The 57,671-nt window shown below is 49.6% G+C and carries 54 protein-coding genes, 1 tRNA gene and 3 pseudogenes (1 of these 58 only partly in view); 23 read left to right on the top strand and 35 right to left on the bottom strand.

The genetic code is table 11. The features are described from left to right. Window positions 1-77 precede the first annotated feature (77 nt). Window positions 78-1,260, top strand: a pseudogene (setB, locus tag AACU94_RS05500) (sugar efflux transporter SetB). On the opposite strand, the pseudogene AACU94_RS05495 reads toward setB, so the two are convergent. Further along, window positions 1,257-1,436: pseudogene (locus tag AACU94_RS05495) on the bottom strand (YkgJ family cysteine cluster protein); the annotation flags it as partial. The pseudogenes setB and AACU94_RS05495 overlap by 4 nt on opposite strands. Before the next feature lie 418 nt (window positions 1,437-1,854). Here AACU94_RS05495 and AACU94_RS05490 point away from each other — a divergent pair. From AACU94_RS05490 to AACU94_RS05480, 3 genes are all read left to right on the top strand, one after another. Next, a complete protein-coding gene (locus tag AACU94_RS05490) occupies window positions 1,855-3,303 on the top strand; it encodes an AAA family ATPase (RefSeq protein WP_135489069.1) in 1,449 nt (482 codons plus the stop codon). Beyond that, a complete protein-coding gene (locus AACU94_RS05485; RefSeq protein ID WP_001462626.1) occupies window positions 3,303-4,172 on the top strand; it encodes an HNH endonuclease in 870 nt (289 codons plus the stop codon). The genes AACU94_RS05490 and AACU94_RS05485 overlap by 1 nt, the downstream gene beginning before the upstream one ends. A 178-nt stretch (window positions 4,173-4,350) precedes the next feature. Continuing rightward, window positions 4,351-4,518, top strand: a complete 168-nt coding sequence (locus AACU94_RS05480) for a recombinase family protein (RefSeq protein WP_240726439.1) — start codon at window positions 4,351-4,353, stop codon at window positions 4,516-4,518. A gap of 111 nt (window positions 4,519-4,629) precedes the next feature. Here AACU94_RS05480 and AACU94_RS05475 read toward each other — a convergent pair. After that, window positions 4,630-5,741, bottom strand: a protein-coding gene (locus AACU94_RS05475) for an IS3 family transposase (protein WP_135489068.1) whose coding sequence is annotated in 2 segments (ribosomal slippage) — window positions 4,630-5,480 and window positions 5,480-5,741 — 1,113 coding nt in all. Because the reading frame shifts where the segments join, the coding sequence is not laid out codon by codon here. A 35-nt stretch (window positions 5,742-5,776) separates the two neighbouring features. Here AACU94_RS05475 and AACU94_RS05470 point away from each other — a divergent pair. Continuing rightward, window positions 5,777-6,928 carry a hypothetical protein gene (locus tag AACU94_RS05470; RefSeq protein WP_240726438.1) on the top strand — a complete coding sequence of 384 codons (1,152 nt, stop codon included), beginning with the start codon at window positions 5,777-5,779 and terminating at the stop codon, window positions 6,926-6,928. Between the two features lie 96 nt (window positions 6,929-7,024). Here AACU94_RS05470 and AACU94_RS05465 read toward each other — a convergent pair whose 3' ends face one another. The 4 genes from AACU94_RS05465 to AACU94_RS05450 form a co-directional block, all read right to left on the bottom strand. After that, window positions 7,025-7,975: a reverse transcriptase family protein gene (locus tag AACU94_RS05465; RefSeq protein WP_001461245.1), complete on the bottom strand. Its 951-nt coding sequence runs from the start codon at window positions 7,973-7,975 to the stop codon at window positions 7,025-7,027. Beyond that, entirely contained in the window at window positions 7,965-8,261 is a 297-nt protein-coding gene (locus AACU94_RS05460) for a helix-turn-helix transcriptional regulator (protein WP_135489067.1), read from the bottom strand. Before AACU94_RS05460 ends, AACU94_RS05465 begins: the two co-directional genes overlap by 11 nt. Window positions 8,262-8,298: 37 nt before the next feature. After that, window positions 8,299-8,454 (bottom strand): hypothetical protein, encoded by a 156-nt coding sequence (locus AACU94_RS05455; RefSeq protein WP_001461247.1) that lies wholly within the window; start codon window positions 8,452-8,454, stop codon window positions 8,299-8,301. A 396-nt stretch (window positions 8,455-8,850) separates the two neighbouring features. Continuing rightward, window positions 8,851-9,105 (bottom strand): YkgJ family cysteine cluster protein, encoded by a 255-nt coding sequence (locus tag AACU94_RS05450; protein ID WP_135489066.1) that lies wholly within the window; start codon window positions 9,103-9,105, stop codon window positions 8,851-8,853. A 154-nt stretch (window positions 9,106-9,259) separates the two neighbouring features. On the opposite strand from AACU94_RS05450, the gene yeiP reads away from it, so the two are divergent. From yeiP to yejF, 10 genes are all read left to right on the top strand, one after another. Beyond that, the gene (yeiP, locus tag AACU94_RS05445) at window positions 9,260-9,832 is read left to right on the top strand and encodes an elongation factor P-like protein YeiP (RefSeq protein ID WP_032256186.1); all 573 of its coding nucleotides are present in this window, start codon (window positions 9,260-9,262) and stop codon (window positions 9,830-9,832) included. Between the two features lie 221 nt (window positions 9,833-10,053). Continuing rightward, entirely contained in the window at window positions 10,054-11,520 is a 1,467-nt protein-coding gene (locus AACU94_RS05440; RefSeq protein WP_135489065.1) for a mannitol dehydrogenase family protein, read from the top strand. A 118-nt stretch (window positions 11,521-11,638) separates the two neighbouring features. Further along, complete coding sequence (gene yeiR / locus AACU94_RS05435) at window positions 11,639-12,625, top strand: zinc-binding GTPase YeiR (RefSeq protein WP_130257510.1); 987 nt, start codon at window positions 11,639-11,641, stop codon at window positions 12,623-12,625. Between the two features lie 38 nt (window positions 12,626-12,663). After that, window positions 12,664-13,368 carry a Kdo(2)-lipid A phosphotransferase gene (gene lpxT, locus AACU94_RS05430; protein ID WP_130257509.1) on the top strand — a complete coding sequence of 235 codons (705 nt, stop codon included), beginning with the start codon at window positions 12,664-12,666 and terminating at the stop codon, window positions 13,366-13,368. Between the two features lie 421 nt (window positions 13,369-13,789). After that, a complete protein-coding gene (gene mepS, locus AACU94_RS05425) occupies window positions 13,790-14,356 on the top strand; it encodes a bifunctional murein DD-endopeptidase/murein LD-carboxypeptidase (protein ID WP_000241011.1) in 567 nt (188 codons plus the stop codon). Between the two features lie 182 nt (window positions 14,357-14,538). Then, the gene (locus AACU94_RS05420) at window positions 14,539-16,095 is read left to right on the top strand and encodes a cyclic di-GMP phosphodiesterase (protein ID WP_130207104.1); all 1,557 of its coding nucleotides are present in this window, start codon (window positions 14,539-14,541) and stop codon (window positions 16,093-16,095) included. Window positions 16,096-16,176: 81 nt separating this feature from the next. Beyond that, entirely contained in the window at window positions 16,177-17,991 is a 1,815-nt protein-coding gene (locus tag AACU94_RS05415) for an extracellular solute-binding protein (RefSeq protein WP_135489064.1), read from the top strand. Continuing rightward, entirely contained in the window at window positions 17,992-19,086 is a 1,095-nt protein-coding gene (locus AACU94_RS05410) for a microcin C ABC transporter permease YejB (RefSeq protein WP_135489063.1), read from the top strand. Further along, the gene (locus tag AACU94_RS05405) at window positions 19,086-20,111 is read left to right on the top strand and encodes an ABC transporter permease (RefSeq protein ID WP_000088924.1); all 1,026 of its coding nucleotides are present in this window, start codon (window positions 19,086-19,088) and stop codon (window positions 20,109-20,111) included. The genes AACU94_RS05410 and AACU94_RS05405 overlap by 1 nt, the downstream gene beginning before the upstream one ends. Before the next feature lies 1 nt (window position 20,112). Beyond that, a complete protein-coding gene (yejF, locus tag AACU94_RS05400) occupies window positions 20,113-21,702 on the top strand; it encodes a microcin C ABC transporter ATP-binding protein YejF (RefSeq protein ID WP_135489062.1) in 1,590 nt (529 codons plus the stop codon). 3 nt (window positions 21,703-21,705) lie between these two features. Here the strand turns inward: yejF and AACU94_RS05395 are convergent, their stop codons facing one another. From AACU94_RS05395 to rsuA, 3 genes are all read right to left on the bottom strand, one after another. After that, window positions 21,706-22,050: a YejG family protein gene (locus AACU94_RS05395; RefSeq protein ID WP_064526789.1), complete on the bottom strand. Its 345-nt coding sequence runs from the start codon at window positions 22,048-22,050 to the stop codon at window positions 21,706-21,708. Window positions 22,051-22,382: 332 nt separating this feature from the next. Beyond that, window positions 22,383-23,573 (bottom strand): multidrug efflux MFS transporter Bcr, encoded by a 1,191-nt coding sequence (bcr, locus tag AACU94_RS05390; protein WP_000213385.1) that lies wholly within the window; start codon window positions 23,571-23,573, stop codon window positions 22,383-22,385. A gap of 27 nt (window positions 23,574-23,600) precedes the next feature. After that, window positions 23,601-24,296, bottom strand: a complete 696-nt coding sequence (rsuA, locus tag AACU94_RS05385; protein WP_130207114.1) for a 16S rRNA pseudouridine(516) synthase RsuA — start codon at window positions 24,294-24,296, stop codon at window positions 23,601-23,603. 149 nt (window positions 24,297-24,445) lie between these two features. On the opposite strand from rsuA, the gene AACU94_RS05380 reads away from it, so the two are divergent. Continuing rightward, window positions 24,446-26,206 (top strand): DEAD/DEAH box helicase, encoded by a 1,761-nt coding sequence (locus AACU94_RS05380; RefSeq protein WP_135489061.1) that lies wholly within the window; start codon window positions 24,446-24,448, stop codon window positions 26,204-26,206. A 124-nt stretch (window positions 26,207-26,330) separates the two neighbouring features. Then, on the top strand, window positions 26,331-26,615 hold the full coding sequence (rplY, locus tag AACU94_RS05375; RefSeq protein ID WP_000494183.1) for a 50S ribosomal protein L25: 285 nt from the start codon (window positions 26,331-26,333) through the stop codon (window positions 26,613-26,615). Window positions 26,616-26,690: 75 nt separating this feature from the next. On the opposite strand, the gene AACU94_RS05370 is transcribed toward rplY, so the two are convergent. The 5 genes from AACU94_RS05370 to yejK form a co-directional block, all read right to left on the bottom strand. After that, window positions 26,691-27,101, bottom strand: coding sequence for a cytochrome c3 family protein (locus tag AACU94_RS05370; RefSeq protein ID WP_135410179.1), 411 nt, complete (start codon window positions 27,099-27,101; stop codon window positions 26,691-26,693). After that, window positions 27,098-27,754 (bottom strand): FAD-binding protein, encoded by a 657-nt coding sequence (locus tag AACU94_RS05365; RefSeq protein WP_276606033.1) that lies wholly within the window; start codon window positions 27,752-27,754, stop codon window positions 27,098-27,100. Before AACU94_RS05365 ends, AACU94_RS05370 begins: the two co-directional genes overlap by 4 nt. A 17-nt stretch (window positions 27,755-27,771) precedes the next feature. Then, complete coding sequence (locus tag AACU94_RS05360) at window positions 27,772-28,737, bottom strand: FAD-dependent oxidoreductase (RefSeq protein WP_276606032.1); 966 nt, start codon at window positions 28,735-28,737, stop codon at window positions 27,772-27,774. A 93-nt stretch (window positions 28,738-28,830) separates the two neighbouring features. Then, complete coding sequence (locus tag AACU94_RS05355) at window positions 28,831-29,415, bottom strand: NapC/NirT family cytochrome c (protein ID WP_130221894.1); 585 nt, start codon at window positions 29,413-29,415, stop codon at window positions 28,831-28,833. 378 nt (window positions 29,416-29,793) lie between these two features. Next, window positions 29,794-30,801, bottom strand: a complete 1,008-nt coding sequence (yejK, locus tag AACU94_RS05350; protein ID WP_130207118.1) for a nucleoid-associated protein YejK — start codon at window positions 30,799-30,801, stop codon at window positions 29,794-29,796. A 181-nt stretch (window positions 30,802-30,982) separates the two neighbouring features. Between yejK and AACU94_RS05345 the strand changes: the two genes are divergently transcribed. The 4 genes from AACU94_RS05345 to narP all read left to right on the top strand — a co-directional run bounded on the left by AACU94_RS05345 (window position 30,983) and on the right by narP (window position 33,971). After that, entirely contained in the window at window positions 30,983-31,210 is a 228-nt protein-coding gene (locus tag AACU94_RS05345) for a YejL family protein (RefSeq protein ID WP_001135667.1), read from the top strand. Window positions 31,211-31,229: 19 nt separating this feature from the next. Next, entirely contained in the window at window positions 31,230-32,990 is a 1,761-nt protein-coding gene (yejM, locus tag AACU94_RS05340; RefSeq protein WP_135489060.1) for an LPS biosynthesis-modulating metalloenzyme YejM, read from the top strand. 74 nt (window positions 32,991-33,064) lie between these two features. Next, window positions 33,065-33,141 (top strand) — tRNA-Pro (locus tag AACU94_RS05335). A 182-nt stretch (window positions 33,142-33,323) separates the two neighbouring features. Then, the gene (narP, locus tag AACU94_RS05330) at window positions 33,324-33,971 is read left to right on the top strand and encodes a nitrate/nitrite response regulator protein NarP (protein ID WP_064526779.1); all 648 of its coding nucleotides are present in this window, start codon (window positions 33,324-33,326) and stop codon (window positions 33,969-33,971) included. A gap of 213 nt (window positions 33,972-34,184) precedes the next feature. Here narP and ccmH read toward each other — a convergent pair whose 3' ends face one another. Genes ccmH through napF form a run of 15 tightly spaced genes read right to left on the bottom strand, consistent with a single transcriptional unit; the run spans window position 34,185 to window position 46,326 of the window. Next, entirely contained in the window at window positions 34,185-35,237 is a 1,053-nt protein-coding gene (ccmH, locus tag AACU94_RS05325; RefSeq protein ID WP_135489059.1) for a cytochrome c-type biogenesis thiol:disulfide oxidoreductase CcmH, read from the bottom strand. Then, complete coding sequence (gene dsbE / locus AACU94_RS05320) at window positions 35,234-35,791, bottom strand: thiol:disulfide interchange protein DsbE (RefSeq protein ID WP_033545454.1); 558 nt, start codon at window positions 35,789-35,791, stop codon at window positions 35,234-35,236. The genes ccmH and dsbE overlap by 4 nt, the downstream gene beginning before the upstream one ends. Continuing rightward, entirely contained in the window at window positions 35,788-37,731 is a 1,944-nt protein-coding gene (gene ccmF / locus AACU94_RS05315) for a cytochrome c-type biogenesis heme lyase CcmF (protein WP_130257503.1), read from the bottom strand. The genes dsbE and ccmF overlap by 4 nt, the downstream gene beginning before the upstream one ends. Further along, window positions 37,728-38,207 carry a cytochrome c maturation protein CcmE gene (gene ccmE, locus AACU94_RS05310; RefSeq protein WP_135489058.1) on the bottom strand — a complete coding sequence of 160 codons (480 nt, stop codon included), beginning with the start codon at window positions 38,205-38,207 and terminating at the stop codon, window positions 37,728-37,730. The genes ccmF and ccmE overlap by 4 nt, the downstream gene beginning before the upstream one ends. Continuing rightward, complete coding sequence (gene ccmD, locus AACU94_RS05305; RefSeq protein WP_130217080.1) at window positions 38,204-38,413, bottom strand: heme exporter protein CcmD; 210 nt, start codon at window positions 38,411-38,413, stop codon at window positions 38,204-38,206. The genes ccmE and ccmD overlap by 4 nt, the downstream gene beginning before the upstream one ends. Continuing rightward, the gene (gene ccmC / locus AACU94_RS05300) at window positions 38,410-39,147 is read right to left on the bottom strand and encodes a heme exporter protein CcmC (RefSeq protein WP_001295447.1); all 738 of its coding nucleotides are present in this window, start codon (window positions 39,145-39,147) and stop codon (window positions 38,410-38,412) included. The genes ccmD and ccmC overlap by 4 nt, the downstream gene beginning before the upstream one ends. Before the next feature lie 41 nt (window positions 39,148-39,188). Beyond that, window positions 39,189-39,851: a heme exporter protein CcmB gene (gene ccmB / locus AACU94_RS05295; RefSeq protein ID WP_000971724.1), complete on the bottom strand. Its 663-nt coding sequence runs from the start codon at window positions 39,849-39,851 to the stop codon at window positions 39,189-39,191. Further along, on the bottom strand, window positions 39,848-40,471 hold the full coding sequence (ccmA, locus tag AACU94_RS05290) for a cytochrome c biogenesis heme-transporting ATPase CcmA (RefSeq protein WP_214678548.1): 624 nt from the start codon (window positions 40,469-40,471) through the stop codon (window positions 39,848-39,850). Before ccmA ends, ccmB begins: the two co-directional genes overlap by 4 nt. A 14-nt stretch (window positions 40,472-40,485) precedes the next feature. Further along, window positions 40,486-41,088 carry a cytochrome c-type protein NapC gene (napC, locus tag AACU94_RS05285; RefSeq protein ID WP_130207128.1) on the bottom strand — a complete coding sequence of 201 codons (603 nt, stop codon included), beginning with the start codon at window positions 41,086-41,088 and terminating at the stop codon, window positions 40,486-40,488. A 9-nt stretch (window positions 41,089-41,097) separates the two neighbouring features. After that, complete coding sequence (napB, locus tag AACU94_RS05280; RefSeq protein WP_000835174.1) at window positions 41,098-41,547, bottom strand: nitrate reductase cytochrome c-type subunit; 450 nt, start codon at window positions 41,545-41,547, stop codon at window positions 41,098-41,100. Further along, window positions 41,544-42,407, bottom strand: coding sequence for a quinol dehydrogenase ferredoxin subunit NapH (gene napH / locus AACU94_RS05275; RefSeq protein WP_135404821.1), 864 nt, complete (start codon window positions 42,405-42,407; stop codon window positions 41,544-41,546). The genes napB and napH overlap by 4 nt, the downstream gene beginning before the upstream one ends. Continuing rightward, window positions 42,394-43,089 (bottom strand): ferredoxin-type protein NapG, encoded by a 696-nt coding sequence (gene napG, locus AACU94_RS05270; RefSeq protein ID WP_000091300.1) that lies wholly within the window; start codon window positions 43,087-43,089, stop codon window positions 42,394-42,396. Before napG ends, napH begins: the two co-directional genes overlap by 14 nt. Before the next feature lie 6 nt (window positions 43,090-43,095). Continuing rightward, window positions 43,096-45,582 carry a periplasmic nitrate reductase subunit alpha gene (gene napA / locus AACU94_RS05265; protein WP_135489057.1) on the bottom strand — a complete coding sequence of 829 codons (2,487 nt, stop codon included), beginning with the start codon at window positions 45,580-45,582 and terminating at the stop codon, window positions 43,096-43,098. Next, complete coding sequence (gene napD / locus AACU94_RS05260) at window positions 45,579-45,842, bottom strand: chaperone NapD (RefSeq protein ID WP_000557378.1); 264 nt, start codon at window positions 45,840-45,842, stop codon at window positions 45,579-45,581. The genes napA and napD overlap by 4 nt, the downstream gene beginning before the upstream one ends. Beyond that, on the bottom strand, window positions 45,832-46,326 hold the full coding sequence (gene napF / locus AACU94_RS05255) for a ferredoxin-type protein NapF (RefSeq protein WP_000686723.1): 495 nt from the start codon (window positions 46,324-46,326) through the stop codon (window positions 45,832-45,834). The genes napD and napF overlap by 11 nt, the downstream gene beginning before the upstream one ends. Window positions 46,327-46,731: 405 nt before the next feature. Here napF and eco point away from each other — a divergent pair. After that, window positions 46,732-47,219: pseudogene (gene eco, locus AACU94_RS05245) on the top strand (serine protease inhibitor ecotin). Window positions 47,220-47,482: 263 nt separating this feature from the next. On the opposite strand, the gene mqo reads toward eco, so the two are convergent. From mqo to ompC, 6 genes are all read right to left on the bottom strand, one after another. Continuing rightward, a complete protein-coding gene (gene mqo, locus AACU94_RS05240) occupies window positions 47,483-49,129 on the bottom strand; it encodes a malate dehydrogenase (quinone) (RefSeq protein WP_135489056.1) in 1,647 nt (548 codons plus the stop codon). Between the two features lie 209 nt (window positions 49,130-49,338). After that, window positions 49,339-50,982, bottom strand: coding sequence for a microcin J25 efflux ABC transporter YojI (gene yojI / locus AACU94_RS05235; protein ID WP_130217070.1), 1,644 nt, complete (start codon window positions 50,980-50,982; stop codon window positions 49,339-49,341). Window positions 50,983-51,057: 75 nt separating this feature from the next. Beyond that, a complete protein-coding gene (alkB, locus tag AACU94_RS05230; RefSeq protein WP_130207140.1) occupies window positions 51,058-51,708 on the bottom strand; it encodes a DNA oxidative demethylase AlkB in 651 nt (216 codons plus the stop codon). Then, entirely contained in the window at window positions 51,708-52,772 is a 1,065-nt protein-coding gene (gene ada / locus AACU94_RS05225; protein WP_135489055.1) for a bifunctional DNA-binding transcriptional regulator/O6-methylguanine-DNA methyltransferase Ada, read from the bottom strand. Before ada ends, alkB begins: the two co-directional genes overlap by 1 nt. Before the next feature lie 73 nt (window positions 52,773-52,845). Further along, a complete protein-coding gene (gene apbE, locus AACU94_RS05220; RefSeq protein WP_135489054.1) occupies window positions 52,846-53,901 on the bottom strand; it encodes an FAD:protein FMN transferase ApbE in 1,056 nt (351 codons plus the stop codon). Between the two features lie 110 nt (window positions 53,902-54,011). Further along, window positions 54,012-55,115, bottom strand: coding sequence for a porin OmpC (gene ompC / locus AACU94_RS05215; protein WP_135489053.1), 1,104 nt, complete (start codon window positions 55,113-55,115; stop codon window positions 54,012-54,014). Window positions 55,116-55,851: 736 nt separating this feature from the next. Here ompC and rcsD point away from each other — a divergent pair. Next, on the top strand, window positions 55,852-57,671 hold the 5' portion of the coding sequence (gene rcsD, locus AACU94_RS05210; RefSeq protein WP_135489052.1) for a phosphotransferase RcsD. It continues 853 nt past the right edge of the window; only the first 1,820 of its 2,673 coding nucleotides appear in the window; it begins with the start codon at window positions 55,852-55,854; the stop codon falls past the right edge of the window.

The following is a 57,671-nucleotide window of genomic DNA, read 5'->3' as shown; positions in this document are numbered from 1 at the left end:
AGTTTGATTTCACTGACTGTTTATTTTCTGACAGGCAGCGTAAACTCCGCGTCTTCATCTTTCACTGATCGACCAGCATGCATAACTCCCCCGCAGTTTCCAGCGCGAAATCGTTTGACCTGACGTCAGCGGCGTTTTTAATTGTTGCCTTTCTCACCGGTATTGCAGGCGCCCTGCAAACCCCGACGCTAAGTATTTTCCTCACTGATGAAGTGCACGCGCGCCCGGCGATGGTGGGATTCTTCTTTACCGGCAGCGCCGTTATCGGAATTCTGGTCAGTCAGTTTCTCGCCGGACACTCTGATAAACGCGGCGATCGTAAATCGTTGATTGTCTTTTGCTGCTTGTTAGGCATGCTGGCCTGTACCCTTTTTGCCTGGAATCGCAACTACTTTGTTTTGTTATTCGTCGGCGTTTTTTTTAAGCAGTTTTGGTTCTACCGCCAACCCGCAAATGTTTGCTCTTGCTCGTGAACATGCCGACAAAACCGGGCGTGAAGCGGTGATGTTCAGCTCTTTTTTACGCGCTCAGGTATCGTTAGCGTGGGTCATTGGCCCGCCGCTGGCGTATGCCTTAGCGATGGGATTCAGCTTTACGGTAATGTATCTCAGCGCGGCGGTGGCGTTTATTGTCTGCGGCGTGATGGTGTGGTTGTTTTTACCGTCGATGCAAAAAGAGCTTCCGCTGGCGACCGGCACGGTTGAAGCGCCGCGCCGTAACCGTCGCGATACGCTGCTGCTGTTTGTCATTTGTACATTGATGTGGGGCTCGAACAGCCTGTACATCATCAACATGCCGCTATTTATTATCAACGAACTGCATCTTCCCGAGAAACTGGCCGGTGTGATGATGGGGACCGCCGCCGGGCTGGAAATCCCGACCATGTTGATTGCCGGATATTTTGCCAAACGTCTGGGTAAGCGCTTCTTAATGCGCGTTGCCGCCGTGGGTGGCGTCTGTTTTTACGCAGGAATGCTGATGGCGCATTCACCTGTCATTCTGTTGGGCTTACAGCTGCTGAATGCTATTTTTATTGGCATTCTGGGCGGCATCGGGATGCTCTATTTCCAGGACCTGATGCCCGGTCAGGCAGGTTCAGCCACTACGCTCTATACCAATACGTCGCGCGTGGGCTGGATCATCGCAGGATCAGTGGCGGGCATCGTCGCCGAGATCTGGAATTATCACGCGGTGTTCTGGTTTGCGATGGTGATGATTATCGCCACTCTGTTTTGCTTACTGCGGATTAAAGATGTTTAAGGCGCGGTCAGCATTTCCATATCGATAAGCCAGGTCATGGCCTGCTGACGCGTGTTACCGCACATTTCAGCACTGGCCTGCAAGCCTGCGCAAACTTTCGGCCGTAGTGGAGATGTGAAAATTTTACAGCGTTGCTGTTCATCAAGCTGAATGCAGGGCGTATTGGCGGGCTTTCCTAAATGTTTTTTATTCATACTATAGTGGTGGTTATTTGATCTTTACGTTCTCAGAGAAAGAAAACTGATATCCATTCTAAAAGACTTGTAATACACATACTTCCCATATAATTTATCTTTTATGTATGCTAATTAACGAACATCAAAGGCCATAAAATTTGACGTAAATCGCTGAAGGGTATAGGTGCTTGGATATGATAATCAAAAAAAATCGCAGCATATGTCAAATTTCAATATCCTATACATGGTTGTTACTTTATCTACACAATAATAAAGCTTACAGCTTTATTTTTAAATTTTCACAGCAAAATGATAACTACACAATTTATCATGGTAAATGCCACTGAATTTTTCAGTTCAGCTTTGCATAAAGAGCAAAATCATTTTCACTTGACCTCTAATAAAAAATGGAGCGCTTATGTTTAAGGTAAAGGCTTATAAAAAATCATTAACAGCTGGAAATTATCCGGTATTCAGCATTTCAACCGATAGCTGGGATGATTATGGAACTGTCTGTACTTTCCATCTTTGCTATCATGAAAGTAAATCAGAAAGCACGGAAATTGGTAAATTAAAAATCCTACAAACAAATCAAAACCATACAAAATTACCAAACGAATTTGATGATTTGGATGAAAATTACATCAGCCTTGGTCAGACTATTGAATTTTATAAAAAACTACTACAAACCGTTGGCTTTTCTAAATCTAAGGAGGTTTTAGATTCTTTAAATGATATATCATGGAAACCACACAAATCTGAAAGTTTTGAGAGCAAATCAGAATATAGAAATGCTCTATTTAGAGAAAATAGCGCTCTCAATTCCTTTCGGTTTGGTAAAGCAATTATACTAGGTGAAAGTTACAATGAAGAATTCTCATTCAAGTACACTACTTTCATTGATGGCGCAGAAAGTTCATTTACAATAAATGTAGACTTTGATGAATCAGACCCTTTACCAGGGAGAATTGTCGGTATCATTGGTCGTAATGCAGTAGGTAAAACCCAATTAATGGGTTCTTTAGCTAAGGATCTAGTTCAAATAGGAAGAGTTTCCCAAAAAACTATTAACGATAAAGTCAATAAATTTGAAGGTAGGCGACCTATATTTAACCGGGTAATAACAGTTTCTTATAGTGCTTTCGATAGATTCATCAGGCCCAAAAACCCACAGGCAAGCTATGTATACTGTGGGATAAGAAATGATAAAGGTTCCTTATCTAAATCCTCACTTATAGAAAATTATATATCTAATCATTCAAAAATAACTGAACTTGGAAGAACTGATGAATGGTTCTCCTTCATGTCTGAAATCTTAGATAATACAAGTGAGGAGTTTATTGCCCATCTCGAATCCAAAGTTGGTTCGAGCGAAGATAATAGTGATCCATTATCTTTGCTAAGTTCAGGTCAGTCAATTTTAGTGCATTTTGTTACAGCCTTAGTTGCCAGAATTCAAGAGAATACACTGGTTTTATTTGATGAGCCTGAAACACATCTACATCCTAATGCAGTGGCTCACTTATTTAATGTGCTAAACAAAATGCTAAGTTTGCATAACTCATTTGCCATTATCGCAACACACTCACCTATTGTCATTCAGGAAATACCTAGCAAAAGAGTTGTTCTTCTCACTCGAGAGGGAAATAGTACAATTTCAGCACCAATGCATTGTGAAACCTTTGGAGAAAATATATCTGAGTTAACTAGACATGTATTCGATACTGTAGCAATACCCAATCATTATAAGAAAATATTAAAACGCTTATCTAAAACAATGAGCTTTGACGAAGTTAATGAATTATTTGATGAAGGGTTAGGATTCAATGCCAAAGCATACTTATTAGCTCAGTATGGAGAAAAGTGATGAAAAATCTCATCCCTCCCTCTAACACACCATCATTTATTCAGAGGCATAAAGATGTTGTTGATTCTAAATCTAACACAATCAAAGGGAATCCCAATTTAACAAAAGCAAACTTGCTAAGGCTAGAGCAAGAAATTAGTGCTAGATATGCTCTCTTCGAGTCAGCTGTTGCCAATAACACTTTATTTAACATGACCGAAGATGCTAATCTTTTGAGACATCAAGATGATCTACTAAGTTGTTATACTGGCAGAACTGCTAAAGTTAAAAACATTTTTAAAGCCATTACTAATAAACAGCCAAAGAGATTTTTAAAACGATGCCCTTATTGCGGCATAACGATACCTAAAACATACGATCATTATCTCCCTGAGACTAAATTCCCTGAATTATCTGTACACGCATTAAACTTGATACCTTGTTGTGGAACATGCAATCAAACCAAAAATAACAACTGGAAAAATGCTAATAACAGGATTTTCTTATATTTCTATAACGATCTCATTCCCAACTCTACTTTCCTACACGTAACTATCAACACAAATGCAGCAGCCAGCACAGTAAGTGCTCACTTTTCCATAATAAAACCTAGGAATTTTAGCAACCAAGCATGGCAAATTTTGGAATCTCATTATGAAAACTTGAAGCTAATATCTTCATATAATGAATATGCAAACGATGAAATTTCTGAAATTTTCAATACATGCGTGAGCCACCTTAGGTGCGGAGGACATCAGGTTACAAACTTTATAAATCAATTAACTTTAACAGAAGAACAGTTATATGGACCTAATCATTGGAGAGTTGTTTTAATGAAAGCTTTATCAGCAAATAACTCTTTTTGTATTTTTGTCCAAAATGCTGTTTAAATAACACCTTAATCCTCAGACCGCTTTTGATTTTTCTAAAAGTGGTCTTCGTCAGTTTGAAATAACTCAAATAATAGCATCCAATTAATTTTTAATTAAATCATAAAAAAAACAACTTCAAACATATACCATTGATGTTAATATCATTTAAAACATATGCGTTTCTTAAGGTGATCGATTGAAACCAAAATTGTACTCATACGTGCGTTTTTCTTCAGTGAAGCAACGTGACGGTAACTCTCTTGAACGTCAGCAAGATACCGCAGCAAAGATTGCTGAACGCTATGATCTTGAGCTGGATAGTACCGCATACCATGATCTCGGCATGTCTGCCTTCAAAGGTTAAAATGCTTATGAAGGTAAGCTTTCAGAATTCATCTCTCAGATAGGAAAAAAGGTTCCTAAAGGATCATGGTTAGTTGTAGAAAACCTTGACCGCATTGTAAATAGACCCGTTTTAGTTCCATGCATTTTTTGAGAACCCGGCCAAATAATGGTGAAGTCGGTATTCCTCCGGTGTCATATTGTTCAGTGATTCATGCGGGCGTTCACAGTTATATTCTGATAACCATTTCTCCGTAATTTCCCGTACTTCATTCAGCGTTCTGAACAGATAAAAATCGAGTATTTCTGTACGGTATGTCCTGTTAAAACGCTCAATGAAAGCGTTCTGCGTCGGCTTACCCGGCTGGATGAACTCCAGTTTTACTGCGTGTATCTCTGCCCATTCAGCCAGCGCCAGAGAGATAAATTCCGGACCATTATCCATGCGCAGCATGACCGGATAACCGCGGTTTGCCGCGATCCTGTCAAGTACACGGACCACTCGCAGAGCTGGCAGATTCAGATCGATTTCAATCGATAACGCCTCACGATTAAAGTCATCAACGACATTGAACGTGCGAAAACGACGGCCACAGGCCAGCGCATCATGCATAAAATCGACAGACCAGCTCTGGTTCAGCGCTTCTGGCGTAGCCAGTGGTGAGGGATTGCGTACCGGCAGTCGTTGTTTGCCCTTACGGCGAAAATTCAGCTTCAGCAGACAGTAAATACGGTGGAGCCTTTTGTGATTCCACGAGTATCCTTGCCGTCGCAGAATCTGGAAAAGCTTCGGAAATCCGTATCGCGGGTATCGCTCAGCCGCAGCCTGCAGGGCAGCAATAACGGGTTCATCACGCGTGGTATCCGGGCGGTAATGGTAAACCGTTCTGCTCAGGTTCAGACTCCGGCAGGCCTGACGGATACTGAGTCCGAATGTCGTTATCAGATGAGTGACCAGCTCACGCTTAAAGGCTGGTTTTAAAGCTTTTTTTCGATAACGTCTTTCAGCGCCCGGTTCTCCAGACTCAGGTCAGCAAACATCTGTTTGAGACGGCGGTTCTCGTCCTCAAGATCCTTGATTTTTTTAATATCAGAAGCCTCCATGCCGCCGTATCTGGACTTCCAGTTGTAGTAGGTGGCTTCAGAGATACCGGCCTCCCGGCAGACATCTTTAACGGTTCGTCCGGCTTCAACTGACTTAATCACAGCGATGATCTGATGCTCAGTAAAACGGGCTTTACGCATAGCGATCTCCATCGTTGGCAGATTGATTATGCCGGATGATCTCTAAATATGAATGGCACGATTATGCGGGATACTTACAGTCTGATGGTTATATAACAACTGCTATCGGTAAGAGTATTTTCCTAAAAAGTTGCAAGACCGTTGCTAGAAACAGCGGTCTTGTCGATAAAAACGACAAACCTTACAACCCTCCTAGGAATGGGATCCGGTCACAACTTGAAAATGGCGCAAAGTGCAAAGTTGAGTTATGTGTCGCCAATGAAATCGTTGTAGATCAGTTCTCACTCAGACGCTTAGCAGTTGAATTAGGTAGGAAAGGGAATAATGAATCTTTGATAAATCAGATTGAGTACATGATGGCTATAGTACGCTCCAGTAAATCAGGCCGATTACCTATTGCTTACCATCAATCCAAAGGAGGCAGATTTTGTGCTGAAGGCGCATGGAATCTGCAAAATTGTTCCCGAATCATTCGTCAGGCTGCTTTAACTGGGCATTACGATATTGATATTGAAAACTGTCATTATACTCTGCTTGCCCAGATGTGTAAGCGAATAGGAGTTCCTACACCGTATATTGATGAATATGTTCACAGCAAAAAGAAAATACGTCGCACTATTGCTACTTTTTTTAACTGCACTGAAGATATGGCTAAAGAAATCCTCATAGCGTTGATCTACGGCTCTAATCTGACTCCGTGGGGAGCGTTGAAAAAAATTAATGTTAGGATAGACGAACTAGAACTATCCGGAAGCTGGATTGATGGCCTGTCAAAGGAAATAAAGTGCATTCGTGATTCTATCATTTCTGATTACGCATCCAAAACCAAGGGGAATTTTAAGATAAGAAATGATGCTGGAATGGTCATTAAAACGAAGACAGAAGAGATGAAAAACGTCAAAAAAGCCACACTTTTAGCTCATATTCTTCACGGTGCAGAATCATGGATTCTTCAAAACATGATTCGATATTTAGGGGATAATATTGTTTTACTTCAACATGATGGTGTGACATGCTTTAAACCCGTAGATACAGAAGCACTCACCGATTACATCGAACAGAAGACAAAATACAGTGTGAGATTTGATGTTGAAGAACTAGCAGTTGATTTCACTGATATTCAGGATACATCATGTATTGACTTAGACTATGATAACATCTTTGAGATGTACTCTAAAGCCAGTTAATTATCGCATATTGAGATAAAGGGGCTGACATAGCCCCCTCAAGGATATCACTTTAGCCAGTCGACGCAATGCCCTGCATTCATACTGAACAGCTATTCAAAATGCAGTATTACTCTTTATTGTTCTGACTTTTTCTTTATATCGCTGTTCTATAACGCCCATGGAATAAAGTCTTCCGACAAGTTTACTTGTTATATTAGCATTAATTGCATATGGTTCATCTTTGATAATCCGCCATTGTTCCAGTTCTCTTGAGAGCAGCAGATGTTGTTCATTCCTAATTTTCAGGACATTGGAGTGCACAATAACTCCTGTCACCAATTTAGGAAGCTTTGCCCCATAAAGTTTAGTTTTTGTTGGATGAACCTGATGACCATGTTTAGCAACAATTTTTCTCATACAGGACATAAATAGTCGATTAACTTTCTCACCTGAAAAAGTAATATCATCAACATAGACTGTCATAGTCACATTTAATGACAGGCTTAAATTTTCTAGCTCTGTAAACATTCTAATGTTGGACCAAAATGCCAACGGCATACTAATCCTACTACCTGTAGGTATATGCCCATGGCAAGTGCAAATATGCGATAGAATATCAGCTATATCAGATGAAGTTTTCATCACTGAATAAAAGAAAGAAAAAACCATATTCCTTGTTGTCGATGGGAAAAATGATTTAATATCTGTCGTAAGCAAATTTAACTCATTTATATGCGCACTAGCATTACTAATATTGGAACATGTTTTTTTTCCAGAATGCAGATACAACGGAGTCTGAATGCGGCATATAAGACTAGCGATCCTCGTGTGCACCACATCCAGTTTGTGAACTGGCTTTTGTATTTTTCGCACTTTTCCTTTTTTTGATAATTGCTCAAATACAGAATAGTTTTCATCATCGCTTGTTAACGTGCGGAAATCACAAAGGTTTATATTTAAAAGTTGTGCCAGTCTTTTTTTGTTTTTCAGTTTATATAGCGGGGAATCAATTAAATTGTATGATTTATCTCGCGTTGAGATTTTAAGTTTGGGTTTAGATTTCATTTTTTTTAGCAATCCATTCGACTACATTTAAAATTTTACCCGCACAATTCAGTCTAAACCGCTCTGAAAATTTATTACTTTTATACAGAGACTCGGAGAAAAAAAGTAATGATTTAACTGGGATGTCAAAATATTCTGAGTACTTATTGAGCACATCTAACGAAGGAGCTACGGAACCATTTTCCAATAGTATGATAGTTTCTTTTGGAAGAGAGATCGCCTGAGAAAGTTCCAAAACAGTTTGCTGATGGTATTGTCTTATCAATTTCAAGGCTTTATTTAACATACTTATACCTAATTGTTTTGAAACTAGGGAGGACACATTACTCGTCTCCCCCTTCAAAATAGTTAATCACTGTACATATGATGTTAGCTACGCGAATTGCGAGTTTCACACCTTTCCATCCAGTAACCAACCACTTCTTCAAGGTTGATTTGCTCTGTGCCTGCTGTTCTTTAGTTAAGCTGTCTTTTTTCATGTCGACTTTTTCCTTATGTCCGATGGCGCGTGAACTTTTTGTTCACTGAAACACCAAAGGCTCGCCCTCATAAGGATGAGATTGAACAGCACTAGCTCCCCGCTCCACGAACCCTCTGTCGCCCAGAGGGTTCGAATACCCATCATGCTATGCTGCCAGTACTGCCCGGAGGCGTCAGGAGCCATGCGTGGGGGTAAATAGGTAGAAAGCGGTTAAGCTTTCCGCGAGTTTTACAACTCAGTTGATGACGATTTATCTCAAGTCTTAACTAATGCGTTCATGCTACAGCATTTATCTGAAAATGTTTAAAAAATTTATATAGCATTTATCATGTTGACATTGAGATTCTTATAACAAAAAGGACTATATTTCATTGCATTACCCTATAACTGGCGCTTAAGGTGCAGTCATAGCCTCAAGCTGAATCAGAAAAGTCAGCGCTGCATCACGGTCTTCTCCGCACATTTCCTTAGACGGTTGCAAACTTCCGCAAACTTCTGGCCTCAACTCAGATCCAAAAATCATACAAAGATTTTCATTCGATAGCTGGACACACCTAGTATTGGCGAGCTTGCCATCTGGCATACCGGGAATAGGACTGGAGATTGAGGGGGCGGTGCAACACGCCCCGCAACCCGGACGGCATTCCATACGTTGTTCTCTTAAGGTTAACCACCGGATTGAGGAGCGCGCACATTACCACCTTTTTGACACCAGCAAAAGTGCGAATACCACTTGCCTGAAAGGCCCGTCGCGAGTAGTTTGTCGCGATATTTTTGACATTTTCGACAACAGGAATTTTTCGATGCCAAGAGCGAACGAAATTAAAAAAGGTATGATACTGAATTACAACGGCAAACTGCTGCTGGTTAAGGACATTGATATTCAGTCGCCTACCGCCCGCGGTGCCGCTACGCTGTACAAAATGCGTTTTTCAGACGTCCGTACCGGACTGAAAGTGGAAGAACGCTTTAAAGGCGATGATATCGTTGATACCGTGACGCTGACCCGCCGCTACGTTGACTTCTCCTACGTCGATGGCAACGAATATGTCTTTATGGATAAAGAAGACTATACCCCGTATACCTTCACCAAAGATCAGATTGAAGAAGAACTGCTGTTTATGCCGGAAGGCGGCATGCCAGACATGCAGGTTCTGACCTGGGACGGTCAACTGCTGGCGCTTGAACTGCCGCAGACCGTTGATCTGGAAATCGTTGAAACCGCTCCTGGCATCAAAGGCGCTTCTGCCAGTGCCCGTAACAAACCGGCGACCTTGAGCACCGGCCTGGTGATTCAGGTACCAGAATACTTAAGCCCGGGCGAAAAAATTCGTATCCATATCGAAGAACGCCGTTATATGGGGCGTGCTGACTAACTTCAGCCACATTCAGAAAAGGGACAGCTCAGGCTGTCCCTTTTTAATTTATTATACCAATCCTTCATTTTGCGCCTCCTGAACACCTTTCGCCTGCAATATTCACTTGTAAATTGATCGTCCTCACACTTCATCGCATTAACAATCCAGACCAATTTCAATTGCTGTCATATAACTTTACACTAGCGTTGTTAATCAATCGTTACTAAGACGTGACTTCTATGAACACAATTGCCTCCACTACGTTCCCGCCTCACATTCACACTCCACGTTACGATCGCCAGCAATTGAAATCCCGTATCGTTCATTTTGGCTTTGGAGCCTTTCACCGCGCACATCAGGCGTTACTGACCGACCGTGTGCTGAATGCCCAGAGCAGCGATTGGGGGATCTGTGAAATCAGTTTGTTCAGCGGCGATCGGCTAATGAGCCAACTTCGCGAACAGGATCATTTATATACCGTGTTGGAGAAAGGCGCAGACGGCAATCAGGCGATTATTGTCGGGGCCGTTCATGAATGCCTGAATGCAAAACTGGATTCCTTAGCGGCGATTATTGAGAAGTTTTGCGAACCGCAGGTGGCAATTGTGTCCCTGACCATTACCGAAAAAGGTTATTGTATCGACCCGGCCACCGGTGCGCTTGATACCAATAATTCGCGGATTATTCATGACTTACAAAGCCCGGAAGAACCTCACTCCGCGCCAGGCATTCTTGTCGAAGCGCTGAAACGCCGTCGTGAACGTGGCCTTGCGCCGTTTACCGTACTTTCCTGCGATAATATTCCCGACAATGGTCATGTGGTGAAAAATGCGGTGCTGGGGATGGCTGAAAAACGCTCTCCAGAACTTGCCGAGTGGATAAAAGAACACGTCAGCTTTCCGGGAACCATGGTCGACCGCATTGTCCCGGCAGCAACGGAAGAATCACTGGCAGAAATTAGCCAATATCTGGGCGTGAATGATCCCTGTGCAATTAGCTGCGAGCCGTTTATCCAGTGGGTGGTGGAAGATAACTTCGTCGCAGGGCGCCCAGCCTGGGAAATCGCAGGTGTACAAATGGTGGATGATGTCCTGCCGTGGGAAGAGATGAAACTGCGCATGCTTAATGGCAGCCACTCTTTTCTCGCTTATCTGGGCTACCTGGCTGGATTCGCCCATATTAGTGATTGCATGCAGGACCGCGCATTTCGCCATGCCGCCAGAACATTAATGTTGGATGAGCAAGCGCCAACGCTACGGATTAAAGATGTCGATTTAACATACTATGCGGATACGTTAATTGAACGTTTTGCCAATCCGGCGCTGAAACATAAGACCTGGCAAATCGCGATGGATGGCAGTCAAAAATTACCGCAACGCATGTTGGCAGGAATTCGCATTCATCTGGCTCACGAAACAAACTGGCCGTTACTGGCATTAGGCGTCGCAGGTTGGATGCGCTATGTGAGCGGCGTAGATGATGCCGGAAAAGCTATCGATGTCCGCGATCCGCTTTACGATAAAATTCACAACCTCGTTGCGGGCAGTAGCAGTGAACAACGCGTCACCGCCCTGCTTTCTTTGCGTGAAGTATTCGGTGATGACCTACCAGATAACCCGCATTTTGTGCAGGCCATCGAACAAGCCTGGCAACAAATCGCGCAGTTCGGCACGCATCAGGCGCTATTAAACACCCTCAAAATTTAACGATTTCTGCGGTTAAAGCGGATGGAGCATCGCTTCGTCCGCCCTCTCTCTTCTCTTTTCCGCCTTTTTTAGCCAGGATTAACGCACAGTTAACTCATCTGATTATTGCGGAGCCGTTGTGACCAGGACCAACCTCATCACCGGTTTTCTCGGCAGCGGGAAAACAACCTCTATTCTTCATCTGCTAGCCCACAAAGATCCCAACGAAAAATGGGCGGTTCTGGTTAATGAATTTGGGGAAGTTGGAATTGATGGAGCTTTGCTCGCCGATAGCGGCGCATTGCTGAAAGAGATCCCCGGCGGCTGCATGTGCTGCGTTAATGGTTTACCCATGCAGGTAGGGTTGAATACCTTACTGCGCCAGGGAAAACCAGACCGCTTGCTGATAGAGCCGACCGGACTGGGTCATCCGAAACAGATCCTCGATCTGTTAACCGCGCCGGTCTATGAACCGTGGATCGATCTGCGCGCCACGTTGTGCATTCTCGATCCGCGCCTGCTGCTGGACGAAAAAAGCGTCGGTAATGAAAACTTCCGTGATCAACTGGCTGCCGCAGACATCATTGTCGCCAATAAATCCGACCGTGCTACGCCAGAAAGCGAGCAAGCGTTACAACGCTGGTGGCAACAAAACGGTGGCGAACGGCAATTAATTCACAGCGATCATGGGCAAATTGAAGGTCATCTTCTGGATTTACCTCGTCGAAATTTAACTGAGTTGCCCGCCAGCGCTGCCCATTCGCATCAACATAACGAGAAAAAAGGATTAGCGGCATTAAGCCTGCCAGAGCATCAACGCTGGCGTCGCAGTCTGAATAGCGGACAAGGACACCAGGCCTGCGGTTGGATATTCGACGCTGATACCGTGTTCGACACCATTGGCATTCTGGAATGGGCGCGACTTGCACCGGTCGGACGCGTAAAAGGCGTGATGCGGATACCAGAAGGTCTTGTGCGCATCAACCGTCAGGGCGATGACCTGCACATTGAAACGCAAAACGTTGCACCACCAGATAGCCGCATTGAGCTGATTTCCAGCAACGAAACTGACTGGAACGCCTTACAGAGCGCGCTGTTGAAGCTTCGTTTAGCGACCAACGCGTAAGGTTGCCTGCGTTTTTCAGTAAGATAATTAGAGAAAATATGATCAAAAATTTGCCGCAAATAGTGCTGTTAAATATTGTCGGCCTCGCGCTGTTTCTTTCCTGGTACATTCCCGCCAATCACGGATTCTGGTTGCCGATTGACGCGGATATTTTTTATTTTTTTAATCAGAAACTGGTCGAAAGCAAGACTTTTTTATGGCTGGTTGCGTTGACTAATAATCGCGCCTTCGACGGTTGTTCACTGCTGGCGATGGGAATACTGATGCTGAGTTTCTGGCTGAAAGAAAACGCACCCGGCAGACGGCGTATTGTGATTATTGGTCTGGTCATGCTGTTAACCGCAGTGGTATTAAACCAGTTGGGCCAGGCATTTATTCCGGTAAAACGGGCCAGTCCGACATTGACCTTTACAGATATTAACCGCGTCAGCGAACTGCTATCTGTTCCAACGAAAGATGCCTCACGAGATAGTTTTCCCGGCGATCATGGCATGATGCTGCTTATTTTTTCCGCTTTTATGTGGCGATATTTCGGAAAAGTCGCAGGAGTAATCGCCCTTATTATATTTGTGGTTTTTGCATTTCCCAGAGTGATGATTGGCGCACATTGGTTTACCGATATCATTGTCGGTTCCATGACGGTGATATTGATTGGGTTGCCCTGGTGGCTAATGACACCTTTAAGTGATCAATTAATCGCCTTTTTTGACAAATCACTGCCTGGAAAAAATAAACATTCATAAAACAAATAACTCACAGTAATTAACATCATCAGGTTTATTTTCATAGTAGGGATAATCCTGATGATGTGCGACTTTGCTCTCGTTCATTAAGTGAAATGATCATTCTCTAAGCAAATGAATGGATTGCGCATCTTTTAGACAACAGTGCTTTAATTGACCAATCCCGTTTATTAACTTTCTGTATCACTTTTTCTTATAAAAAATCATGTAAAACCGCTCGCCAAGACCGCGTCAATCGGGTAATCTCGAACACGTTTTGCCTCGGCGGTAGATTATCCTCACAGCATATAATTTTGTGCGTTAGTCCACAGATTTGGCCTTAAGGAATTGTTTCAACGTGCCCAGGTAATTAGTCTCGTGTCGCTTGGCATTTTTTTATAACGATATTTGTCGTTAAGGACTTCAAGGGAAAACAAACAACATGGTCAAATCTCAACCGATTTTGAGATATATCTTGCGCGGGATTCCCGCGATTGCAGTAGCGGTTCTGCTTTCTGCATGTAGTGCAAATAACACCGCAAAGAATATGCATCCTGAGACACGTGCAGTGGGTAGTGAAACATCATCACTGCAAGCTTCTCAGGATGAATTTGAAAATCTGGTTCGTAATGTCGACGTAAAATCGCGAATTATGGATCAGTATGCTGACTGGAAAGGCGTACGTTATCGTCTGGGTGGCAGCACTAAAAAAGGTATCGATTGTTCTGGTTTCGTACAGCGTACATTCCGTGAACAATTTGGCTTAGAACTTCCTCGTTCAACTTATGAACAGCAGGAAATGGGCAAGTCAGTTTCCCGCAGTAATTTGCGTACAGGTGACTTAGTTCTGTTCCGTGCCGGTTCAACTGGACGCCATGTCGGTATTTATATCGGCAACAATCAGTTCGTTCATGCTTCCACCAGCAGTGGTGTTATTATTTCCAGCATGAATGAGCCGTACTGGAAAAAGCGTTACAACGAAGCACGTCGGGTTCTTAGCCGCAGCTAATAAACCGTTTGGATGCAATCCCTTGGCTATCCTGACGAGTTAACTGAAGGCACTGCTTAAGCAGTGCTTTTTTGTTTTCATTCATCATAGAAAATGATGTTTCCGTGCCTTGAACCAGGCTATAGTCCCGTCATTCTCTTCCACTTCAGCGTTGTCGTAATCTCGGGAATATTAACGGAACCATGTTCATACGCGCTCCCTCTTCCGGACGTAAGATCCTGCTTACCTGCATTATTGCGGGCGTGATGATTGCAATACTGGTCAGCTGTCTTCAGTTTTTGGTTGCCTGGCATAAACACGAAGTCAAATACGACACACTGATTACCGACGTACAAAAGTATCTCGATACCTACTTCGCCGACCTGAAATTAACCACTGACCGCCTACAGCCGCTCACCTTAGATACCTGTCAGCAGGCTAACCCTGAACTAACTGCCCGCGCGGCGTTTAGCATGAATGTTCGCACATTTGTGCTGGTGAAGGATAAAAAGAGCTTTTGTTCATCAGCGACGGGGGAAATGGATATACCGCTCAATGAGTTGATCCCGGCGCTCGATATTAACAAAGACGTCGATATGGCGATGTTGCCAGGCACGCCAATGGTGCCCAACAAACCTGCTATCGTCATCTGGTATCGCAACCCTTTATTGAAAAATAGCGGCGTTTTTGCAGCATTAAACCTGCACCTGACGCCATATCTTCTCTATAGCTCTCGTCAGCAAGATTTCGACGGAATCGCACTCATTATTGGCGATACCGTGCTTTCGACATTTTCGTCGCATTTGATGAACGTCCGTGAGTTATCCGGCAAACCAGTACGCGAAACCAAAATAACAGGCATTCCGCTGACTGTGCGTCTTTATGCTGATGACTGGACATGGAACGATGTGTGGTATGCGTTTTTACTGGGCGGTATGAGTGGAACTGTCGTTGGCCTGCTCTGCTATTACCTGATGAGTGTGCGTATGCGCCCTGGCAGAGAAATTATGGCTGCCATCAAACGTGAGCAATTTTACCTGGTGTATCAGCCGGTGGTTGATACACCAACGCTGCGGGTCACGGGCCTGGAAGTGCTGCTACGCTGGCGTCACCCTGTTGCAGGTGAAATCCCGCCGGATGCCTTCATTCAATATGCCGAATCGCAAAAGATGATCGTGCCGCTAACCCAGCATCTGTTTGAGCTTATAGCCCGTGATGCGGCTGAATTACAAAACGTACTGCCGGTGGGCATAAAGTTTGGCATTAATATCGCACCGGAACATCTGCACAGCGAGAGCTTTAAAGCGGATATACATCGGCTGCTCGCCTCCCTACCCGCGCACCATTTCCAGATTGTACTGGAGATAACCGAACGCGATATGCTGAAAGAGCATGAGGCCACAAAACTGTTCGCCTGGCTGCACTCTGTCGGCGTGGAAATTGCTATTGATGACTTCGGCACCGGACACAGCGCGCTTATCTATCTGGAACGCTTCACGCTCGAGTATCTGAAAATTGACCGTGGATTTATCAATGCTATAGGTACGGAAACGGTCACATCTCCGGTGCTTGACGCGGTGCTCACGCTGGCGAAACGTCTCAATATGCTGACGGTTGCTGAAGGTGTCGAAACACCGGAACAGGCGCGCTGGCTACGTGAGCGCGGTGTTAATTTCCTGCAAGGCTATTGGATTAGCCGCCCCTTACCGATAGATGATTTTGTCCGCTGGCTGGAGAAACCGCATACGCCGCAGTGGTAAGGTGTGCTTGTGTCCCTTATTATTCATAGTTGAAGCATGCCGGATTGCGGCTAATGATGAGTAAAAGGAAATCCGTTGCAGATGATTGTGCGCATACTGCTGCTGTTTATCACCCTGTTCACCTTCGGTGCGCAGGCGCAAGCTATCAAGGAAAGCTATGCCTTTGCGGTGCTGGGAGAACCCCGGTATGCTTTTAATTTCAACCATTTTGATTATGTGAATCCCGCTGCGCCGAAGGGCGGGCAAATAACGTTATCCTCCATTGGTACCTTCGATAATTTTAACCGCTATGCACTACGCGGAAACCCCGGCGCACGCACCGAGCAACTGTACGACACGCTATTTACCACTTCCGATGACGAACCCGGCAGTTATTACCCGCTGATTGCCGAAAGCGCACGCTATGCTGAAGATTATTCCTGGGTAGAAGTCGCTATCAATCCGCGCGCCCGTTTTCATGATGGTTCGCCGATTACCGCGCGCGACGTTGAGTTTACTTTTCAAAAATTTATGACCGAGGGCGTGCCGCAGTTTCGCCTGGTATACAAAGGCACAACGGTCAAAGCCATAGCGCCATTAACCGTGCGTATTGAATTAGCCAAACCAGGCAAAGAAGATATGCTGAGTCTGTTTTCGCTGCCGGTATTTCCAGAAAAGTACTGGAAGGATCATAAACTTAGCGACCCGCTCTCTACGCCTCCGCTTGCCAGTGGTCCGTACCGCATTACATCCTGGAAAATGGGCCAGAATATTGTTTATTCTCGCGTTAAAGATTACTGGGCGGCCGATTTACCGGTAAATCGTGGTCGCTGGAATTTCGATACCATTCGCTACGATTATTATCTCGACGATAATGTTGCCTTCGAAGCGTTTAAAGCTGGTGCCTTTGATTTACGCATGGAAAACGACGCCAAAAACTGGGCCACGCGCTATACCGGTAAGAATTTCGATAAAAAATACATTATCAAAGATGAGCAAAAGAACGAATCAGCCCAGGATACGCGCTGGCTGGCGTTTAATATTCAACGACCGGTATTCAGCGATCGCCGGGTCCGGGAAGCCATCACCCTCGCCTTTGACTTTGAATGGATGAATAAGGCGTTGTTTTACAATGCCTGGAGTCGCACGAACAGTTATTTTCAGAATACCGAATACGCGGCCAGAAATTACCCCGACGCCGCTGAGCTGGTGCTTCTGGCGCCAATGAAAAAAGATCTACCGCCAGAAGTGTTCACGCAAATCTACCAGCCACCAGTGTCCAAAGGCGATGGCTACGACCGTGACAACCTGTTAAATGCCGATAAACTTCTCAACGATGCCGGCTGGGTGCTGAAGGGTCAGCAACGCGTTAATGCCACCACAGGCCAGCCACTCAGCTTTGAATTATTGCTTCCTGCAAGCAGCAATAGTCAGTGGGTATTGCCGTTCCAACATAGCCTGCAACGGCTGGGTATCAACATGGACATTCGCAAGGTGGATAACTCGCAAATCACCAACCGAATGCGCAGCCGCGACTATGACATGATGCCGCGCGTGTGGCGGGCGATGCCGTGGCCCAGTTCCGATTTACAGATTTCCTGGTCATCGGAATATATCAACTCCACTTATAATGCCCCCGGCGTGCAAAGCCCGGTTATCGACTCGCTAATTAACCAAATTATTGCCGCGCAGGGAAATAAAGAAAAATTACTGCCTCTGGGGCGCGCCCTGGATCGCGTATTAACGTGGAATTATTACATGTTGCCGATGTGGTACATGGCGGAAGACCGTCTCGCCTGGTGGGATAAATTCTCCCAGCCGGCCGTGCGCCCCATCTATAGCCTCGGTATCGATACCTGGTGGTATGACGTCAATAAAGCGGCCAAACTGCCGTCCGCCAGCAAACAGGGAGAGTAGATGGGCGCTTACCTGATTCGCCGTCTGTTGCTGGTTATCCCAACATTATGGGCGATTATCACCATCAACTTTTTCATCGTGCAAATTGCGCCTAGCGGTCCCGTCGACCAGGCCATCGCCGCCATTGAGTTTGGTCATGCCGGAGTATTACCCGGCGCAGGCGGCGAAGGCGTTCGTGCCAGCCATGCGCAAACGGGCGTCGGCAATATCAGCGACAGTAATTACCGTGGCGGACGCGGGTTAGATCCAGAAGTGATCGCTGAGATCACCCATCGCTACGGTTTCGATAAGCCGATCCACGAACGTTACTTCAAAATGCTTTGGGACTACATTCGCTTTGATTTTGGCGACAGCCTGTTTCGCAGCGCTTCGGTGCTGACGCTGATTAAAGACAGTCTGCCTGTTTCCATCACCCTAGGATTGTGGAGCACGCTGATTATCTATCTGGTGTCGATTCCGCTGGGTATTCGCAAAGCCGTTTATAACGGCAGCCGCTTTGACGTCTGGAGTAGCGCATTTATCATCATCGGCTACGCCATTCCAGCCTTTTTGTTCGCCATCCTGCTGATTGTCTTCTTCGCGGGCGGCAGCTATTTCGACCTGTTCCCTCTACGCGGCCTGGTTTCCGCTAACTTTGATTCGCTGCCGTGGTATCAGAAAATCACCGATTATCTGTGGCATATCACGCTGCCGGTGCTGGCGACAGTGATTGGTGGCTTTGCGGCGCTGACCATGCTGACAAAAAACTCATTCCTTGATGAAGTGCGTAAGCAATACGTGGTGACCGCGCGTGCGAAAGGGGTAAGTGAGAAAAATATTCTCTGGAAACATATGTTCCGCAACGCCATGCTGCTGGTGATTGCCGGTTTTCCGGCGACTTTTATCAGCATGTTTTTCACCGGCTCGCTGCTGATTGAGGTGATGTTTTCGCTCAATGGCCTCGGTTTACTGGGCTACGAAGCGACTGTCTCGCGCGATTATCCGGTGATGTTTGGCACCCTGTACATTTTCACCCTGATTGGCCTGCTGCTGAATATTGTCAGCGATATCAGCTATACGCTGGTCGATCCTCGTATTGATTTTGAGGGACGCTAATGTCGCGACTCAGCCCCGTCAATCAGGCCCGTTGGGCGCGTTTTCGTCATAACCGTCGCGGCTACTGGTCGTTATGGATTTTTCTCGTTTTGTTTGGTTTGAGTTTGTGCTCTGAACTGATCGCCAACGATAAACCGTTGCTGGTGCGTTATGACGGCAGTTGGTATTTCCCGTTATTGAAAAACTACAGCGAAAGCGATTTTGGCGGCCCGCTGGCAAGTCAGGCTGATTATCAGGACCCGTGGCTGAAACAACGGCTGGAAAATAACGGCTGGGTACTGTGGGCACCGATTCGCTTTGGTGCTACCAGTATCAACTTTTCCACCGACAAGCCCTTCCCCTCCCCACCTTCCCGGCAAAACTGGCTGGGAACGGATGCCAACGGTGGCGATGTGCTGGCGCGCATTCTGTATGGCACGCGGATCTCGGTTCTGTTTGGTCTGATGTTGACACTCTGCTCCAGTGTAATGGGCGTGCTGGCGGGGGCGCTGCAAGGTTATTACGGCGGTAAAGTCGATCTCTGGGGGCAACGCTTTATTGAAGTATGGTCGGGGATGCCGACGCTGTTTTTGATTATTCTGCTTTCCAGCGTCGTACAGCCTAACTTCTGGTGGCTGCTGGCAATTACTGTCTTGTTTGGCTGGATGAGTCTGGTCGGCGTGGTGCGGGCGGAGTTTTTACGTACCCGTAATTTCGACTACATCCGCGCGGCGCAGGCGCTTGGCGTCAGCGATCGCAGTATTATCCTGCGTCATATGTTGCCTAATGCCATGGTCGCGACCCTCACCTTTTTACCGTTTATTTTATGTAGTTCGATAACCACCCTGACCTCGCTCGATTTCCTCGGCTTCGGTCTGCCGCTCGGTTCACCATCACTCGGCGAACTGCTGCTACAAGGGAAAAATAACCTTCAGGCTCCGTGGCTTGGGATCACTGCCTTCTTGTCGGTGGCGATATTGTTGTCTTTGCTGATCTTTATTGGTGAAGCCGTCCGCGACGCATTTGATCCTAATAAGGCGGTGTAGCATGACGCAAACTCTGTTAGCGATTGAAAATTTGTCGGTGGGTTTTCGCCATCAGCAAACTGTTCGTACCGTAGTGAATGATGTTTCACTACACATTGAGGCTGGCGAAACGCTGGCGCTGGTGGGTGAGTCAGGTTCTGGCAAAAGCGTTACCGCGCTGTCAATTTTACGTCTGCTCCCTTCCCCGCCGGTTGAATATCTCTCTGGCGATATCCGTTTTCATGGAGAATCGCTGCTTCATGCCAACGAGCAAACATTGCGTGGCGTGCGGGGAAATAAGATTGCCATGATTTTCCAGGAGCCGATGGTGTCATTAAACCCATTGCATACCCTGGAAAAACAGCTTTATGAAGTGCTTTCACTCCACCGCGGAATGCGTCGGGAAGCGGCTCGTGGCGAAATTCTTAACTGCCTTGATCGCGTCGGTATCCGTCAGGCGGCAAAACGGCTGACAGATTACCCGCATCAGCTCTCCGGCGGCGAACGCCAGCGGGTGATGATTGCGATGGCGCTGTTAACGCGACCGGAATTATTAATTGCCGATGAACCAACCACCGCACTGGACGTCTCTGTCCAGGCGCAGATTTTGCAGCTTTTGCGCGAACTGCAAGGCGAGCTGAATATGGGCATGCTGTTTATTACTCATAACCTCAGCATTGTCAGAAAACTGGCCCACCGTGTGGCGGTAATGCAAAACGGTCGCAGTGTGGAGCAAAATAACGCCGTTACGCTCTTTGCCTCCCCTGAACATCCTTATACACAAAAGCTACTCAACAGCGAACCGTCAGGCGACCCGGTGCCGTTGCCAGAAGCGGCCTCAACGTTGCTTGATGTTGAACAGCTTCAGGTCGCCTTCCCCATTCGCAAAGGGCTCCTGAAGCGCGTCGTCGATCATAATGTGGTGGTGAAAAGCGTCAGTTTTACGCTACGGGCGGGTGAAACGCTGGGTTTAGTGGGCGAGTCCGGTTCCGGCAAAAGCACAACGGGGCTGGCGCTACTGCGGTTGATTAACTCTCAGGGCAGCATCGTCTTTGACGGTCAGCCATTACAAAATTTAAATCGCCGCCAGCTATTACCAATCCGCCATCGCATTCAGGTGGTATTTCAGGATCCAAACTCCTCGCTCAACCCACGACTCAACGTGTTGCAGATTATTGAGGAAGGCTTACGGGTTCACCAGCCGACGCTCTCTGCCGTGCAACGCGAAGAACAAGTGATAGCAGTGATGCATGAAGTGGGGTTAGATCCTGAAACGCGCCACCGTTATCCGGCGGAGTTCTCGGGTGGTCAGCGGCAACGTATTGCGATTGCCAGGGCATTGATTCTTAAGCCTTCGCTGATCATTCTTGATGAACCAACATCATCGCTCGACAAAACGGTACAGGCGCAAATATTGACGCTATTGAAATCATTGCAACAAAAGCATCAACTGGCCTATTTGTTTATCAGCCATGATTTGCACGTTGTCCGCGCGTTGTGTCATCAGGTTATCGTGCTGCGACAGGGAGAAGTGGTGGAACAAGGACCGTGCGCGCGCGTGTTTGCCGCACCGCAGCAGGAGTATACGCGTCAGCTACTGGCGTTGAGCTAATGCTTAAAATGGATTGTAGTTTGAGAAGGGTTCGGCAATTGCCACACCAAAATTTTTCAATCGGCATGTTGCAGCAAACTCGTCCTGGCGATTTACAAACAGGCACGGCTCACCTTCGCACTCGAGAACAGAGCACGGAACTTCAATATCGCTTAATGCCTGACTTAGTTTGTACATCACCGACCATGCGTTATCGCCATCCGGGCTAAGTAATTTAAGCGCCACCAGGCTGTTGTCGCCGCACTGTCCATTTTGCGGAATCGGTTCAACTTTCGAACCTGCGAAACCAGCAGACCAACGATAGTTCTGCGGCAGTCGATGGACGATTGAGAGTTGTAATGAAGTCACTTATTTTCCCCGGAAGCACATTTACTTCACAATTTATTTACATTAATTTTAACACATCATCAACAATCTGTCCTTCAACAGATCGTAAAGATTGATGCCTCGCCTGCGTGGCCGCTATTGTTCTGATTTAAATGATATCTGCGGGCGTGGTCACGTTTGCGGGGCTATATGTACCCGTTTCTGCGATCTAACTCAACCTTTTTAACTACAATGATGTGACTTTTTACATAAATTGAGTTTACATAAAATAAACATATATCGGGGGAATGATAGATTTGCGGTTGACATGCATCAACAAAGGAAGCCTTTTAGCTTCCCCGTTGTGCAATAGATCACCGTTTTTTCGGTCGACTGGCGTAAAGACAGAAGAGAATGGAACTAGTCGCACAGAAAGCAATGGACCAGATCATTGGCCATGCAGAGTTAAACGTCGCCAGCGAAAGCAGTGCGCCAACAATGGCGCCAATACCAAAACGGAAGGTTCCTGCCAGCGACGACGCAGTTCCCGCCATATGGGGGAACTCATCCAGAATGACCGCCATCGCGTTAGAAGACACCATCGATACGCAGCCCACAAACGCCGCAACGCCAACCACCAGCGACCAGAATCCCAGCCCCAGTAGCGCGCTGATAACCATCCACGCCGCCATAATAAATTGTATCCATAACCCCGAGCGGAACATATTTAACGCGCCAATACGGCGAACGAAACGGCTGTTAAAGATGGTCATCACGAACAGGAAAACAATGTTTAGCGCAAAGTAATAACCAAAGTTTTCCGGCGCAACGTGGTTGATTTCAATGTAGACAAACGGTCCAGCGCTTAAGAACGAGAACATCCCGGCAAAGCTGAAACCACTGGCCAGCATATAACTCAGGACACGCTTATGGCGGAACAGCGCAGCAAAGTTACCGATAGTGGTACGAATGTGGAACGGTTGGCGACGCTCCGGCGGTAACGTTTCTTTGATCAGGAAGAAGATCATTGCCGAAGCCAGAATTGCCGCCACAGCGAGGATCCAGAAGATGTAATGCCAGCTCAACCACACCAGCACCCAACCGCCAACAATCGGTGCCATCAACGGTGCAATGGTGGTCACCAGCATGACAAACGACATCATCCGCGAGAACTCTTCTTTCGGGTAGATATCGCGCATCAAAGCGTTGATAACCACGCTGGCCGCAGCCGCAGCCAGACCGTGGAAGAAACGCATCACAATCAGCTGATCGATGGTTTGCGCCAGCGCGCACGCCACCGCCGCCGCGGCAAACACCAGCGTACCACCGAGGACAACCGGCTTGCGCCCGAAGCTATCCGCCATCGGCCCGTAGATTAACTGCCCCAACGCAAAACCCAGAATATAAGTACTCAGGGTCATCTGCGTGCTGCCCGCTGGCACACCAAACTGCGCTGAAATCACTGGCAGCGCGGGCAGATACATATCAATCGACAGCGGCATTAACATGGCCAAAAGGCCAAGGATAAAGACAATAGCAAACGACGAATGCTGTCGAGTGGTCACAACGGGCTCCTGAATAAAATGAAAGTGTTAACCGACGCTGGCAATTTCTTCTGCAGTTAATGGACGATATTCACCTGGGGCTAAATCTTCATCCAGAGTAATACCGCCAATGCGTTCACGATGCAGCTCAACCACGTGGTTACCCACGGCGGCGAACATGCGTTTCACCTGATGATAACGCCCTTCACTGATGGTCAGACGGACCTGCGTAGGGGTAATCACTTCCAGCACCGCTGGCTTAGTGAGATCTTTTTCGTTATGCAGCTGTACGCCTTTAGCAAATTGCTCTGCCGTATCGTCAGCTACGGGTGATTCAAGCGTCACCAGATAGGTCTTCTCGCAATGATGACGCGGAGAAGTAATGCGATGCGACCACTGACCGTCGTCAGTCATCAGCACCAGACCGGTGGTATCAATATCCAACCGCCCCGCCGCGTGCAGTTTCCACGCCACAGGTTCATCCAGAAAATAGAGCACCGTTGGGTGATCCGGGTCATCAGTTGAGCAAACATAGCCCTGGGGCTTGTTGAGCATGAAATAACGCGGGCCGTGTTGCTGCGCCAGCGGATTGCCGTCATAAGCTACATCGTGCTCAGGGAGCAGTTTGAACGCTGCATTGCGGACGATTTCGCCATCGACGGTGACACGATTGCCGCGGATTTCACGCCCGGCAATAGCACGGCTAACACCGAGTTGCTGTGCGATAAATTTATCAAGTCGCATGTGTGTGATTTTGCCTGTAAAAAACGGAGGTCGGGCATAGACCCGAAAATCAGAACTGTTGTCTGCCCAGTATAGCGGTCTAATAACTTCCCTCAAGGGAAAAAGATCCGTGGCATACTATTAGCAGATTAATCTACCTACGCTAAACCATGATTTTTACACTTCGTCCATACCAGCAAGAAGCCGTGGATGCCACGCTCAACCATTTTCGTCGTCATAAAACCCCTGCCGTTATCGTGCTGCCTACCGGAGCAGGTAAAAGCCTGGTGATTGCCGAACTGGCACGGCTGGCGCGTGGTCGAGTTCTGGTGCTGGCACACGTCAAAGAACTGGTGGCGCAGAACCATGCTAAATACCAGGCGTTGGGGCTGGAAGCCGATATTTTTGCCGCCGGGCTAAAACGCAAGGAGAGCTACGGTAAAGTAGTATTTGGCAGCGTGCAATCGGTCGCCCGTAATCTTGATGCCTTTCAGGGTGAATTTTCGCTGTTGATTGTCGATGAATGCCACCGTATTGGTGACGACGAAGAGAGCCAGTATCAGCAAATCCTCACTCACCTGACAAAAGTGAATCCCCACTTACGCCTGCTGGGGCTGACTGCCACGCCTTTTCGACTGGGCAAAGGCTGGATTTATCAGTTCCATTATCACGGCATGGTACGCGGCGATGAGAAAGCCCTTTTCCGTGACTGCATTTATGAGCTGCCGCTGCGTTATATGATTAAACACGGCTATCTGACGCCACCAGAACGGCTGGATATGCCGGTAGTGCAATACGATTTCAGCCGCTTGCAGGCACAGAGTAACGGGCTGTTCAGCGAAGCTGATCTCAACCGCGAGCTGAAAAAACAGCAACGCATTACACCGCACATCATCAGCCAGATTATGGAGTTCGCCGAAAAGCGTAAAGGGGTGATGATTTTCGCCGCGACGGTTGAACACGCAAAAGAGATTGTCGGTTTGCTACCCGCAGAAGATGCTGCACTGATTACTGGCGACACGCCCGGCGCTGAGCGCGATGTATTAATTGAAAATTTTAAAGCCCAGCGTTTTCGCTATCTGGTCAACGTTGCGGTGCTGACCACCGGATTTGACGCCCCGCACGTCGATCTTATCGCCATTCTGCGCCCTACCGAATCAGTGAGTCTTTACCAACAAATTGTCGGGCGCGGTCTGCGTCTGGCGCCGGGTAAAACAGATTGCTTAATTCTCGATTATGCGGGCAATCCTCATGACCTCTACGCACCGGAAGTTGGTACACCGAAAGGCAAAAGTGACAACGTTCCGGTACAGGTTTTCTGCCCTGCCTGCGGTTTTGCCAACACCTTTTGGGGCAAAACGACCGCCGACGGGACATTGATTGAACACTTTGGTCGCCGCTGTCAGGGATGGTTTGAAGATGACGACGGCCATCGCGAACAGTGTGACTTCCGTTTCCGTTTTAAAAATTGCCCGCAATGTAACGCGGAAAACGATATTGCCGCCCGCCGTTGCCGCGAATGTGACACCATTCTGGTTGACCCGGATGATATGTTAAAAGCGGCGCTACGACTGAAAGACGCCCTGGTATTACGCTGTAGCGGCATGTCTTTGCAGCATGGGCACGACGAGAAAGGCGAATGGTTGAAAATCACCTATTACGATGAAGACGGCGCTGATGTGAGTGAGCGTTTCCGTCTGCAAACGCCCGCCCAGCGTACTGCCTTCGAACAGCTTTTTATCCGCCCGCATACGCGTACACCGGGCATCCCTTTGCGTTGGATCACCGCTGCCGATATCCTCGCCCAACAAGCCTTATTGCGCCATCCGGATTTTGTCGTCGCACGAATGAAAGGCCAGTACTGGCAGGTGCGTGAAAAAATATTCGATTACGAAGGTCGTTTTCGGCGGGCGCACGAATTACGCGGTTAATGGTAGTTTTGATTGATGTATAAGGCGATTGAGTATAGAATCTCGCCCGCTTTTGCATACGCAAAGCAGATCACTTACCTGTTGCTGGGTCGCCTGTAGCAGGAATCATTTAAGAGAGAAAGAAATGTTTACTATCAACGCAGAAGTACGTAAAGAGCAGGGTAAGGGTGCGAGCCGCCGCCTGCGTGCCGCTAACAAGTTCCCAGCAATCATCTACGGTGGCAAAGAAGCGCCGCTGGCTATCGAGCTGGATCACGACAAAGTCATGAACATGCAAGCTAAAGCTGAATTCTACAGCGAAGTTCTGACCATCGTTGTTGACGGTAAAGAAATCAAAGTTAAAGCTCAGGACGTACAGCGTCATCCGTACAAACCGAAGCTGCAGCACATCGACTTCGTTCGCGCTTAATTGCTGAATAAGTTGAACAAAAGAAAACGGCCTTTACGGGCCGTTTTCTTTTTTAGCGACTGACAAATACCTGCACTACTTAATCTTCACATCAAACTGATGGCAGTTGTTGCAATAGAGTGGCTGTGGTTCCTTCTCATGTGACGTATGGCATACCGTACAGCGAATTTCCCCGCCATGAGAGTCATGGAAAGAAGCAACTCGTGTTTTACCCGACTCCGGATACTCTTTTAACACTGAGTTACCTTCTGAATCCTTCTTACCATGATAATAACGCTCACCAGGCGCATGGCAGCTAACGCACGTTGGCGTCATATTCTTGTTGGCTTTAACATCATCAACATGGCAGTTATTACATTCCAGACCAATGGTCTTGTGCATTTTCATGCCAACAATCTCTTGTGCACTGGCAGAAACCATACCGATAACGGTGCACATTACGCCAGCAAGAATGATTGTGACAATGTTCTTCAATAGCTTGCTCATTTGCCACCTCCCTGTGCCTGCATTCTGGTGCTTATAATATGTTTCGCTGCCATACGTCCCGACGTCAACGCAAAGCCAGAAGCCGATCCTTCAAGTACCAAATCATAGGAGCTGTCATACAGACCGCCCATATCCTGCCCGACAACATACAGACCCGGGATAATCTTCTCATTGGTATCGTAGACCTGCAGATCGCTGTTCATTTTCAAACCACCCAGCGTCAGGAAATAAGCCCGAATACCTTTCACGGCGTAATACGGTCCTTTATCCTGAAATTTAAACAGATGCTCTTTCTTGCGCCCCCAGTCAGGATCGAAACCTTCATCCGTATACTTGTTTACTTTCGCAATCGTCGCTTTCAGATTGTCTGCAGGAACATTGATCTGTTTTGCCAGATCGTCCAACGTTTCACCTTTAAACAACCACCCTTCTTTCATGCCGATCTCGATCGCCTGATCCAGCGCCTTCATCGGTTGCCCTGGCAACACAATGGCGTTAAACGGCGTGACCGGCCCTTCGTTAACCATCTTCTGACGCATTGCGTCATCCCAGACGGAATACATGACTCCGCCATTCATGGTGATAGCGTTATAAACGAGGGTAAAACTGGAACCGAGTGACTCATCAAAGAAACGCTCGCCTTGTCGGTTAATCCACAGGAATGGCTGGCTTAATGATGTTCTGGCCTGTTTTTGGTAATCCGCGCCATTAAACTGACGGATAGGAGGGTCTTGATCGACATATGGCTATTGCCAGCAATGGTTTGCATCCCGGCAGTATCAGCGCCAATGTCTTGCCCCATTTTGATACCATCGCCTTCGCGTCCATCAATCAGGGGGCCACGTAGTTTGACCGGCACCATGTTTTTCTGATTCACATCGGTGATGTATTTTTCAATCATGTCACGGTTGTTGGCAAAACCACCGGTCGCCACAATCACACCTTTACCATAGGCAATGATTTTTTCCCCTGTTACGCTATTAACCGCTTCGACGCCAACGACATCACCGCTTTGTTTATCGCGAATAATCTTCTTAACAGGAGTTTCGGTGTAGATTTGACCACCGCCATCAAGGATCTTCTTGTAAAAGCTTTTAGTAACAGATGCACCGTTATGCTTATACATATGCCAGGTCCATAATGAATCTGACTGAGGATAAATGGTGGTTTTTAAGGTCGTAAACTCAACGCCATTACTGGCAACCCAATCAATGGTTTCGCCTGAGTTTTTCATTAATGCGTGCAATGCACTGGCATTGGCTCGCCAGTGATGGAAATCGATCGCCTTACCAAAGGCTTGATTTAGCGTGGCACCTTTCCCCTCTTTTTTCTGCATAAGGGTGCCAATGCCTAAACTGCCTTCAGGATAAACGCCTGCCCCTCCAAGGCTTGGTAGTTTTTCAAAAATAACAACCTTGGCTCCGCCCTGTACTGCAGTCAACCCTGCGGACATGCCAGAAAGCCCACCGCCAATAACAACAACATCTGTTTGGATTATTCTCTCACTAACTGGTTCGACGGATGGATTCGACAGATTGATATGCGGGATCTTATTCATATTTCTGTCAGCATAGGCGCTTAGGGAAAGCGCCGTTAATACCCCAGCTAATAAGAATCCCCTTTTTAGTTTCCTCATAACATGGTCCTTTTGCATAAAAATTTAAATCAACATGAAACCCTTCTTGTTTTTATTTGAAACCAAACAGACATGACATTCATGTATTAATGACTAATGCACTGCTGTTGCAACTGCTGGTAATTTATGTGCAATGCCGGCATGACAATCAATACATGTTTTCCCCTCTTTAAGAGAAGCCTCATGGAACGGCGCCATAAATTTTTTCTGTAATTTAGAAATATCGTGGCAGTTTCTGCACTCCTGCGAATTATTTGCTTTCATTCTTGCCCATTCCGCTTTTGCCATTTCACCACGATGTGCATCGAATTTTTCAGCCGTATCAATTACGCCTGTCATATGACCCCAAACCTCTTTAACGGCGTGGGCTTTTCTGATCATCTTAGGGACAAATTCATCAGGAATATGGCAATCGGCACAAGCGACCTTCACGCCAGTACGATTACTGCCATGAATGGATTTTTTGAAGCTCTCGGTGAGGATGTTGTCTTTCATTTCATGACAACCCAGGCAAAAGCTGTCAGTGCTTGTGTTGTGAATGACCGTGTTCATGACGACAAATAAACAGCCACTGAATACAATGAGGGTAAAGATAAAACATACCAGTAACTTTCTGGTTAAAGAGAACGTTTTTTTCGGTCGACAACACTTTTTATCTTCAGGATTTTCTTGCTCCATGCGGTGAATCCTTAAAATCATTCATACGATTAATATAATGAGTCAAACATAACGGCAATAATATTGACATTAAAAATATATTTGCATTTTATATAGGCAAAGCAAATAACAAAATATAACGCCAGGAAAACTCAATATAATTAAACAGAATGTTTTTTCCAGTGTTACAGCTCACAAAAAACGGCGGAAATAGTTACCAGACCGATTTATTATCGAATAAAGAGGAAGAGAAAAATATTTACTGCAACACTTAATATGATAACAGAGAAAATATTTTCGAATGAAAGGTCAATCAGCAAGTTATCTTACTCACTGATTGACAAGAATTGTGATTACCCCGCAACTGTTTCTCTAAAAAGAAACATTCGCGTTGGAGATTTAGTTCCCGCCAGACGTCCGGCGCTGCAATTGATCGCGCAAATTCGGCGGCGTACCTTTAATGGTCAGCGTATCGGTCGCCGGGTCCCAGAAAATCCGTTCGCCTAACAGCATCGCATCAAAGTTAATGGTCAAACCACCGCCGCTACCGGCAAACTTCGTCAACTGACGCAGCGTGCTGCGGTCTGCCGGGAAGCTCTCTTCCAGTTCGTACCCTTTTTCAGCAGCAAACTCCGTGAAGCTGACTTCGCTGACGCCCGCCAACTCTTTTGACAGCGACTCCAGTTCAATCTCCTCACCCGCCTGCAATTGCTCATTACAATAGCTATAAACTTGCTGGCGAACGTTCTGCCGTTCTGCTTTATCCAGTTGCGCTTCTGCGGTGAAGTCGTCGACCGCTTGCAACAGACCGCGGTTTTGCGCTTTGGCGTTCAACCCTTCGCTGGCACCGAGGAAATCCATAAAGAAATCCGCCACTTTGCGTCCGACTCGCCCTTTCAGGAAAGTCAGGTAGCGTGTCGATTCCGGATTGGTTTCCCACTCAGTTAAATCAATACGCGCCACAATATCCGCATGATTGATATCAAGATAATGGGTCGGGTTGATGTCGAGATTTTCGTTGACGCGCATACTGCTTAGATTGCTCAGCACGCAAATCAGCAAATACTCAACTGCCAGATAACGATAGTGGCAAAACAGGACGAAACCGCCATCAGCAAAAGGATATTTCGCCAGTTCGTCACGCAGGCGACCGGTTGCCGCACGGCTAAATGCCAGAAAGTCCTCTTCGCCCTGACGCTGTAGGCGCAGCGTCTGCGCCAGTTCACTCTCTTCGCTGAACAATCCGTAGGCTTTGTTCTTGGCGCTATAGACCCGATGCAGCTCTGCCACCATCTCAACGACGGTTTCCGTCGGTTCCAGCAATGAATCGCGCAACACCAGCTCAAGGTTCTGCTCATCACGCTTGATAAGCTGGTGCAGAGCAATCTGGTTGATATCCAGACTCATGATAAACTCTCCTTTAAGACCGGGCGGTATTCAACCACCACCGGTAAAGCGACGCAATAAAAGTTGGCGGCCATTTTACAGAAGGCTGCGTAAGGAGAATGATTGAAAGCATAAAAAAGCAGAAAAAAAACCGTTGCTACGGTAATATGTTGCCCTTTCATCAACTAACTGATTTCGATTTATGCCACAAATTTCCCGCTACAGTGATGAACAGGTTGAACAATTGCTCGCAGAGCTGCTCAACGTACTGGAAAAACATAAGGCTCCGACCGACCTTTCCCTGATGGTGTTAGGCAACATGGTCACTAACCTTATCAATACCAGCATTGCCCCGGCTCAACGCCAGGCAATTGCCAACTCTTTTGCCCGCGCTTTGCAGTCCTCGATCAACGAAGACAAAGCGCACTAAGGGAAACAGATAACAGGTTATGGTAACTCATCGTCAGCGCTACCGTGAAAAAGTCTCCCAGATGGTCAGCTGGGGGCACTGGTTTGCACTGTTCAACATTCTGCTCTCACTTGTCATTGGCAGTCGTTACCTGTTTATCGCCGACTGGCCGACAACGCTTGCGGGTCGTATTTATTCCTATGTAAGCATTATCGGCCACTTCAGCTTTCTGGTGTTCGCCACCTACTTGCTGATCCTCTTCCCGCTGACCTTTATCGTCGGCTCACAGAGGCTAATGAGGTTTTTGTCCGTCATTCTGGCCACTGTGGGAATGACGCTGTTACTGATCGACAGCGAAGTCTTTACCCGTTTCCATCTCCATCTTAACCCCATCGTCTGGCAGTTGGTTATCAATCCGGACGAGAATGAGATGGCGCGCGACTGGCAGCTAATGTTTATCAGCGTGCCAGTTATTTTATTGATTGAACTGGTGTTTGCGACGTGGAGCTGGCAAAAGCTGCGCAGTCTGACGCGTCGTCGACGCTTCGCCCGTCCGCTGGCCGCATTCTTATTTATCGCCTTTATCGCCTCACACATGGTGTATATCTGGGCCGATGCTAACTTCTATCGCCCTATCACCATGCAGCGCGCTAACCTGCCGCTTTCGTACCCGATGACGGCGCGACGTTTTCTTGAGAAGCATGGTCTGCTTGATGCGCAGGAGTATCAACGCCGTCTGATCGAGCAAGGCAATCCAGACGCTGTTTCCGTACAGTATCCGTTAAGCGAATTGCGCTACCGCGATATGGGCACCGGGCAAAATGTGTTGTTGATTACTGTCGATGGCCTGAACTACTCACGCTACGAGAAGCAGATGCCTGCACTGGCGGGTTTTGCCGAACAAAATATTTCGTTCACGCGCCATATGAGTTCCGGCAACACCACCGACAACGGTATCTTTGGCTTGTTCTATGGCATCTCGCCAAGCTATATGGACGGTATTCTGTCGACCCGTACGCCTGCGGCGTTAATTACCGCGCTCAACCAGCAAGGCTATCAGTTGGGCTTATTCTCGTCAGATGGCTTTACCAGTCCGCTGTATCGCCAGGCATTGTTGTCAGACTTCTCCATGCCGAGCGTACATACACAATCCGATGAGCAGACCGCCACGCAGTGGATCAACTGGCTTGGCCGCTACGCGCAAGAAGATAACCGCTGGTTCTCGTGGGTATCTTTCAATGGCACCAATATTGACGACAGCAATCAGCAAGCATTTGCCCGGAAATATAGCCGCGCAGCTGGTAATGTCGATGACCAGATCAATCGCGTCCTGAATGCGTTACGTGAATCCGGGAAACTGGACAACACGGTGGTGATTATCACTGCTGGTCGCGGCATTCCGCTGAGCGAAGATGAAGAAACCTTTGACTGGTCACGTGGCCATCTTCAGGTGCCATTAGTCATTCACTGGCCAGGCACACCGGCACAGCGTATTAATGCCTTGACCGATCATACTGATCTTATGACCACGCTGATGCAACGCCTGCTACACGTCAGTACGCCTGCCAGCGAATACTCACAAGGTCAGGACTTGTTCAACCCTGAGCGCCGTCATTACTGGGTAACAGCCGCGGATAACGATACGCTGGCAATTACCACACCGAAAATGACGCTAGTACTGAACAATAACGGTAAATACCGCACTTACAACTTACGTGGTGAAAGAGTGAGAGACGAAAAACCACAGTTGAGTTTGTTATTGCAGGTGCTGACAGACGAGAAGCGTTTTATCGCTAACTGATTAATTATAAATCAGTTAGCAAAATATCTTACTTGCAATCGGTGTGGAAAACGGTAGTATAAGCAGCCACGAGTCGGCACGTAGCGCAGCCTGGTAGCGCACCGTCATGGGGTGTCGGGGGTCGGAGGTTCAAATCCTCTCGTGCCGACCAAAATCCCAAGAAAACCAACCGCAAAGGTTGGTTTTTTTATATCTACGTCATTCCCCTTCTACCCACACTTACAGTTTTCACTACATGCCCATACATAAAATGGGGTAACATTCACGCGCCTGGTAGCGTAACCAACGCTACGCTCAAACATAATGATTCTAATAAAACCTCAGGAGACTACTATGCCTGAAGCAACGCCTTTTCAGGTGCTGATTGTGGATGATCATCCACTTATGCGACGCGGTGTTCGTCAGTTACTGGAGCTTGACCCTGGCTTTGAAGTGGTCGCCGAAGCAGGCGACGGCGCTAGTGCTATCGATCTGGCGAATAGACTGGATATCGACGTGATCTTGCTGGATCTCAATATGAAAGGTATGAGTGGCCTGGATACCCTCAATGCCTTGCGCAGGGATGGCGTTACCGCGCAAATTATAATCCTGACCGTTTCAGATGCCTCCAGCGATATCTTTGCATTGATAGACGCAGGCGCTGACGGTTATCTGTTGAAAGATAGCGATCCGGAAGTGTTGCTGGAAGCGATTCGCGCCGGAGCAAAAGGTAGCAAAGTCTTTAGTGAACGCGTAAGTCAGTACTTACGCGAGCGTGAAATGTTTGGCGCTGAAGAAGACCCCTTCAGCGTGCTAACGGAGCGTGAATTAGATGTTCTGCACGAACTGGCACAAGGACTGTCCAATAAGCAGATCGCTTCGGTACTGAATATTTCTGAGCAGACGGTAAAAGTCCATATCCGCAATCTGCTGCGTAAACTCAACGTCCGCTCACGCGTGGCGGCCACCATTCTGTTCCTGCAACAACGCGGGGCGCAATAAAAAAATAGCCCGATGGATTTACCATCGGGCTGATATTGATGACAAACGCAAAACTGCCTGATGCGCTACGCTTATCAGGCCTACGCGGATCGAGTAATGTATTAAATTCGCACGATTTTGTAGGTCGGATGAGGCGTTTACGCCGCATCCGGTATAAACAAAGCGCACTTTGTTATCAATCTGGCCCCGATGGCATCACCATCGGGCTTCTTCTTATTTACTTTCGTGTGGTGATAAATGCTGCATCGCCTGCGCGATACTGCGTTCAATCACCGCACGGCGAGTATCGTTAGCAGGTAAGAGTTTCAACATCATCTCCCACGCGGCAACGGCTTCGCCAAATCGCTGCTGCTCAAAGGCATTAAACGCATACATGCTTAACACACGGATATTGCTATGGTCCGTTCTCACCAACTGACGCAGCAGTTCGCCGCCGAGGCGGTTGTCGCTGGGATCAGATGAACGTGTCAACGCTTCCGCATAACCCAGTGCGGCATCACTGTTCTTCGGATCGAGGCGATACGCAGTAGCATATGCATCGGTCGCGATACTGGCGTTACCCAGCGCCATGCCAACGCGGCCCAACATAATCCAGCCTTCTATATCTCCCGGATTTTTTTGCAGTTGAGTACGCATTCCCAGTGCAAGGCGCGACATCTCTTCTTCATTGAGCGGATCGGCTTTCGGATCCAGCGCCCTGTCCAGCAATGCCGGAGCCTGCGCCGTGGCCTGCTGCCAGATTTTTACCTGCTGATAATTGCCAGTCTGGTAGTAGCCGACACCTGCCACAATCAATGCCACAACAATACCCGGCAGGTAAACAGCAAATCCGGCACGCTTACCTTCCGGCACGCTTTGTTCAGGAAACTCCTCCACAACCAGCCGTACACGCCGCCGCGAGCGGGCATAAATAACCCAACCGCCGATACCAATAGCCACCACTGGCAGCACCCACAGCAAGACGGTCAGCGGCGTTAACGGCGGATCGTAAGTGACGAAGTTGCCGTAACGCGCCACCATATAATCGACAATCTCCTGCTTGCTTTTACCTTCCTGCATCAGTTCGTACACTTTCTGGCGCAGGTCGGTGGCAATCATCGAGTTGGAATCGGCAATGCTGTTGTTCTGGCATTTCGGGCAGCGCAGTTCTTCAGTGAGCTGACGGAACTGTTGTTCCTGTGCTTCATCTTTAAACTGCAACACATCGATGGTCGCCAGCGCTGAACCGGAGATCATCAGCATCAGCACACCCAATAAAAACCTCATTGTGCGGCCTCCTTACTGTATTTCTCCCACAGCGGCTTGATCTCTTCTTCCCAGACGCGAGGATTGAGATCGCCCGCATGGCGATAGCGAATGATGCCGTTGCCGTCAATAAGGAACGTTTCCGGCGCGCCATAGACACCGAGATCCAGCCCTAACATGCCGTCGCCATCAAACAGGCTTAGCGCGTAAGGATTGCCCAGCTCTTTCAGCCAGCTGATTGCCTTCTGGCGATCGTCTTTATAGTTCATGCCGACCACGCGAATGCCCTGCGCAGAAAGCTGATTCAGATATTGATGTTCCGCACGGCAGGTCGGACACCAGGTCGCCCAGACGTTAAGCAGCACCGGTTTGCCCTGAGTCAGCACATCCGCCTGATAAAACTGCCCCGGATTGTCCAGTGATTCGAGGCGAAATTTCGGCACAGGCTTGCCAATGAGCGCCGATTCCAGATTGGTCGGATCATCCCCTTCGGCATTACGCGCCAGCTGCCACAGCAGCGCCGCGGCAATCGCCAGGAAGATAATCAAAGGAAGTAACAATACTTTGCGCTTCATACAGCCTCCGGCGCAGTTTTTTGCGGGTTCACGCGCTTACGATAGCGAGGATCAAACAGACACAGCAGTCCGCCCAACGCCATCATCAGCCCGCCCGCCCAAATCCAGCGAACAAACGGTTTGTAGTAAAGACGCACAGCCCACGCGCCGTTTTCCAGCTCTTCACCGAGCGCCGCGTACAGGTCACGCGTGATGCCGCCGTCAATCGCCGCTTCGGTCATCATCGACCCGGCAGTGTTGTAATAACGTTTTTCCGCATACAGCACTGTTTCCGGTTTACCCTCTCGCGTTACGCCGATAGTCGCCACACCGCCACGCCAGTTCGGGCCAGTCACCTCTTTGACATCACGGAAGGTGAAGCGATATTCATGAATATCGACGCTATCGCCGGACTTCATGCGCACATCACGCTCAACGCTATAGTTCTGGCTAAAGGCAATGCCAACAATTGTCACCGCCAGCCCCAGGTGAGCCGCCACCATCCCCCAATAACTGAAGGTGGTTTTCGTGCCGCGTGAAATACGCAGCACAGCTTCCGCAATTGCCAGCACCGCAATCCAACAGGCCATTGCCAGGCCGAGCACCGTCATCGCCACAACTTTGCTTTCGAACAGCCACGGCAACAGCAGAGACAACACCAGCGTAGAGATGAAGGCGATAATCAACAAATTGCGGATTTTACGCGGTCGGTCGCGCCCCCAACGCACCAGCGGACCAATGCCCAGCACCAGTGCAAATGGCACCATCAGCCAGGTAAACATGCTGTTAAAGAACGGTTCGCCAATCGAAATGCTGCCCAGTCCCAGTTGCTTGTGCACCAGCGGTAGCAGCGTCCCCAGCAATACCACCAGCATCGCGGCGACCAGCAAAACGTTGTTCGCTAGCAGCAAAGATTCCCGCGACCACAGCGCATTGTTTACGCGTGAGCGAACTTTGTGTCCACGCGCGGCAAACAGCAGCAGCGAACCGCCAATCACCAGCACCATAAAGGCGAGGATAAACATACCGCGCGCCGGATCAGACGCAAACGCGTGTACCGATACCAGCACGCCAGAACGCACGAGGAAGGTCCCCAGCAGACACAGCGAGAAGGCACTGATTGCCAGCAGTAATGTCCACGCTTTGAAGCTGGCGCGTTGTTCAGTGACAGCCAGCGAGTGCATCAGCGCAGTCCCCACCAGCCACGGCATAAACGAGGCATTTTCTACCGGATCCCAGAACCACCAACCGCCCCAGCCGAGTTCGTAATAGGCCCACGCGGAACCGAGTACGATGCCGAGCGTCAGGAAGATCCACGCAGCCAGCGTCCACGGACGAGTAAAACGCGCATAAGTGCTGTCCAGACGCCCACTCAGCAAAGAAGCAATGGCAAAAGCAAATGCCACCGAGAAACCAACGTACCCCATATAAAGCAGAGGCGGATGGAAGATCAGCCCCGGATCCTGCAACAACGGGTTAAGGTCGCGCCCTTCAATCGGGAAGTTCGGCAATGTGCGTGAGAACGGGTTAGAGGTAAAGAGAATGAACAGCAAAAAGCCGACGCTGACCATCCCCATTACCGCCAGTACGCGCGCCACAATATCCAGCGGAATACGCTGGCTAAAAATCGCCACCGCAAACGTCCAGCCGCTCATTAGCAGCACCCACAGCAGTAGCGAACCTTCATGCGCCCCCCACGTGGCCGCCACGCGATACCACACCGGAAGCTGGGTATTGGAGTTACTGGCGACATAGGTGACGGTGAAGTCGTTTACCACAAAGGCGTTAACCAGCACCAGAAACGCGCCAGCCACGCACATAAACAGCAGCCAGGCAAACAGCCGGGAGGAGGCCATCATCCGCGCATCTCCACGCGCCACACCCCATAGCGGATAAACAGACAGCAAAAGTGCAATCCCTAACGCCAGGCACAGCAGTCCGTTACCAATTTCTGGCATCATGATGCGGGATCCTTATAAGAACTTGCCGGGCGACGATGGTTAGCATCCATCGCCTTTTCAACTTCTGGCGGCGTGTAGTTTTCGTCGTGTTTCGCCAGTACTTCTTTAGCGAGGATATGATTGCCTTTTTCCAGCTCGCCCTGAACCACAACGCCCTGCCCTTCACGGAACAGGTCCGGCAAAATGCCTTCGTAAGAGACATCCACTGAACCTTCAGCATCGTAAATGGTAAACGTCACTTTCAGTGAGTCAGGATCGCGCTGCACGCTACCCGGCATCACCATCCCGCCTACGCGCAGACGCTGACCGACTTCCGGCATCTGCTGCGTTTCACGCTTACCGTAGAGAATTTCTCCCGGTGTATAGAAAAGATCGATATTAGAGCGCAGCGCATACAGCACCAGACCGATGGTCAGCGCCAAACCTGCCAACACGGCGCAGGCAATCCACAAACGATTTTTACGGCGAATATTCATGCGGCCTCCTGCTGTTGCATGGCACGTAACCGCGCCTCACGCGCCCGCTGTTGCGCCACACCACGCAAAATTGCGCGATGCCGCATCACCGAGTGCACGACCAAAGCCACCAGCGGAATAACGGTCATCACCACCGCCAGCCAGACAAAAAAGGCGTAACCGCCCATTGCGAAAAATTCATTCCAGGAAGCAAATGCAGGGGTCATTTACGGCCTCTTTTCAGTATCAGTTCACTCACCCACGGACGGCGTTTTTCCATCAGCAAAATCAAATTGCGCATCCGCATTAGCGTCAGCGTGGCAGAAAGCAGCAGGAAGCCAAAAATCGACCAGCGCAGCGGCGAACGCATTGCCGGATCGATACTTTGCTGCATCCGCGTTGATCCCTGATGTAGGGTGTTCCACCACTCCACGGAATAATGAATAATCGGCAGATTCACCACGCCAATCAGCACCAGAATACCTGCCGCACGGCCCGCCAGACGGCGGTCGTCGAAGGCGTGCCACAGGGCAATCACACCAACATACAAAAACAGCAGCACCAGTTCAGAAGTCAGACGCGCGTCCCACACCCACCAGGTGCCCCACATCGGTTTTCCCCATGCAGAGCCGGTAACCAGGGCAATAAAAGTAAATACCGCGCCAATAGGCGCCATCGCCGCGACCGCCAGGTTAGCCATTTTCATCTGCCAGACAAGACCGATGAACGCCGCTACCGCCATCGAGGCATAAATACCCATCGACCAGATTGCCGCTGGCACATGTAGATAAATAATGCGGTAGCTATTTCCTTGCTGATAATCAGCCGGAGCAAAGCCGAATCCCCAGATCCAGCCGACGGTGAGCACGACCACACTGGCGATTGCCAGCCACGGTATAAACCAGCCACAGATTTGATATAACCGTGGAGGGATCGCCAGTTGATGTAGTGTTTTCCACATAGTTTCGATACCAGACTCGAACAAAAATCAGTAATCCAGCGTTATTGAATGCTGATTCGTAACGCTGCCGCCGTCGCAAAAGGACTTAATGTCGCGGTGCCAGCCAGCAACGCGCCTAAAATTGCCAGATACCCGTCCACGGGCAAATGCATCGAAGCCGCGTCCATCGCAGCGGTGGCAAAGATGAGTAAGGGGATGGTGAGTGGTAACACGAGAATACTGAGTAGCACTCCACCGCGCTTAAGTCCGACCGTCAGCGCCACGCCTGGCGCACCAAGAAAGCCAAGCGTGGGGGTTCCCAACAACAGCGTAAGCGCCATCACTTGCCAACCGTACACGTCCATTCCCAGTAGCAATGCCACCAGTGGTGAGAGAATGAGCAGAGGCAAACCTGTCACCATCCAGTGCGCCATCACCTTCGCCAGCACAACGGCGGGCAAGGGTAATGGCAACAACATCAGTTGTTCAAGACTGCCGTCCTGCAAATCGTCACGAAACAGTCGCTCCAGCGCCAGCAAAGAGGAAAGCAGCGCCGCCACCCAGATAATTCCCGGAGCAATCCTCGCCAGCAATTGCGGCTCCGGACCGATACTAAGTGGAAAAAGGGTAATAACAATCAGGAAGAACCACAGCGGGTTAGCGATTTCGGCGCTATGGCGAAACGCCACGCGCAGCTCAAGACGGAAAATGCGCCAGAACATCATGCGCCCCTTGTATGCGTCAGAGAAATGCGGCGGATTTTACTTTCAGCAACGTTGAGCGGCTGGTGGGTGGTCAGAATCACAATTCCCCCCTGCTCCGTATGCTGCGCCATGCGCTGGGTCAGACGATCGACGCCGTTGACGTCAATCGCGGTAAAAGGTTCGTCGAGGATCCACAACGTAGCGCGGGTCAGCCATAATCGCGCCAGCGCGACGCGGCGTTGTTGCCCGGCAGAGAGCTGGTTTACGGGAATATCTTCGAATCCGGCAAGCCCGGCCTGCGCCAGAGCGTCCAGACATTGTGCGGTATCACCGTCACGGTGATAGAAGTGCAGATTTTCTAACGCCGTCAGCCGGGTTTTAATCCCCGGCTGATGGCCTATCCATAACAGGTTTTGATGGTAGCTGTCGCGTACCTGATGCAAGGGCTGCCCTTGCCAGAGAACCTCACCGGCGTCAGGACGAGACAACCCAGTCAGCAGACGAAGAAGCGTTGTCTTCCCCGCACCGTTGCTGCCGGTGATTTGTACCCACTCTCCTGCGTTCAGCGTAAATGACAAACCACTAAACAAGGTTCGTTCATCCCGCTCGCAGAGCAATTCTCTGGCTTCAAGCATCCCCACGCAATGACATCCTGTTAAAAACCTGGTTCAACTTCGCGCATATCGGGTAGCTTGTGCGCGATCCCTTTATGGCAGTCAATACAGGTTTGCCCATCTTTCACCGCTTGATCGTGCATCTTCGCGGCAACACCTTTCTGGGCGGTTAAATCCATAAACTCGAAGTTGTGACAGTTACGGCACTCCTGCGAATTGTTGTCCTTCATTCGCCGCCACTCATTCTGTGCCATAGTCAGGCGATGAGCTTCGAATTTCTGCGGCGTGTCAATAACGCCCAGAATTTTACCATACAGCTCTTTACTTGCTTTGAGCTTGCGTATCATTTTCGGCACAAACTCGTGCGGAACGTGACAATCCGGACAAGTCGCACGAACGCCGCTACGGTTGTTGTAATGCACGGAATCCATGTATTCCTGATACACCGTGTTGCGCATTTCGTGGCAGCTAATGCAAAACTCTTCAGTGTTAGCTTTTTCCATCCCAGTGTTAAAGCCGCCCCAGAAGACGATGCCGCCGACAAAACCGATCAACAGCAGCGTCCCCAGCGCCAGACGGCTGGGGGTACGCCACCATTTCCACAGGCGCTTAATCAGACCAGGCTTACGGTCAGAATTTCCCATAATAACCTCTTATTTCCCGTAACCTTTTGATGGGGTAAAGGTATTCCCCACGATTGGCGCGGTATCGGCCTGCGGTACGTGACATTGCAGACAGAAATAACGACGCGGAGCCACTTCTGCGCCCACTTTGCCGTCGCTGTCCATAAAGTGAGTAGGACTGATGCGCGGTGCGCCAGTGGTGCGATAGCTTTCAACACCGTGGCACTGTAAGCAGCGGTTGGTATTGGTCGTTACCTGATAACCTTCAACGCTATGCGGGATCATTGGCGGCTGATTCACATAGTTCAGCGGCATCCGATCCTGCTCTTTTGGCATCCGAATGGCCCCTTCCTGCGTCCCGGATACTTCCGGCGACTGGCTAAAATCGACGCCATTTGCCGCCCAAACCGCGCCGCTCACCACCAGGGCCAGCATCGCCGTCCATTGACACAGCGCTTTCTTCAGGTCATGGCTTTTCATGATTTCGCTCCCGAACTCCATCGTGTAGTTATTGTAAATACATCCTCAGAACAGACATCCACGCAGCGACCGCACGTCATGCAATCGCGGCTGGTGACCTGCACCGGGCTTTGTTCATCCAGCACCGGGGCACGTAGCACATGCGGTTCCGGGCAAACATGAAAACAATCCATACAGCGGTTACATTTCTGCCGATCGGTGGCCGCAACGGTAATCACACCTTTGCTACCCAACACGCCATACAGCGCGCCGACCGGACAAATATGCCCGCACCAGCCGTGTTCAACGACCAGTAGATCAAATAAAAACAGCGCGAGAATAAGCAGCGCGCCGCTGCCGAATCCCATTACCAGGCTACGCCCCATCAGAGATACGGGGTTGATCCATTCCCAGATGAGCGAGCCAGTTAAGGCGGATCCCACCAGAATGACCACCAACAGCACGTAGCGAATGTGGCGAGGGATCGTCGCAGACTGATTGAGATCAAATCGTCTGCGTAACCAGTTTGCTAAATCGGTAATCGGGTTCAGCGGGCAGACCCAGCTGCAAAATAATCGCTTTCCTGCCAGGGCGTAGAGTACGGTGATAATCACCGCACCGATCAGCGCCACCGTGGCAGGCAGATGACCGCTGGCAAGGCTTTGCAGCGTCATCAGCGGATCGGTCAGCGGAACGGTGTCGAATAACAGGCTACTGCTGTAGTTGCCATGTAAGATCCACACACCAAACCACGGGCCGCTCAAAAACATCCCCAGCACGAAGAACTGACAAAGGCGACGTAACACCAGCCAACGGTGACTGCGCCACCAGCCTTTTTTCTCCAGCGCCTCGCGCCCGGCGTCACGTTTACGATTTGCCATTGTTCCCCTCCAGCCAGCCGAAGCGGTAATGGTGACCTAACTCCCCTTTCGCCAGTGACAGCGGTAACACCTTGATTGCCGGTTGTTCCAGCACGCATACTTTTTCGCACTTACCGCAACCGGTACAGGCGTCGCTGTGAACCGTCGGCAGAAAACGGGCGTGCTTACCGGTACGCGTGTTGCGCTCCAGCTCCAGGGTGATTGCCTCATCAATTTTCGGGCATTCGCGATAACAAACATCACAGCGCAGCCCCTGAAAGTTGAGACAGTTTTCCTGGTCCACCAACACCGCCAGCCCCATCCGCGCGTCGTCGATCGATTCGATCTCACGATCCAGCGCGCCGCTGGGGCATACTTTGGCGCACGGGACGTCCTCACACATTTCGCAAGGAATATCCCGTGCGACAAAATATGGCGTACCCGCCGACAGGCCAGAGGCCAGCGTCGCCAGTTTTAAGGTGTCGTAAGGGCAAGCCTGAACACACTGACCGCAACGCACACAGGCACTGGCAAAGGCGTTCTCGTTTATGGCTCCGGGCGGGCGCAACCGCACGCCTGATGCGCGTGCGGTTTGCTGTTGTAACCCCAGCGCCACACCCACGGCAGCCAGACCGCCTGCTGTGCGAACAACATCGCGCAGAAAGCGGCGGCGACCATTTTGAGGTTTCGCTGACCGGGACATAATGGTTTACACCTTCTCCAGTTTGACCGCGCACTTCTTGAAGTCCGTCTCTTTCGAGAGCGGATCGGTCGCGTCCAGCGTCAGTTTGTTAACCAGCTGTGCGGCGTCGAAGAACGGCATGTACACCAGGCCCTGCGGCGGACGGTTACGACCGCGCGTTTCGACAATCGAGATCACTTCGCCACGGCGAGAAACCACTTTCACTTTGTCGCCACGACGCAGATCGCGCGCTTTCGCATCCAGCGGGTGAATAAACAGGACCGCTTCCGGGAAGGCGCGGTGCAGTTCCGGTACACGGCGAGTCATACTGCCGGTGTGCCAGTGCTCCAGAACGCGTCCGGTAGAGAGCCACAGGTCGTACTCTTCATCCGGTGCTTCCGCCGCCGGTTCGAAAGGCAGCGCGAAAATCACCGCTTTGCCATCCGGTTTACCGTAGAACTTATAGCCTTCGCCCGCTTTCACGTACGGGTCGTTACCTTCGCTGTAACGCCACTGCGTTTCTTTACCGTTCACCACCGGCCAGCGCAGACCGCGCGCTTTGTGGTAGTCATCGAACGGTGCCAGATCGTGACCGTGACCGCGACCAAACCATGCGTACTCTTCGAACAGTCCTTTTTGCAGATAGAAGCCCAGCTCGCGGGATTCATCGTTCAGCTGCTCTTCCGCCAGTTCGGATACCGGGAATTTGCTCACTTCGGGGGTGGCATACAGAACTTCGTACAGCGTTTTGCCACGCAGTTCCGGTTTCTTCGCCAGCAGCTCTTCCGGCCATACTTCTTCAGTTTTGAAGCGGCGGGAGAACTGGACTAACTGCCAGAGATCCGATTTCGCTTCGCCTGGTGCCTGCACCTGCTGACGCCAGAACTGAGTACGGCGTTCGGCGTTACCGTAAGCGCCCTCTTTCTCTACCCACATTGCGGTCGGCAGGATCAAGTCGGCGGCCAGCGCACTGACTGTCGGATACGGATCGGAGACGATGATGAAGTTGCGCGGATCGCGCCAGCCCGGCATACGCTCTTCATTAATATTCGGCCCGGCCTGCATGTTGTTGGTACACATGGTCCAGTAAACATTCAGCTTGCCGTCTTTCAGCGCACGGTCCTGTGCTACCGCGTGCAGACCGATTTTCGCCGGAATGGTGCCGCTCGGGATATTCCACTTCTTCTCGCAGATATCACGGTGTTTCTCGTTAGTCACCACCATGTCCGCAGGCAGACGGTGAGCAAAGGTGCCCACTTCACGCGCAGTACCACACGCGGAAGGCTGCCCGGTCAGAGAGAACGGACCGCAACCCGGCTGGGAAATTTTGCCGGTCAGCAGGTGCAGGTTGTAGACCAGGTTGTTGGCCCACACGCCACGAGTATGCTGGTTGAAGCCCATCGTCCAGTAGGAGATGACTTTCTTGTTCGGATCGGCATACAGCTGCGCCAGTTGTTCTAACTGGTCTTTCGGCACGCCGGTCATTTCAGCGGTTTTTTCCAGCGTATACTCAGCAACGAAGGCTTTGTAATCTTCGAAGCTCATCGGTTCGGAGGCGTCAGAACCCGGATTCTTCGCTGCTTTTTCCAGCGGATGGGTCGGACGTAAACCGTAGCCGATGTCCGTCGCCCCTTTGCGCAGGTTAACGTGCTTGCTGAAGAAGTCCTGATTTATCGCATTGTTTTGAATGATATAGTTGGCGATGTAGTTCAGGATCACCAGGTCAGATTGCGGCGTAAAGATGATGCCGTTATCCGCCAGCTCGAAGCTACGATGCTGGTAGGTAGAAAGCACCGCCACGGTGACGTTCTGGTTAGAGAGACGACGGTTAGTGATGCGCGACCAAAGAATCGGGTGCATCTCCGCCATGTTCGCGCCCCACAGCACAAACGCGTCAGCCTGTTCGATATCGTCATAGCAGCCCATCGGCTCATCCATACCAAAGGTACGCATAAAGCCAACCACCGCCGACGCCATACAGTGACGCGCGTTCGGGTCGATGTTGTTCGAGCGGAAGCCCACTTTAAACAGCTTGGACGCAGCATAACCTTCCCAGATAGTCCACTGACCAGAACCGAACATACCGATCGATTCCGGCCCTTTTTCTTTCAGGGCGGTTTTGAATTTCTCTTCCATCACATCGAAGGCCTGATCCCAGGTGATTGGGGTGAATTCGCCTTCTTTGTCATATTTACCGTTTTTCATACGCAGAAGCGGCTGCGTCAAACGGTCTTTACCGTACATGATTTTGGGCAGGAAATAGCCCTTAATGCAGTTCAGACCACGGTTAACCGGTGCATCCGGGTCGCCCTGACAGGCCACCACACGCCCCTGCTGCGTTCCGACCAGAACGCCGCAACCGGTACCGCAGAAACGGCACGGCGCTTTATCCCATTTAATGGCTTCCTGCTGACCAACAACGGCGCGGGCAACGCCCGGCACGCTGAGACCGGCAGCCGCCGCAGCGGCCGCAACGGCGTTAGCTTTCATAAAGCTACGACGACTGAGTTTCATGGTGTTTCCTCACCTTGCTCTTCCTGCTGGTGATAAACCAGCGACACCGCCAGCACGCCCTCTACGTTGCGTACTGACTCAATGGTTTGGATCAGCGTTTCGCTGTCTTCTGCTTCCACCACCACAATCAACTGACCGCTCGGCGCGTCGCTGACAGCAACTTCACAGCCGGGAAAGGCGTTCAGTTGGGTGCTGATGTCTGAAATTCGTTCGCTTTTGGCCTGCACGACCAGGCTGCAAACTTGCCAGTTAGTGTGCATGGAGATACTCCGCAGTTATGGCTGATACCGGACAACTGGCTGCACATGCTCCACATCCGTTGCAAAGTTGGCTATTAAGTTGCGGCTGGTAGATCCCGGAGAGCGTCGGGCGAAAGATAATTGCCATTGGCTCACAGCTATCCTGACAGCGGCGGCATTCAACTGACTGATACGCCAGGCACGCGTCCCCAATGGTGAACTGCAAATCCCAGGCCCTGGTGTGGCGCGGAGAAAATAGCGATTCGGGGCAAGCCTGCGCGCAGGCGTAACAGAAGCTGCACTCGTTATTTTTGAAATTAACGCTCGGATAGCCACCCGCACCGCGTTGCAGAATGTTGTTTTCACAAGCATTAATACAGGCATCGCAGCGGGTGCAATGGGTCAGAAAATGAGATTCATCACCGGACCAGGGCGGACGGATACCGTTACTGGCTTTGCGCCAGCGACCAGTGAGTATGCCCCGACGGGATGCATCAATCTTCACATTGACCTTCCATCATTAACGCGCTCTGAAAATTGAGAGCGACCAAAGAAACCGCTTAATTAATAAGCCATTTTTATAGGCGCTAAGATATTAAAGGATGTGTCAAAGATGCATACCCCGATCGGGGTAAAACCTGTAGCAGGATCAAAAGAGTGGTGGGAAGGCTGGCAAAAATGGGCTTTTATTCACATTTCAAACGGTTATAAACAATTTTACATAGCGATAAATTCACCAAAGATATTTATCCAGGCTTCGCCATCCATCAGCATATAACTCCAAAAGAGAAGGTAAAGTTGTCTGAATATTCTATGCATTATTCATAAAGCAAATTAATAAATCTGATGAATATGTTAACCTTCAGCGACATCATCGGTGAAAACCTATAAATGAAGAAGGAAAGCAAAAATGAAGACTATTCTACCTGCAGTATTGTTTGCCGCTTTCGCCACAACTTCAGCCTGGGCGGCAGAAAGCGTCCAGCCACTGGAAAAAATCGCCCCTTATCCGCAAGCTGAAAAAGGGATGAAGCGTCAGGTGATTCAGTTAACCCCGCAAGAAGATGAATCTACCCTGAAAGTAGAACTGTTAATCGGTCAGACGCTGGAAGTTGACTGCAATCTGCATCGTCTCGGCGGGAAACTGGAAAGCAAAACGCTGGAAGGCTGGGGCTATGATTATTATGTCTTTGATAAAGTTAGCTCCCCGGTTTCCACGATGATGGCCTGCCCGGATGGCAAAAAAGAGAAGAAATTTGTCACCGCGTATCTGGCGATGCCGGAATGCTGCGTTACAACAGCAAGCTGCCGATCGTGGTGTATACGCCAGACAATGTAGATGTGAAGTACCGCATCTGGAAGGCGGAAGAGAAGATTGACAACGCGGTAGTTCGCTAAACACAGCGTACCGCCCATCGGTCGGATAAGGCGGTTACACCGCATCCGACATGCAACGCCCGAGCCGGTTGCCTGATGCGACGCTGATGCGTCTTATCAGGCCTACGCCGCTACGCCGTTGTGAAGTGCAGCACCTCGTAGGTCGGATAAGGCGGTCACGCCGCATCCGACATCTAACGCCCAAGCCGGTGCCTGATGCGACGCTGACGCGTCTTATCAGGCCTACGCCACATCCGGCATACCATGCCGGATGTGGTACATCATTACAATGCAATATCCGCGACTTCTTTTTGAACGGGTTGCGGTTTCAACTGCGGTTTCGGCGTACTGTCTGCCGCCTGCGGCTTGTCGTATTTCAGCCCCAGCACTTCGCTGGTGTACTGCAACTCACGTTCCGTTGCTGCCACATCACCATTCAGCTTACGTCCATAAGACGGAACGATCGCTTTCAGCGTCGCCTGCCATTGCGGGCTGGAAACGCGATCGCCAAATACTTTTTCCAGCAGATTCAACATAATCGGCGCAGCGGTTGACGCCCCTGGCGATGCCCCCAGCAGCGCGGCAATGGTCCCTTGCTGGTCACTGACCACTTCAGTACCCAGACGCAGTACGCCACCTTTCTCGGCATCACGCTTGATAATCTGCACACGCTGCCCCGCTTGCCACAAACGCCAGTCCTCTTTTTTCGCCTGCGGATAGTACTCTTTCAACGCTTCAAAACGATCCTCTTCACTCAACATCACCTGACTCACCAGATATTTCACCAGATCGAAATTATCCAGCCCGACGTGCATCATCGGCATCACGTTTGACGTTGTGGTGGAACTCATCAGATCCCACAGCGAACCGTTTTTGAGGAATTTGGTTGAGAAAGTAGCAAATGGCCCGAAAAGCACCACGCGTTTACCGTCCAGAACACGGGTGTCAATATGCGGAACCGACATCGGCGGCGCACCGACAGATGCTTTACCGTAGACCTTCGCCAGATGATGGTTAACCACGTCAGGGTTTTCCGAGACAAGGAACTGTCCGCCCACCGGGAAACCAGCGTACTCTTTCGCTTCCGGGATACCGGATTCTTGCAAAAGCTTCAGCGCCGCACCGCCCGCGCCGATAAAAACAAATTTCGCGCGGATGTTCTGTACAGTGCCATTTTTCAGATCGGCAATGGTGACGGTCCAGGTGTTGTCGTCATTACGTTTGAGGCCGCGGACTTCGCTACTGAGTTGCAGCGAAAAGTTAGATTTCTTCTGCAAGGAAGCAATTAACTGGCGAGTGATTTCACCATAGTTTACATCGGTGCCGATTTCTGTACGTGTCGCTGCCACTTTCTGCTGCGGATCGCGTCCTTCCATCACGAGTGGCGCCCACTCTTTGATTTGCGCGTGATCTTCGGAGTAACGCATACCGCGGAACAACGAACTTTGTTGCAAGGCCGCGTAACGGGCGCGCAGGAAATTGACGTTATCTTCGCCCCAGACAAAGCTCATGTGCGGAACGGTATTGATAAATGAACGCGGGGTACGCAGCACGCCGCGCTCGACCTGGTGCGCCCAGAACTGGCGGGAAATCTGGAATGCTTCGTTAATGGCGACTGCTTTTTCGATACTGATGCTACCATCGGCGTTTTGCGGGGTGTAGTTCAGTTCCATCAACGCAGAATGCCCGGTTCCGGCGTTGTTCCAGCCGTTCGAACTCTCCTGCGCAACACCGTCCAGGCGCTCCACCATGGTCATCGACCATTCCGGTTCCAGCTCCCGTAAATAGGTCCCCAACGTGGCGCTCATAATGCCGCCGCCAATCAACAGTACATCAGTTTCCTGCTCCTCGGACGCTTTCGCTTTTGCCGCCATCGAAACGGCATTAAGCCCCACGGCCATCGAGAAGAGCATGGCAGTCACTTTTTTCATCTTGTTAATGCCTTACTTTTAGTCGCTTTATTGCAGGTGAGATTTGCGCGGCATCAACGGTAACACTTAAGCAACAACATTTAAATAATGTTTATAAATTATCTTCTAATTTTATAAACATTATAATTTCGTTGATTAATTATAGGGTTATTAGAAACGAAGGGATTTTTTACCTGACGGCAGCAGTCCGCCAGGTAAGAGTCAAAACATTATGCCGTCCGGGCAACGGCATCACGAGAAGCAGCGTCACGCTCTGCGCCCGTCAGCTCGCTAAGTTGCCCGTTGCGCATTTCCAGCAGGCGGTCGGCGTGGATAAAGTAATGGTCATCATGACTGATGGCGAAAATAGTTTTCCCCATCTCCTGCATCAGCGGCAGCAGCACCTGATAAAACTCACGGCGGAAATGTGGATCCTGATCCGCCGCCCATTCATCCAGCAGAATAATATCGCGTTCTTCTGCCAGAGCCAGCAACAGCGCCACGCGCTTTTTCTGCCCTTTCGATAACTTCAGGTTAACAATACGCCCGTTACTTAACTCAAGCTTATGACCCATTTTCAGCTGCGCCAGCCACTTCTCAACCAGTTGCGGGTTAGCAGGTTTACCTTCCGGCCCCAGCAGTTGATCAAACAGCCAGACATCGGTAAACACTGCCGAAAACAGTTTGCGATAATCTTCCGGTTTTTCACCGCTGACAGGTTTGCCATCCAGCAAGATTTCGCCGCTTTGTGGCTGATACAACCCCGTCAGCAACATCGCCAGCGTCGATTTGCCGCTACCATTGCCACCAATCAGAAACAGCAGTTCGCCACGTTTAATGGTGAGGTTAATCGGCCCAACGGAAAACGCGTTATCCTGATAGCTAAACGTAACATTACGCAGCTCAAGCGTTTGCCAGTTGGGAAACGCCTGCGGACGCGGAAACTCCGCTTTGAAAGGTGCGAGCGCGAATTTGTTCAGCTTGTTAAACGCCACCTGCGCCGTCAGCAGCGTCGGCAATGCGCCAACTGCCGAAAGCAGTGGCGTACGCAGGAATAACAGCGTCAACGAATAGGTCGCGGCAACATTGGTATCAGCCCAACCGAGGCTGTTTGCCATCCAGAACACCAGGCCGATTGCGCCTAGCATCATGATGTTTGACCAGTTCACGGCACTAAGATGGAAGGTGTCTGCGCGGATAATATGATGACGATACTCTTGCGCATCAGGGATGTAGAGGTTGTTAAACACATACTCGGCGCGCTCGCGATTCAGCGTCAGCTCTTTGCGCCCTTCCAGCACGGTTTGAAAATCCGTGTACAGCTTGTCTTCGGTTTCACGCAGGGTCGCCATATGTTTGTACACCCGCGCCACCAGTACAAAACCGCCCCAGATGGTGACTGCCATCCAGATAGCCGTTACCAGCAACATTTTGCCCGACAACATCCAGAGATACGCCGCTGAACCGATAGTGAGAATGATCCCCTGCACCAGTTCCGGCAGACGCACAAAAGCAATGGTGATATTGCGCACATCGCTGGTTAACCCCGCCAGCAACGAGGCGCTACCAAGTTGTTCGATACGCTCGACGTGGGTATCCAGTATCCGCTTGATAAATTCGCTACGCAGTCGGTAAACGAAGTGATGGCCCAGCGTAGTAAGTGCCAGTTGCGATCCCAGTGTTACCGCCATTAACAGCAGCAATAAACCCAGAAACTCCGGCAACACCAGCAGACTGGTATCCGCCGTTTCGATAAGGCGCTGATTGATAAAAGCAATTAAGCCAATGCCTAATGCCGCACTGGCGAGGCTTAGCGCCATCACACTGATAAATGGCCAGCGATACTGCCGCCAGACAAGTACAAGAAGTTCCATGGAGAAAACCCGGACAATGAATTACAGCCCGCAGTTTAAACATCTCCGCGCGCACAGCAATAATAATTCTTATTTTTATTCTTTTTTACCTGCCTGACGGAAGGTCAGGTTGTAGCGGCAGTCGGCGGTGAGTGGATGAAACCCAGCTTTTAGTGGTTGAATACCGTGATAAAACAGCCGTGATTCACCGCCCCACACCACCACATCGCCATGTTCCAGCAACAAACGTTTGAGCGGATCATTTCGTTTCAGGCCGCCAAATTGAAAAATCGCGGGTAAGCCCAGAGAAACAGAAACAATTGGCGCGCGCAGATCCGGTTCGTCTTTATCCTGATGTAGCGACAGTTTCGCGCCCGGGGCGTAGCGGTTGATAAGGCAAGCGTCAGGCTGGAAATCTGGATAGCCCGCTGCCGTGGCCGCGCGCCGACATAAATCATAAAAACTTTGCGGCATGGCAGGCCACGGTTGATTTGTTTGCGGATCAATGGGCGAATAGAGATAACCTTGCCGATTGGTCGTCCAGCCCAGATGCCCGCAGTTGGTCATCGCCACCGACATGGTATATCCGCCAGGCGTGACCATCTGGCGAAACGGCGACTGGCTGGCAATGCCACTGATATCGTGCATCAGTTGTTCCGCTACGTTAAAAGCAAAACGGCGCAAAATCACCGCGCCGGAAGCCAGCGATTCGTGCCACGGTTCAGCATCGGCAAACAGATCCAACATTACCTCTCCTCATTTTCAGCTTCGCGGCGCAGCAGTTGCGCTTTACGCGACACGCCCCAGCGGTAACCGGAAAGTGTGCCATCACCACGTACTACCCGATGACAAGGGATAATAATAGCTAATCTATTGGCGGCGCAGGCGCTGGCTACGGCGCGAACGGCTTTTGGTTTGCCAATTGCGTTCGCCAGTTGCTGGTAACTCACCGTTTCACCACAAGGTATAGTGCGTAGCGCCTGCCAGACTTGTTGCTGAAAAGCGGTGCCGCGAATATCCAGCGGTAACGTCAGCGGCGTATCGCGGTTATTGAGGCTGGCGATAACCTCACGTATATGTTGCTGAAACGTCAGGTCAGCTGGCGCGTTGTCAGCGGCAGGAAACATCTGACGGAGTTCGCTAAACAACGTCCCGTCATCGTCGCCCAGCAGAATCGCGCAAATCCCCCGCTCGCTTTCCGCCACCAGGCAACGCCCCAGCTCACAATCAGCCAGCGCATAACGCACTGCCAGGTTTTCGCCACCGTGACGGAATTGTTTAGCCGTCATACCCAGCGTTTCGTCGGCTTTGCGGTAGTAACTGCTGCCGTCGGGGAATCCAGCGTTCAGAATCGCCTGGGTGACGCTCTCCCCTTTCGCCAGCGATTCGCGTAAGCGACGAGCGCGCCAGGCCTGTTGCCAAGCTTTTGGCGTCATTCCGGTGGTGGCTTTAAATAAACGATGCAGATGGAATGGACTCATCGCCACCTGGTCGGCCAAGGCTTCCAGCGTTACAGGCGTTTCCTGTTCCAGTAGTCGACACGCGTGGGTGATTTTATCCAACCGATGTTGCTGGGCGTTGGCTTTATCAGGTTGGCAGCGTTTGCAGGGGCGAAATCCGGCGGCAAGTGCCTCACTGGAATTGGCATAGAAAGAAACGTTTTCCCGCAAAGCATGTCTGGCTCGGCAAGACGGGCGGCAAAAGATACCCGTGGTGCGCACGGCGAAAACGAATTCGCCGTCGGCGTGCGGGTCGCGGGCTAAGACAGATTGCCAGCGTTGATCGTCAGTTAAGCGTGTGGCGTTTTTCATAATCAGCTCCCTGGTTAAGGATAGCCTTTAGTCTGCCCGGTCACCATCACGCAAAAACCAACAATCTTGCGCTTTAATTTTTTTCGCTGACAAGGAAGCTTTTAAACTGCGGCGACATCCAGGTTTTAAAACTATCACCTTCTTTGGTGATCATATAAACCGCCAGCCCTTCCCGGCGAACGACTTCTTTGGCTTTCTCTGGCCCGAGCACCATCAGACCTGTATCCCAGGCGTCGGCTTCCAGCGCCGTCGGGGCAATCACCGTCACGGACACCAGATTATGTTCAATGGGACGCCCGGTTTGCGGATCGATAACATGGGAAAGGCGTTTGCCGTCCAGTTCGTAATAGTTGCGATAGCTGCCGGAGGTGCTGATACCGTGGCCGTTGATATCCACCACCGCCTGAACTGCGTTTTCTTTATCGGTTGGTTTTTGAATCGCCACTCGCCACGGTTGGCCTTCGCCATTCATACCGCGGCTGTTCAGCGCCCCCCCCACCGACACCAGATAGCGGGAAATCCCTTCCTGCTCCATCAAGCGTGCCAGATGATCGGCTGCATAGCCTTCGCCGACGGTGGAGAGATCGACATATAAATCCGGAAGATCTTTTTGCAGGTACTGCTGATGATACTGATTGATGACCGTCAGGTGCTGTAAGCCGGTTTTGGCTTTCATTGCATCAATTTGTTCCTGGCTCGGAATTTGTACCGGCTGTTGTTCCGGGCCAAAGCCCCACAGATTCACCAGTGGCCCGACAGTAATATCCATCGCACCATCGGTCTTTGCGCCAATACGCAGCGAAGTAGTGACGATATCCGCCATCGCTTCATTTATCGGCCACGGTGTCAGGCTTTGCGAGTCGTTAAAGCGCATCAGCGCGGAGTCTTTTTTATAGGTCGAAAGCAGCTGATCGTCAGCGTCCAGCTGGGTCTGAATCTTCTCTTTAAGCTCGGCGCTACGTTTGGCATCAATGCCCGGGATGCTGGCACGCCAGAAGGTTCCCATGGTTTTGCCTTCAAGAACAGTCACTTCAGTAGCGTGGGAGTTGGCGGGTTGTGGTTTTTGATCGCAACCGACAAAGAAGAGCGTGGCAGCCAGCAATGTCACGCGGGTAAAGTTTATTTCCATATGTGATTATCCTCATGCGAACGGTCGCAAGAGTACACCAAAAAAACGCGTTTGTACGCTGAAAACAATGAAAAAAGGGCCCGAAGGCCCTTTGTCGATATAAATCGAAATTAGAACTGGTAAACCAGACCCAGAGCTACGATGTCATCAGTGTTGATGCCAGCAGCGCGGGTGAACTGGTTGTCGTCCAGCAGGTTGATTTTGTAGTCAACGTAGGTGGACATGTTTTTGTTGAAGTAGTAGGTAGCACCAACATCAACATATTTCAGGATATCTTCGTCGTCGTAGTTACGACCAGCAACGACACCCAGGTTTTTACCTTTAGACTGCAGGTATGCTACAGACGGACGCAGACCGAAGTCGAACTGGTACTGAGCAACAGCTTCGAAGTTCTGTGCTTTGTTCGCCCAACCCAGGGAACCTACGCGAGTTGCGTTGTAGGTCTGAGTGTACTGAGCAGCCAGGTAGATGTTGTTAGCGTCGTATTTCAGACCACCAGTGTAGGTTTCAGCACGGTCGCCGTTACCGATGTAAGCAGCGCTGTTCTGAGCATCAGTACGTTTGGAGCTGGAAACTGCAGCACCGATACCGAAGCCTTCGTAATCATAAGTGATAGAACCGCCGACACCGTCGCCGTTCTGACGCAGAGCGCCACGACCGTTGTTGGTCATGCCTTCGCCGCTTACGCTACCGTTTTTGCCCTGGTACTGAACAGCAAAGTTCAGACCGTCAACCAGACCGAAGAAATCGGTGTTACGGTAGGTCGCGAAGCCGTTACCACGCTGCTGCATGAAGTTGTCAGAACCGTAGGTGTCGCCACCGAATTCTGGCAGTACGTCGGTCCAGGAAGTTACGTCGTAAACAACGCCGTAGTTACGACCGTAGTCGAAAGAACCGATGTCCTGGAATTTCAGACCAGCAAATGCCACACGGGTCCAGGAGTTGTTTTCGCTTTCCGGAGCGTTGCCCTGGATCTGATATTCCCACTGGCCGTAACCGGTCAGCTGGTCAGTAACCTGAGTTTCACCTTTGAAGCCAAGACGCATGTAGGTCTGGTCGCCATCTACAGACTTGTCGTCAGAGAAATAGTGCAGGCCGTCTACTTTACCGTACAGATCTAATTTGTTGCCGTCTTTGTTGTAAACTTCAGCAGCATTTGCTGCGCCTGCTACCAGCAGAGCTGGGACCAGGAGGGACAGTACTTTAACTTTCATGTTATTAACCCTCTGTTATATGCCTTTATTTGCTTTTTTATGCCACTGCATACTGATTAACCCTCATTAATCAGTCGGCAGGTCCATTCTCCCCAAAAATGCAGAATAATCCAACACGAATATGATACTAAAACTTTTAAGATGTTTCAAATATCCACATAGGTATTTCAAAATGTAAATGTGATGGAACTTTTTCAAATTCTAATGGTTGAGCAAATAACGCACTAAACATCAAGTAAGATTATTTCGACCTTTAAAACAATAACTTAATCTTAAGTCTTTGACCGCACTGAATGTTAAAACAAATTCTTCACTCGCAACTAAAATATGTCTCGCTATCATCATTAACTTTATTTATTACCGTCATTCATTTCTGAATGTCTGTTTACCCCTATTTCGACCGGATGCATCGCATCCGGTTTTTTTTACCCTTCTTTACACATCTTTTATTTTCCTGTGCTACCGTAGCAAAATTATAACAATCGTTAACTATTTCGTAAAAAACGACAACAATTACCGACAAAATCTATCTGCGCTATTTTCCTGATAATTTTCTTCACGCCTGTGGGTTATTTGTACATTAACAACGCATTTGTACATTTATTTACCGCAGCGCAAAATGTGAAATATCGTCGGCGAATGCCTTAACATCAATCAGGTAAGAGTCTGGAATTTCACACTGTACCCTTTATACTGCCCTATCACTTTGCGAAGTTTTAACAGGTCATAAACACGAATGCGTCAGAAAGAGACAACGGCCACGACCCGCTTTTCACTCCTACCGGGGAGCATTACCCGCTTCTTTTTACTGCTGATCATCGTGTTACTGGTGACGATGGGTGTAATGGTACAAAGCGCCGTTAACGCCTGGCTGAAAGATAAAAGCTACCAGATCGTTGATATTACCCATGCCATACAAAAGCGCGTCGATACATGGCGTTATGTGACCTGGCAAATCTACGACAACATTGCCGCGACGGCCTCTACCTCCTCCAGCGAAGGGTTGCAGGAGACGCGCCTGAAACAGGATGTCTATTATCTGGAAAAACCGCGCCGCAAAACGGAAGCCCTGATCTTTGGTTCCCACGACAACTCAACGCTTGAAATGACCCAAAGAATGTCCACTTATCTGGACACATTATGGGGCGCAGAGAATGTCCCCTGGTCGATGTACTATCTGAACGGCCAGGATAACAGCCTGGTTTTGATCTCCACCCTACCGCTCAAAGATCTCACCTCGGGATTTAAAGAGTCGACCGTCAGTGACATTGTTGATTCTCGTCGCGCAGAGATGTTGCAACAGGCCAACGCCCTGGATGAACGCGAAAGTTTTTCTAACCTGCGCCGCCTGGCCTGGCAGAACGGCCATTATTTTACCCTGCGCACCACCTTTAACCAGCCGGGGCATCTGGCGACGGTAGTCGCTTTTGATCTGCCTATTAATGATTTGATCCCGCCGGGGATGCCGCTGGATAGTTTCCGTCTGGAGCCAGACGCGACAGCTGCGGGAACCAATAATAATGAGAAAGAAGCCACGGATAGCGTCAGTATCCACTTTAATAGTTCGAAGATTGAAATCTCTTCGGCGCTAAACTCCACGGATATGCGTCTGGTCTGGCAGGTTCCTTATGGCACATTGCTGCTGGATACGTTGCAAAACATTCTCCTGCCGCTGCTGCTGAACATCGGTTTGCTGGCGCTGGCGCTGTTTGGCTATACCACCTTCCGCCATTTCTCTGGCCGCACCACCGAAAGCGTACCCAGCACGGCAGTGAACAATGAACTGCGCGTTTTGCGGGCCATCAATGAAGAGATCGTGTCACTGCTGCCGCTCGGCCTGCTGGTTCACGATCAGGAATCGAATCGCACAGTAATAAGCAACAAAATTGCCGACCACCTGCTGCCGCATTTGAATCTGCAAAACATCACCACTATGGCGGAGCAGCATCAGGGCATCATTCAGGCGACGATCAATAACGAACTGTATGAGATCCGTATGTTCCGCAGCCAGGTCGCGCCGCGTACACAAATCTTCATTATTCGCGATCAAGATCGCGAAGTACTGGTGAACAAGAAACTCAAGCAGGCGCAGCGTCTGTACGAGAAAAATCAGCAAGGCCGGATGGCCTTTATGAAAAATATTGGCGATGCACTAAAAGAACCTGCACGCTCCCTGGCGGCAAGCGCAGCCAAACTCAACACACCGGAAAGCAAACAACTGGCGAATCAGGCTGATGTGCTGGTGCGCCTGGTCGATGAAATCCAGTTAGCAAATATGCTTGCCGACGATAGCTGGAAAAGCGAGAGCGAGCTTTTCTCCGTGCAGGATTTAATTGATGAAGTCGTGCCTTCCGTGTTGCCAGCCATCAAGCGTAAAGGTTTGCAGCTATTGATTAACAATCATCTAAAAGCACACGATATGCGCTGCGGCGATCGCGATGCCCTACGCCGTATTTTGCTGTTACTGGTGCAATATGCTGTCACCTCAACGCAAATGGGGAAAATTACCCTTGAGGTTGACCAGGACGAATCTTCCGAAGAACGTCTGACTTTCCG

It is taken from the genome of Escherichia sp. E4702, from assembly GCF_963883545.1.
In the GTDB taxonomy this organism is placed as follows: domain Bacteria; phylum Pseudomonadota; class Gammaproteobacteria; order Enterobacterales; family Enterobacteriaceae; genus Escherichia.
The sequence above is the reverse complement of the archived record's forward strand: the minus strand, read 5'-3'. Positions and strand labels throughout refer to the sequence as shown.

Excerpts from the sequence above, each read along its gene's own strand:
- mepS (WP_000241011.1), top strand. The coding sequence starts at position 13,790 with ATGGTCAAATCTCAACCGATTTTGAGATATATCTTGCGCGGGATTCCC.
- AACU94_RS05355 (WP_130221894.1), bottom strand. The coding sequence starts at position 29,415 with ATGGAGCAAGAAAATCCTGAAGATAAAAAGTGTTGTCGACCGAAAAAA.
- napD (WP_000557378.1), bottom strand. The coding sequence starts at position 45,842 with ATGCACACTAACTGGCAAGTTTGCAGCCTGGTCGTGCAGGCCAAAAGC.
- yojI (WP_130217070.1), bottom strand. The coding sequence starts at position 50,982 with ATGGAACTTCTTGTACTTGTCTGGCGGCAGTATCGCTGGCCATTTATC.
- AACU94_RS05405 (WP_000088924.1), top strand. The coding sequence starts at position 19,086 with ATGTCGCGACTCAGCCCCGTCAATCAGGCCCGTTGGGCGCGTTTTCGT.
- ccmF (WP_130257503.1), bottom strand. The coding sequence starts at position 37,731 with ATGATGCCAGAAATTGGTAACGGACTGCTGTGCCTGGCGTTAGGGATT.
- ccmC (WP_001295447.1), bottom strand. The coding sequence starts at position 39,147 with ATGTGGAAAACACTACATCAACTGGCGATCCCTCCACGGTTATATCAA.
- AACU94_RS05415 (WP_135489064.1), top strand. The coding sequence starts at position 16,177 with ATGATTGTGCGCATACTGCTGCTGTTTATCACCCTGTTCACCTTCGGT.
- mqo (WP_135489056.1), bottom strand. The coding sequence starts at position 49,129 with ATGAAAAAAGTGACTGCCATGCTCTTCTCGATGGCCGTGGGGCTTAAT.
- AACU94_RS05370 (WP_135410179.1), bottom strand. The coding sequence starts at position 27,101 with ATGAGCAAGCTATTGAAGAACATTGTCACAATCATTCTTGCTGGCGTA.
- AACU94_RS05455 (WP_001461247.1), bottom strand. The coding sequence starts at position 8,454 with ATGAAAAAAGACAGCTTAACTAAAGAACAGCAGGCACAGAGCAAATCA.
- alkB (WP_130207140.1), bottom strand. The coding sequence starts at position 51,708 with ATGTTGGATCTGTTTGCCGATGCTGAACCGTGGCACGAATCGCTGGCT.
- ccmE (WP_135489058.1), bottom strand. The coding sequence starts at position 38,207 with ATGAATATTCGCCGTAAAAATCGTTTGTGGATTGCCTGCGCCGTGTTG.
- ccmH (WP_135489059.1), bottom strand. The coding sequence starts at position 35,237 with ATGAGGTTTTTATTGGGTGTGCTGATGCTGATGATCTCCGGTTCAGCG.
- yejK (WP_130207118.1), bottom strand. The coding sequence starts at position 30,801 with ATGAGTCTGGATATCAACCAGATTGCTCTGCACCAGCTTATCAAGCGT.
- AACU94_RS05440 (WP_135489065.1), top strand. The coding sequence starts at position 10,054 with ATGAACACAATTGCCTCCACTACGTTCCCGCCTCACATTCACACTCCA.
- ada (WP_135489055.1), bottom strand. The coding sequence starts at position 52,772 with ATGAAAAACGCCACACGCTTAACTGACGATCAACGCTGGCAATCTGTC.
- napG (WP_000091300.1), bottom strand. The coding sequence starts at position 43,089 with ATGTCCCGGTCAGCGAAACCTCAAAATGGTCGCCGCCGCTTTCTGCGC.
- ompC (WP_135489053.1), bottom strand. The coding sequence starts at position 55,115 with ATGAAAGTTAAAGTACTGTCCCTCCTGGTCCCAGCTCTGCTGGTAGCA.
- AACU94_RS05450 (WP_135489066.1), bottom strand. The coding sequence starts at position 9,105 with ATGGAATGCCGTCCGGGTTGCGGGGCGTGTTGCACCGCCCCCTCAATC.
- napC (WP_130207128.1), bottom strand. The coding sequence starts at position 41,088 with ATGGGAAATTCTGACCGTAAGCCTGGTCTGATTAAGCGCCTGTGGAAA.
- yejM (WP_135489060.1), top strand. The coding sequence starts at position 31,230 with ATGGTAACTCATCGTCAGCGCTACCGTGAAAAAGTCTCCCAGATGGTC.
- yejF (WP_135489062.1), top strand. The coding sequence starts at position 20,113 with ATGACGCAAACTCTGTTAGCGATTGAAAATTTGTCGGTGGGTTTTCGC.
- ccmD (WP_130217080.1), bottom strand. The coding sequence starts at position 38,413 with ATGACCCCTGCATTTGCTTCCTGGAATGAATTTTTCGCAATGGGCGGT.
- AACU94_RS05465 (WP_001461245.1), bottom strand. The coding sequence starts at position 7,975 with ATGAAATCTAAACCCAAACTTAAAATCTCAACGCGAGATAAATCATAC.
- AACU94_RS05410 (WP_135489063.1), top strand. The coding sequence starts at position 17,992 with ATGGGCGCTTACCTGATTCGCCGTCTGTTGCTGGTTATCCCAACATTA.
- napH (WP_135404821.1), bottom strand. The coding sequence starts at position 42,407 with ATGGCAAATCGTAAACGTGACGCCGGGCGCGAGGCGCTGGAGAAAAAA.
- AACU94_RS05380 (WP_135489061.1), top strand. The coding sequence starts at position 24,446 with ATGATTTTTACACTTCGTCCATACCAGCAAGAAGCCGTGGATGCCACG.
- lpxT (WP_130257509.1), top strand. The coding sequence starts at position 12,664 with ATGATCAAAAATTTGCCGCAAATAGTGCTGTTAAATATTGTCGGCCTC.
- AACU94_RS05420 (WP_130207104.1), top strand. The coding sequence starts at position 14,539 with ATGTTCATACGCGCTCCCTCTTCCGGACGTAAGATCCTGCTTACCTGC.
- rplY (WP_000494183.1), top strand. The coding sequence starts at position 26,331 with ATGTTTACTATCAACGCAGAAGTACGTAAAGAGCAGGGTAAGGGTGCG.
- dsbE (WP_033545454.1), bottom strand. The coding sequence starts at position 35,791 with ATGAAGCGCAAAGTATTGTTACTTCCTTTGATTATCTTCCTGGCGATT.
- AACU94_RS05460 (WP_135489067.1), bottom strand. The coding sequence starts at position 8,261 with ATGTTAAATAAAGCCTTGAAATTGATAAGACAATACCATCAGCAAACT.
- ccmB (WP_000971724.1), bottom strand. The coding sequence starts at position 39,851 with ATGATGTTCTGGCGCATTTTCCGTCTTGAGCTGCGCGTGGCGTTTCGC.
- AACU94_RS05490 (WP_135489069.1), top strand. The coding sequence starts at position 1,855 with ATGTTTAAGGTAAAGGCTTATAAAAAATCATTAACAGCTGGAAATTAT.
- napA (WP_135489057.1), bottom strand. The coding sequence starts at position 45,582 with ATGAAACTCAGTCGTCGTAGCTTTATGAAAGCTAACGCCGTTGCGGCC.
- AACU94_RS05485 (WP_001462626.1), top strand. The coding sequence starts at position 3,303 with ATGAAAAATCTCATCCCTCCCTCTAACACACCATCATTTATTCAGAGG.
- narP (WP_064526779.1), top strand. The coding sequence starts at position 33,324 with ATGCCTGAAGCAACGCCTTTTCAGGTGCTGATTGTGGATGATCATCCA.
- AACU94_RS05470 (WP_240726438.1), top strand. The coding sequence starts at position 5,777 with ATGATCTCTAAATATGAATGGCACGATTATGCGGGATACTTACAGTCT.
- yeiP (WP_032256186.1), top strand. The coding sequence starts at position 9,260 with ATGCCAAGAGCGAACGAAATTAAAAAAGGTATGATACTGAATTACAAC.
- AACU94_RS05345 (WP_001135667.1), top strand. The coding sequence starts at position 30,983 with ATGCCACAAATTTCCCGCTACAGTGATGAACAGGTTGAACAATTGCTC.
- napB (WP_000835174.1), bottom strand. The coding sequence starts at position 41,547 with ATGAAAAGCCATGACCTGAAGAAAGCGCTGTGTCAATGGACGGCGATG.
- apbE (WP_135489054.1), bottom strand. The coding sequence starts at position 53,901 with ATGGAAATAAACTTTACCCGCGTGACATTGCTGGCTGCCACGCTCTTC.
- AACU94_RS05360 (WP_276606032.1), bottom strand. The coding sequence starts at position 28,737 with ATGAGGAAACTAAAAAGGGGATTCTTATTAGCTGGGGTATTAACGGCG.
- rsuA (WP_130207114.1), bottom strand. The coding sequence starts at position 24,296 with ATGCGACTTGATAAATTTATCGCACAGCAACTCGGTGTTAGCCGTGCT.